The sequence below is a fragment of the Nonomuraea sp. NPDC050383 genome (genome assembly GCF_044459125.1).
Lineage (GTDB): Bacteria > Actinomycetota > Actinomycetes > Streptosporangiales > Streptosporangiaceae > Nonomuraea.
This window is the reverse complement of the sequence record NZ_JBITIP010000010.1, coordinates 53,960-108,576: the sequence shown is the minus strand read 5'-3', so window position 1 is coordinate 108,576 and position 54,617 is coordinate 53,960. Positions and strand designations below refer to the sequence as shown.

The 54,617-nt window shown below is 73.7% G+C and carries 57 protein-coding genes and 1 pseudogene (2 of these 58 running past the window's edge); 27 read left to right on the top strand and 31 right to left on the bottom strand.

What is annotated here, in order from left to right; all coding sequences use genetic code 11:
- The 3 genes from ACIBG4_RS24840 to ACIBG4_RS24830 all read left to right on the top strand — a co-directional run.
- Positions 1-9: the final stretch of a hypothetical protein gene (locus ACIBG4_RS24840; RefSeq protein WP_397203817.1), read on the top strand. The gene continues 141 nt to the left of window position 1, outside the view; 9 of the gene's 150 nt are visible here — the last part of the coding sequence; the start codon falls outside the window, past its left edge; its stop codon occupies positions 7-9.
- A 191-nt stretch (positions 10-200) separates the two neighbouring features.
- Positions 201-1,622 carry a hypothetical protein gene (locus tag ACIBG4_RS24835; protein WP_397203816.1) on the top strand — a complete coding sequence of 474 codons (1,422 nt, stop codon included), beginning with the start codon at positions 201-203 and terminating at the stop codon, positions 1,620-1,622.
- A gap of 459 nt (positions 1,623-2,081) precedes the next feature.
- Positions 2,082-2,354, top strand: coding sequence for a hypothetical protein (locus ACIBG4_RS24830; protein ID WP_397203815.1), 273 nt, complete (start codon positions 2,082-2,084; stop codon positions 2,352-2,354).
- Positions 2,355-2,404: 50 nt separating this feature from the next.
- On the opposite strand, the gene ACIBG4_RS24825 is transcribed toward ACIBG4_RS24830, so the two are convergent.
- Positions 2,405-5,707: an efflux RND transporter permease subunit gene (locus ACIBG4_RS24825; protein ID WP_397203814.1), complete on the bottom strand. Its 3,303-nt coding sequence runs from the start codon at positions 5,705-5,707 to the stop codon at positions 2,405-2,407.
- Positions 5,708-5,814: 107 nt separating this feature from the next.
- Here ACIBG4_RS24825 and ACIBG4_RS24820 point away from each other — a divergent pair, with 107 nt between their 5' ends.
- Positions 5,815-6,276, top strand: coding sequence for a MarR family transcriptional regulator (locus ACIBG4_RS24820; RefSeq protein ID WP_310713229.1), 462 nt, complete (start codon positions 5,815-5,817; stop codon positions 6,274-6,276).
- 62 nt (positions 6,277-6,338) lie between these two features.
- Here ACIBG4_RS24820 and ACIBG4_RS24815 read toward each other — a convergent pair whose 3' ends face one another.
- The 4 genes from ACIBG4_RS24815 to ACIBG4_RS24800 all read right to left on the bottom strand — a co-directional run bounded on the left by ACIBG4_RS24815 (position 6,339) and on the right by ACIBG4_RS24800 (position 11,627).
- Positions 6,339-7,091, bottom strand: coding sequence for an SDR family NAD(P)-dependent oxidoreductase (locus ACIBG4_RS24815; RefSeq protein WP_397203813.1), 753 nt, complete (start codon positions 7,089-7,091; stop codon positions 6,339-6,341).
- A gap of 26 nt (positions 7,092-7,117) precedes the next feature.
- Entirely contained in the window at positions 7,118-7,987 is an 870-nt protein-coding gene (locus ACIBG4_RS24810; RefSeq protein ID WP_397203812.1) for a helix-turn-helix transcriptional regulator, read from the bottom strand.
- A 165-nt stretch (positions 7,988-8,152) separates the two neighbouring features.
- Complete coding sequence (locus tag ACIBG4_RS24805; RefSeq protein ID WP_397203811.1) at positions 8,153-10,429, bottom strand: HelD family protein; 2,277 nt, start codon at positions 10,427-10,429, stop codon at positions 8,153-8,155.
- Positions 10,430-10,604: 175 nt separating this feature from the next.
- On the bottom strand, positions 10,605-11,627 hold the full coding sequence (locus ACIBG4_RS24800) for a LacI family DNA-binding transcriptional regulator (RefSeq protein WP_397203996.1): 1,023 nt from the start codon (positions 11,625-11,627) through the stop codon (positions 10,605-10,607).
- 65 nt (positions 11,628-11,692) lie between these two features.
- On the opposite strand from ACIBG4_RS24800, the gene ACIBG4_RS24795 reads away from it, so the two are divergent.
- Entirely contained in the window at positions 11,693-12,928 is a 1,236-nt protein-coding gene (locus tag ACIBG4_RS24795) for an MFS transporter (RefSeq protein WP_397203810.1), read from the top strand.
- Between the two features lie 129 nt (positions 12,929-13,057).
- On the opposite strand, the gene ACIBG4_RS24790 is transcribed toward ACIBG4_RS24795, so the two are convergent.
- On the bottom strand, positions 13,058-13,660 hold the full coding sequence (locus ACIBG4_RS24790; protein WP_397203809.1) for a CGNR zinc finger domain-containing protein: 603 nt from the start codon (positions 13,658-13,660) through the stop codon (positions 13,058-13,060).
- Between the two features lie 85 nt (positions 13,661-13,745).
- On the opposite strand from ACIBG4_RS24790, the gene ACIBG4_RS24785 reads away from it, so the two are divergent.
- Complete coding sequence (locus ACIBG4_RS24785; RefSeq protein WP_397203808.1) at positions 13,746-14,621, top strand: alpha/beta fold hydrolase; 876 nt, start codon at positions 13,746-13,748, stop codon at positions 14,619-14,621.
- A gap of 180 nt (positions 14,622-14,801) precedes the next feature.
- On the opposite strand, the gene ACIBG4_RS24780 is transcribed toward ACIBG4_RS24785, so the two are convergent.
- From ACIBG4_RS24780 to ACIBG4_RS24745, 8 genes are all read right to left on the bottom strand, one after another.
- On the bottom strand, positions 14,802-15,344 hold the full coding sequence (locus ACIBG4_RS24780) for a pyridoxamine 5'-phosphate oxidase family protein (protein WP_397203807.1): 543 nt from the start codon (positions 15,342-15,344) through the stop codon (positions 14,802-14,804).
- A 103-nt stretch (positions 15,345-15,447) separates the two neighbouring features.
- Positions 15,448-16,536 (bottom strand): aldo/keto reductase, encoded by a 1,089-nt coding sequence (locus ACIBG4_RS24775; protein ID WP_397203806.1) that lies wholly within the window; start codon positions 16,534-16,536, stop codon positions 15,448-15,450.
- Positions 16,537-16,652: 116 nt separating this feature from the next.
- A complete protein-coding gene (locus ACIBG4_RS24770; RefSeq protein WP_397203805.1) occupies positions 16,653-16,865 on the bottom strand; it encodes a hypothetical protein in 213 nt (70 codons plus the stop codon).
- Between the two features lie 39 nt (positions 16,866-16,904).
- Complete coding sequence (locus ACIBG4_RS24765; RefSeq protein ID WP_310717374.1) at positions 16,905-17,876, bottom strand: YafY family protein; 972 nt, start codon at positions 17,874-17,876, stop codon at positions 16,905-16,907.
- Between the two features lie 47 nt (positions 17,877-17,923).
- A complete protein-coding gene (locus tag ACIBG4_RS24760) occupies positions 17,924-18,685 on the bottom strand; it encodes a sulfite exporter TauE/SafE family protein (protein WP_397203804.1) in 762 nt (253 codons plus the stop codon).
- A gap of 156 nt (positions 18,686-18,841) precedes the next feature.
- On the bottom strand, positions 18,842-19,255 hold the full coding sequence (locus ACIBG4_RS24755) for a hypothetical protein (RefSeq protein WP_397203803.1): 414 nt from the start codon (positions 19,253-19,255) through the stop codon (positions 18,842-18,844).
- Between the two features lie 174 nt (positions 19,256-19,429).
- Complete coding sequence (locus ACIBG4_RS24750) at positions 19,430-19,828, bottom strand: STAS domain-containing protein (protein WP_397203802.1); 399 nt, start codon at positions 19,826-19,828, stop codon at positions 19,430-19,432.
- A gap of 24 nt (positions 19,829-19,852) precedes the next feature.
- Entirely contained in the window at positions 19,853-20,155 is a 303-nt protein-coding gene (locus ACIBG4_RS24745) for an STAS domain-containing protein (protein ID WP_397203801.1), read from the bottom strand.
- Between the two features lie 228 nt (positions 20,156-20,383).
- Between ACIBG4_RS24745 and ACIBG4_RS24740 the strand changes: the two genes are divergently transcribed.
- Both ACIBG4_RS24740 and ACIBG4_RS24735 read left to right on the top strand, forming a co-directional pair.
- Entirely contained in the window at positions 20,384-20,701 is a 318-nt protein-coding gene (locus ACIBG4_RS24740) for a winged helix-turn-helix domain-containing protein (RefSeq protein WP_310717379.1), read from the top strand.
- Positions 20,702-20,757: 56 nt separating this feature from the next.
- Positions 20,758-21,216: a DUF2243 domain-containing protein gene (locus ACIBG4_RS24735; protein ID WP_397203799.1), complete on the top strand. Its 459-nt coding sequence runs from the start codon at positions 20,758-20,760 to the stop codon at positions 21,214-21,216.
- 12 nt (positions 21,217-21,228) lie between these two features.
- On the opposite strand, the gene ACIBG4_RS24730 is transcribed toward ACIBG4_RS24735, so the two are convergent.
- From ACIBG4_RS24730 to ACIBG4_RS24720, 3 genes are all read right to left on the bottom strand, one after another.
- Positions 21,229-22,440 (bottom strand): cytochrome P450, encoded by a 1,212-nt coding sequence (locus tag ACIBG4_RS24730; protein WP_397203798.1) that lies wholly within the window; start codon positions 22,438-22,440, stop codon positions 21,229-21,231.
- A gap of 102 nt (positions 22,441-22,542) precedes the next feature.
- Positions 22,543-23,145, bottom strand: coding sequence for a TetR/AcrR family transcriptional regulator (locus ACIBG4_RS24725; RefSeq protein WP_310717382.1), 603 nt, complete (start codon positions 23,143-23,145; stop codon positions 22,543-22,545).
- Between the two features lie 39 nt (positions 23,146-23,184).
- The gene (locus ACIBG4_RS24720; protein WP_397203797.1) at positions 23,185-24,384 is read right to left on the bottom strand and encodes a DUF418 domain-containing protein; all 1,200 of its coding nucleotides are present in this window, start codon (positions 24,382-24,384) and stop codon (positions 23,185-23,187) included.
- A gap of 316 nt (positions 24,385-24,700) precedes the next feature.
- Between ACIBG4_RS24720 and ACIBG4_RS24715 the strand changes: the two genes are divergently transcribed.
- Entirely contained in the window at positions 24,701-25,816 is a 1,116-nt protein-coding gene (locus ACIBG4_RS24715) for a S1 family peptidase (RefSeq protein ID WP_397203796.1), read from the top strand.
- Positions 25,817-25,920: 104 nt separating this feature from the next.
- Here the strand turns inward: ACIBG4_RS24715 and ACIBG4_RS24710 are convergent, their stop codons facing one another.
- From ACIBG4_RS24710 to ACIBG4_RS24700, 3 genes are all read right to left on the bottom strand, one after another.
- Positions 25,921-26,784, bottom strand: a complete 864-nt coding sequence (locus tag ACIBG4_RS24710) for an SMP-30/gluconolactonase/LRE family protein (protein ID WP_310717385.1) — start codon at positions 26,782-26,784, stop codon at positions 25,921-25,923.
- A gap of 86 nt (positions 26,785-26,870) precedes the next feature.
- Positions 26,871-27,353, bottom strand: coding sequence for a hypothetical protein (locus ACIBG4_RS24705; RefSeq protein ID WP_397203795.1), 483 nt, complete (start codon positions 27,351-27,353; stop codon positions 26,871-26,873).
- Positions 27,350-27,703: a hypothetical protein gene (locus ACIBG4_RS24700; protein ID WP_397203794.1), complete on the bottom strand. Its 354-nt coding sequence runs from the start codon at positions 27,701-27,703 to the stop codon at positions 27,350-27,352. The genes ACIBG4_RS24705 and ACIBG4_RS24700 overlap by 4 nt, the downstream gene beginning before the upstream one ends.
- A gap of 171 nt (positions 27,704-27,874) precedes the next feature.
- Here ACIBG4_RS24700 and ACIBG4_RS24695 point away from each other — a divergent pair, with 171 nt between their 5' ends.
- Together ACIBG4_RS24695 and ACIBG4_RS24690 are read left to right on the top strand one after the other, a co-directional pair.
- On the top strand, positions 27,875-28,078 hold the full coding sequence (locus ACIBG4_RS24695) for a DUF4236 domain-containing protein (RefSeq protein WP_310717388.1): 204 nt from the start codon (positions 27,875-27,877) through the stop codon (positions 28,076-28,078).
- 62 nt (positions 28,079-28,140) lie between these two features.
- Complete coding sequence (locus ACIBG4_RS24690; protein WP_397203793.1) at positions 28,141-28,335, top strand: DUF4236 domain-containing protein; 195 nt, start codon at positions 28,141-28,143, stop codon at positions 28,333-28,335.
- Positions 28,336-28,435: 100 nt separating this feature from the next.
- Here ACIBG4_RS24690 and ACIBG4_RS24685 read toward each other — a convergent pair whose 3' ends face one another.
- Entirely contained in the window at positions 28,436-29,503 is a 1,068-nt protein-coding gene (locus tag ACIBG4_RS24685) for a carboxymuconolactone decarboxylase family protein (protein WP_397203792.1), read from the bottom strand.
- Between the two features lie 24 nt (positions 29,504-29,527).
- Positions 29,528-30,994 carry an FAD-binding oxidoreductase gene (locus tag ACIBG4_RS24680; RefSeq protein ID WP_397203791.1) on the bottom strand — a complete coding sequence of 489 codons (1,467 nt, stop codon included), beginning with the start codon at positions 30,992-30,994 and terminating at the stop codon, positions 29,528-29,530.
- A 392-nt stretch (positions 30,995-31,386) separates the two neighbouring features.
- Here ACIBG4_RS24680 and ACIBG4_RS24675 point away from each other — a divergent pair, with 392 nt between their 5' ends.
- Positions 31,387-32,637: a sensor histidine kinase gene (locus tag ACIBG4_RS24675; protein WP_397203790.1), complete on the top strand. Its 1,251-nt coding sequence runs from the start codon at positions 31,387-31,389 to the stop codon at positions 32,635-32,637.
- The gene (locus tag ACIBG4_RS24670) at positions 32,634-33,293 is read left to right on the top strand and encodes a response regulator transcription factor (protein WP_310709774.1); all 660 of its coding nucleotides are present in this window, start codon (positions 32,634-32,636) and stop codon (positions 33,291-33,293) included. The genes ACIBG4_RS24675 and ACIBG4_RS24670 overlap by 4 nt, the downstream gene beginning before the upstream one ends.
- 191 nt (positions 33,294-33,484) lie before the next feature.
- On the opposite strand, the gene ACIBG4_RS24665 is transcribed toward ACIBG4_RS24670, so the two are convergent.
- Complete coding sequence (locus tag ACIBG4_RS24665; protein ID WP_397203789.1) at positions 33,485-34,330, bottom strand: alpha/beta hydrolase family protein; 846 nt, start codon at positions 34,328-34,330, stop codon at positions 33,485-33,487.
- A gap of 84 nt (positions 34,331-34,414) precedes the next feature.
- Here ACIBG4_RS24665 and ACIBG4_RS24660 point away from each other — a divergent pair, with 84 nt between their 5' ends.
- From ACIBG4_RS24660 to ACIBG4_RS24640, 5 genes are all read left to right on the top strand, one after another.
- Positions 34,415-35,011, top strand: coding sequence for a TetR/AcrR family transcriptional regulator (locus ACIBG4_RS24660; protein WP_397203788.1), 597 nt, complete (start codon positions 34,415-34,417; stop codon positions 35,009-35,011).
- A gap of 155 nt (positions 35,012-35,166) precedes the next feature.
- Positions 35,167-36,138, top strand: a complete 972-nt coding sequence (locus tag ACIBG4_RS24655; protein WP_397203787.1) for a TetR/AcrR family transcriptional regulator C-terminal domain-containing protein — start codon at positions 35,167-35,169, stop codon at positions 36,136-36,138.
- A gap of 250 nt (positions 36,139-36,388) precedes the next feature.
- On the top strand, positions 36,389-37,498 hold the full coding sequence (locus tag ACIBG4_RS24650; protein WP_397203786.1) for a methyltransferase: 1,110 nt from the start codon (positions 36,389-36,391) through the stop codon (positions 37,496-37,498).
- 67 nt (positions 37,499-37,565) lie between these two features.
- Positions 37,566-38,804, top strand: a complete 1,239-nt coding sequence (locus ACIBG4_RS24645; RefSeq protein ID WP_397203785.1) for an MFS transporter — start codon at positions 37,566-37,568, stop codon at positions 38,802-38,804.
- A gap of 290 nt (positions 38,805-39,094) precedes the next feature.
- Positions 39,095-39,637, top strand: coding sequence for a TetR/AcrR family transcriptional regulator (locus ACIBG4_RS24640; RefSeq protein WP_397203784.1), 543 nt, complete (start codon positions 39,095-39,097; stop codon positions 39,635-39,637).
- An 82-nt stretch (positions 39,638-39,719) separates the two neighbouring features.
- On the opposite strand, the gene sigJ is transcribed toward ACIBG4_RS24640, so the two are convergent.
- On the bottom strand, positions 39,720-40,694 hold the full coding sequence (sigJ, locus tag ACIBG4_RS24635) for an RNA polymerase sigma factor SigJ (protein ID WP_397203783.1): 975 nt from the start codon (positions 40,692-40,694) through the stop codon (positions 39,720-39,722).
- 141 nt (positions 40,695-40,835) lie between these two features.
- On the opposite strand from sigJ, the gene pip reads away from it, so the two are divergent.
- Positions 40,836-41,783 (top strand): prolyl aminopeptidase, encoded by a 948-nt coding sequence (gene pip, locus ACIBG4_RS24630; protein WP_397203782.1) that lies wholly within the window; start codon positions 40,836-40,838, stop codon positions 41,781-41,783.
- 82 nt (positions 41,784-41,865) lie between these two features.
- Positions 41,866-42,522: a class I SAM-dependent methyltransferase gene (locus ACIBG4_RS24625; RefSeq protein WP_397203781.1), complete on the top strand. Its 657-nt coding sequence runs from the start codon at positions 41,866-41,868 to the stop codon at positions 42,520-42,522.
- A gap of 29 nt (positions 42,523-42,551) precedes the next feature.
- Here ACIBG4_RS24625 and ACIBG4_RS24620 read toward each other — a convergent pair whose 3' ends face one another.
- From ACIBG4_RS24620 to ACIBG4_RS24610, 3 genes are read right to left on the bottom strand one after another with little or no spacing between them, the layout of a single operon-like run.
- Positions 42,552-43,382 (bottom strand): alpha/beta fold hydrolase, encoded by an 831-nt coding sequence (locus ACIBG4_RS24620; RefSeq protein WP_397203780.1) that lies wholly within the window; start codon positions 43,380-43,382, stop codon positions 42,552-42,554.
- Positions 43,379-44,125: an SRPBCC domain-containing protein gene (locus ACIBG4_RS24615; RefSeq protein WP_397203779.1), complete on the bottom strand. Its 747-nt coding sequence runs from the start codon at positions 44,123-44,125 to the stop codon at positions 43,379-43,381. The genes ACIBG4_RS24620 and ACIBG4_RS24615 overlap by 4 nt, the downstream gene beginning before the upstream one ends.
- Before the next feature lies 1 nt (position 44,126).
- The gene (locus ACIBG4_RS24610; protein WP_397203778.1) at positions 44,127-44,759 is read right to left on the bottom strand and encodes an ArsR/SmtB family transcription factor; all 633 of its coding nucleotides are present in this window, start codon (positions 44,757-44,759) and stop codon (positions 44,127-44,129) included.
- Positions 44,760-44,885: 126 nt separating this feature from the next.
- On the opposite strand from ACIBG4_RS24610, the gene add reads away from it, so the two are divergent.
- A complete protein-coding gene (gene add, locus ACIBG4_RS24605; RefSeq protein WP_397203777.1) occupies positions 44,886-45,881 on the top strand; it encodes an adenosine deaminase in 996 nt (331 codons plus the stop codon).
- A gap of 125 nt (positions 45,882-46,006) precedes the next feature.
- Positions 46,007-46,291, top strand: a complete 285-nt coding sequence (locus tag ACIBG4_RS24600) for a hypothetical protein (protein ID WP_397203776.1) — start codon at positions 46,007-46,009, stop codon at positions 46,289-46,291.
- Positions 46,292-46,305: 14 nt separating this feature from the next.
- On the opposite strand, the gene ACIBG4_RS24595 is transcribed toward ACIBG4_RS24600, so the two are convergent.
- Together ACIBG4_RS24595 and ACIBG4_RS24590 are read right to left on the bottom strand one after the other, a co-directional pair.
- Positions 46,306-47,466, bottom strand: coding sequence for a winged helix DNA-binding domain-containing protein (locus ACIBG4_RS24595; protein WP_397203775.1), 1,161 nt, complete (start codon positions 47,464-47,466; stop codon positions 46,306-46,308).
- A gap of 134 nt (positions 47,467-47,600) precedes the next feature.
- Positions 47,601-48,575, bottom strand: a pseudogene (locus ACIBG4_RS24590) (RNA polymerase sigma factor); the annotation flags it as partial.
- 179 nt (positions 48,576-48,754) lie between these two features.
- Between ACIBG4_RS24590 and ACIBG4_RS24585 the strand changes: the two are divergent.
- On the top strand, positions 48,755-49,951 hold the full coding sequence (locus ACIBG4_RS24585) for a cysteine desulfurase-like protein (RefSeq protein ID WP_397203774.1): 1,197 nt from the start codon (positions 48,755-48,757) through the stop codon (positions 49,949-49,951).
- Between the two features lie 16 nt (positions 49,952-49,967).
- Here the strand turns inward: ACIBG4_RS24585 and ACIBG4_RS24580 are convergent, their stop codons facing one another.
- Positions 49,968-50,801: an NAD(P)H-binding protein gene (locus tag ACIBG4_RS24580; protein ID WP_397203773.1), complete on the bottom strand. Its 834-nt coding sequence runs from the start codon at positions 50,799-50,801 to the stop codon at positions 49,968-49,970.
- Between the two features lie 68 nt (positions 50,802-50,869).
- Between ACIBG4_RS24580 and ACIBG4_RS24575 the strand changes: the two genes are divergently transcribed.
- Together ACIBG4_RS24575 and ACIBG4_RS24570 are read left to right on the top strand one after the other, a co-directional pair.
- Positions 50,870-51,358: a MarR family transcriptional regulator gene (locus ACIBG4_RS24575; protein WP_355450230.1), complete on the top strand. Its 489-nt coding sequence runs from the start codon at positions 50,870-50,872 to the stop codon at positions 51,356-51,358.
- A gap of 21 nt (positions 51,359-51,379) precedes the next feature.
- The gene (locus tag ACIBG4_RS24570; protein WP_397203772.1) at positions 51,380-52,483 is read left to right on the top strand and encodes a tyrosine-type recombinase/integrase; all 1,104 of its coding nucleotides are present in this window, start codon (positions 51,380-51,382) and stop codon (positions 52,481-52,483) included.
- Between the two features lie 72 nt (positions 52,484-52,555).
- Here ACIBG4_RS24570 and ACIBG4_RS24565 read toward each other — a convergent pair whose 3' ends face one another.
- Positions 52,556-53,503: an AraC family transcriptional regulator gene (locus tag ACIBG4_RS24565; RefSeq protein ID WP_397203771.1), complete on the bottom strand. Its 948-nt coding sequence runs from the start codon at positions 53,501-53,503 to the stop codon at positions 52,556-52,558.
- 71 nt (positions 53,504-53,574) lie between these two features.
- Here ACIBG4_RS24565 and ACIBG4_RS24560 point away from each other — a divergent pair, with 71 nt between their 5' ends.
- Positions 53,575-54,417 carry an SDR family oxidoreductase gene (locus ACIBG4_RS24560; RefSeq protein WP_397203770.1) on the top strand — a complete coding sequence of 281 codons (843 nt, stop codon included), beginning with the start codon at positions 53,575-53,577 and terminating at the stop codon, positions 54,415-54,417.
- A 50-nt stretch (positions 54,418-54,467) separates the two neighbouring features.
- A protein-coding gene (locus ACIBG4_RS24555; protein ID WP_397203768.1) for a DUF4440 domain-containing protein crosses the window boundary here: on the top strand, positions 54,468-54,617 show its 5' end (the start). The gene runs 270 nt beyond the window's last position; the window shows 150 of its 420 coding nt (coding positions 1-150); its start codon is at positions 54,468-54,470; the stop codon falls past the right edge of the window.

Sequence of the window (54,617 nt, the reverse complement as noted above, 5' to 3'; positions counted from 1 at the left end):
TGGTCGTAGGCGGCCGACGGCACCCGGCCCGCTGTCGAGGCCGTGCTGAACGTCCTGGGAGAAGAGGTCCGGCATGCTCTTCTGGCGTGATGGCGTCAATGTCTGAGGTGTCAGCGAGGGACTCCGAAGCCATCGAGAGAAGCGTCGAAGAGCATGTCCGGACCGGCCATCGCATCCGTCTCGGACCGACATGGCTGACGGTGTGTCCCGATGGTGTCCCGCTGCCCGACCATGGCTGGAAACTGCACGTCTCCTCCCGGTCGGCAACCTATTCGGAGCTGGTCGAGAAGCTCGTTCCCCTCCTTCTGGCCGAGGGCTGCGTGTTCAAGCTCGCCCGCTCGCACCAGGTCCTCGACAGGCTGAACAACGGCTACAGCGCCCCGGCGAGCGTCGGGAAGGCGTTCACGATCTACCCGGACCAGCGGCGTGTCCGGGGGCTGGGCCTGGAGCTGGCCGAACTCCTGCGTGGTCATCCGGGGCCGCGGGTGCTCAGCGACCGGCGGGTGGACCAGGACTCCCCGGTGTACTACCGGTACGGCCCGTTCAGGAAGGCCGGCGACTCCGGCGCGCGGGGACGGTTCGCCGCCCGGATCGACGGGCCCGGCGGAGAGGAGTTCGAGGGGCGCGCCGGCCTGCACTACGAGCAGCCGGCCTGGGTCGTCGATCCGTTCACCGGCCAGCGCCCCGGTGAAGAGAGCGCTCCGGAGGAGCCGGCGGTCCTCGGCCACCACTACCGGGTCGTCGAGGGAATCCTCGAATCCGCGCGGGGCAACGTCTATCGAGCCGTCGATCAGCGCGACGGGACGAAGGTCGTGATCAAGCAGGCACGCGCCCTGGTGGACGAGACCGCCACCTCGGGCGACATCCGCATGCGGCTGCGCAACGAACGCCGGGTCCTGCACGCGCTCAAGGACTGCCCCGGTGTCCCGCGATTCCTGGATCACTTCCGGCACGGACAGGACGAGTTCCTGGTGACGTCCGACGCCGGCCCGGTCAATCTCGCCGAGGACGTCGCCCGGAACGGTCCGTACCCGATCGACCCGCATCCCGGCGCCGGAGATCGGCGTCGCCTCGAAACGCTCGGCCGGCGACTCGCGCGGATCCTCCTCGACCTTCATGCGCGCGGCGTCGTCATGCGCGACCTCGCACCGAAGAACGTGGTGATCGACGGTGACCGGGTCAGCGTCGTCGACTTCGGCGTGGCCGGCTACGACGGCCTGCACCTCCCCGGAGGGACGCATGGCTATGCGCCGGCGCGGCAGCGGCGCGACGAGCCGCCACTAGACACCGACGACCTGCACGCCCTCGCCATGACGCTGCTGTTCGCGACGTGGCACATGCGGCCGGTCACGCGGGAGGACGACTCCGATCTGCCCCGCGAGCACGCGCTCCGGGCCATCCGGTCCGCCCACGGCGAGGAGCCGGCCGGAGTGATCGGCATCATCGCGGACCTGCTCGGCGACGAGCACACCGCCCGGACCGCACTGCGGCGGCTCGCGGCCGGAGAGCTCCCGATCCCGCCGACCACCGAGAGCCCACCCACCACCGAGAGCCCGCGCACCGCCGAGGTCTCGGGCGCCACGCGGACAAGGATCCGGACGAGGACGGAGCCGTCTCGCTGATGACCGGGCCGGCCGGAGTCCTGGGCTTCCTCCGCCGCCTCGCCCGGCAGGGCGGCCGGACGCCCCTGTACTTCTGGACGTCTCGCGGAAGATGAGCCGCGCGACCAGGATGATCGCCTCGGTCCTCGCACCGGCGACGCGATCGGGGACATGCTGCGCGACGCCTACCGGGCATCTCTGACCTCGGACGCCGCCCCGGTCCTCCAGATCGTGGAACGCGACGACGGCCTGGTGAAGTCCCTTCCCGTCGCGTGCGATCGACATCTCCCCTGGCGCGCTCGAGGTGTGCAGGCAGCAAGGGATCCGGTCAGCCGTTCTCGGCACGGTCGACGAACACGCCGCGACGGGGGCGCGTTACGACAGCTTCCTGCTCCTGCGCCAACCTGGGCCTGCTGGAAAGCCGCGAGCGGGCGCCGCGGTTCCTGCGGGCTCTGGCCGCGATGGCCGCACCCCGGTGCCGTGATCGTCGGCCAGGGCAACAACAGGACCGATTGCGACGATCCACAGCATCTGCCCTACAACGAACGGAACCTGCGGGCCGGCCGCATCGCCGGACAGCGGACCATGCGGATCCGCTATCGCGACGTGGCGACGCCCTGGTTCCACTACCTGTTCCTGGCACCACGCGAGCTCGCCGACCTGGCCTCCGGAACGGGCTGGGAACTCACCGACGCCAGCTATGACGAGAACTCGACGGTCGACCACATCGCCACCCTCCGCCGAGTGGGCTGACCGGCGGGATGTGGCGTCCCGCCGGTCGGCCGCGTTCGGTCAGCCGCGTTTCACGGGGTGGGGGCGAGCACCTTCGGCTCTTCCGCCTTCGGCTCGGCCGGGCGGCGCCGCATCCGCTCCTTCGCCCGCTCGACCATCACGTACAGCGTCGGCACGAGCACCAGCGTCAGGAGCGTGCTGGTGATCAGGCCGCCGATGACCACGATCGCCAGCGGCTGCGAGATGAACCCGCCCGATCCCGTCACGCCGAGCGCCATCGGCGTCAGCGCGCAGATCGTGGCCACCGCCGTCATGAGGATCGGCCGCAGACGGCGCCGGCCGCCCTCGATGACCGCCTCGACGATGCCCAGGCCCTGATCGCGGTACTGGTTGATGAGGTCGATGAGCACGATCGCGTTGGTCACCACGATGCCGATGAGCATCAGCATGCCGATCAGCGCCGGCACGCCCATCGCGGTGCCGGTGGCCACCAGCAGGCCGACGGCGCCGGTCGCGGCGAACGGGATCGACACCAGCAGGATGAGCGGCTGGGCGAAGCTGCGGAACGTCGCCACCATGATCAGGAAGACGATCGCGATGGCCGCCAGCATCGCCATGCCCAGGTCGGAGAACGCCTCCTGCTGGTCGGCCGACGCGCCTCCGATCTCGTACGTGGCGCCGCCGGACAGGTTCAGCTTCTTCAGGCGGGTGTCCAGCGTCTGCGTGAGGCTGCCCAGGTCGCTGCTCGTGGTCTTGGCGGACACGGTCGCCGAGCGGTCGCCGTCGATGCGGGTGACCTGCGTGGGCCCGGCCACCTGCTTCACCTCGGCCACCGACGACAGCTTGACCAGGCCGGCGGCGGTGGGCAGCTTCAGGTTCTCGATCGCCTTGACGTCGTCGGGAGCGTCGCCGGTGCGCAGCACCAGGTCGCTGGCCCGCCCGTCGAGCGTGAGCTGGCCGAGGGGGGCGCCGCGGAAGGCCTGCGCCACGCTCTGGCCGATCTGCGCCTCCGTCAGGCCCTTGGCCGCGGCCTTCTCACGGTCCACCCGCACGTCCACGCGGGGCGCGCTGGCCTCCAGGTTGGAGGTGATGTCCCGCAGTCCGGTCACCTCGCCCATGGCCGCCTTGACCTGGTCGGCCGCCGAGCGCAGCGCCGCGCTGTCGGGCGCCTGCACGATCACGTCCACCGTGTCGGAGGAGAAGCCGCCGCCCGAGCCGCCGACGCGCACCTCGCCGACGTCCTTCATGCCGGCCAGCCGATCGCGCAGCGCCTGCTCCACCTTGGGGGTGTCGGCGTTCTCGGCCAGGGTCAGGGAGTACGAGGCCCGGTCCGCGCCGGCGCCCCCGCCGAAGCCGCCCTGCAGCGCGTTGCCGCCGCCCACCGTCACCTGGTACGACTCGACGCCGTCCAGGCCGGTCAGCACGCCCTCGACCTTCTTGGCCGCCGCGTCGGTGGTCGCCAGGTCGGTGCCGACGGGCATCCGCTGGGTCACCGACACCGTGTTCTGGCCGGAGGAGTCGAGGAAGTTCGTCTCCAGCCGGCTCGTCAGGCCCATCGTGCCGATGAACACCGCCACCCCGACGAGCACGGTCACCAGCTTGTAGCGCGTCGCGAACCGCAGCACCGGCAGGTAGGCGCGCTGCAGCGGGCTGCGCAGCTCCTTGGCCTCGGCCTCCTCACGCTGGGCGCGCGCCTGCTCGGGTGTCAGGTCGGGGGCCTTGAGGAACCAGTACGCCAGCACCGGGATCACCGTCAGCGACACCAGCAGCGAGGCGAGCAGCGCCACCGCCACCGTGATCGCGAACGGCCCGAACAGCTCGCCGACCATGCCGCCGACCACCGCGATCGGCGCGAACACCGCCACCGTCGTCAGCGTCGAGGCCGTCACCGCGCCCGACACCTCCCGGACCGCCGACAGGATCGCCCGCAGCTTGGGCTCGCCGTAGCCGAGGTGGCGCTTGATGTTCTCCAGGACGACGATCGAGTCGTCCACCACCCGGCCGACCGCGATGGTCAGCGCGCCGAGCGTGAGCATGTTCAGCGAGTAGTCGCCGGCCCACAACGCGATCAGCGCGATGATCACCGACAGCGGGATCGACACCGCGGTCACCAGCGTGGACCGGATCGACAGCAGGAACACCAGGATGACCAGCACCGCGAACGCCAGGCCGAGCAGGCCCTCGGTGGTGAGGTTCTCGATCGACTCCTGCACGTACGGCGCCTGGTCGAAGACCACCTCGACCGCCGTGTCGGAGGAGTCGCCGAGGGCCTTGGTCAGGTCGGGCAGCTTCTCGCGTACGTCGCCCGAGATGCTCACCGCGTTGCCGTCGGGCGTCATCGTCACCGACACGCCGAGGCTGGTCTTGCCGTCGGTACGGGTGATCGAGGTCGGCTCGGCCAGGCTCCGCTCCACGGTGGCGACGTCACCCAGCTTGACCGGCTTCAACGCCTTGACCACCGGCTGAGCCTGCGCCGTCTGCGGCCGGCCCGACTGCGGCTGCCCGCTCTGGGGCTGGCCGGCCTGGGGCTGGCCGGCCTGGGGCTGGCCGGCCTGGGGCTGGCCCGCGCTCTGCGGCTGGCCGCTCTGGGGGCGGCTCGCCTGCGGCTGCGCGGTGGAGGGGGCCTGCGGCTGGGCGGGCGTCAGGTAGAGGGCCTTCAGCTTCGCCACCGAGTCGACCCGGGCGCCCACCTGCACGGTCAGCGACCTGCCGTCGGAGGTGAGCGTCCCGGCCGGGACCGGCGTGCCGTTGGCCCTCAGCACCTCGGGGATCTGCGTGGCCGACACCCCGGCCTTCGCCATCTTGCCCAGGTCCGGGGTGATCGTCACGACCTCGTCCCGGGTGCCCGTGACCGTCGCCTCCCGTACACCCTTGATGCCCTGCAACTCCGGCAGCATGACCTGGCGCAGCTTGTCGGCCATCGCCCGTGAGTCGCCGCCGTCGCCCACCGCCAGCACCATCACCGGGATGTCGTCGGTGTTCCCGGCCCCGACCTGCGGCTCGACCCCGGACGGCAACTGGGGCTGCACCCGGCTGACAGCCTGCTGCATCTTGTTCAACGACGCCTCGATGTCCGTGCCGAAGGCGAAGGCGACCTGGATCTGCGCCAGTCCCTCCTTCGACGTCGAGGTCATCTGCTCCATGCCGTCGAGTCCCTGGAAGGCGTCCTCCAGGGGCTCGGTGACCTGGTCCTCCACGATCTCCGGGGACGCCCCGGGATAGGAGGCGATCACGAAGGCGCCGGGGAAGGCCAAGGACGGCAGCAACTGCTGTTTCAACTGCGGAATCGTGAACGCGCCGAATGCGCTGAGCACGACCGCGACCAGGATGACAAGCGTGCGGTTGGCGAGGCTCAACCGGGCGAGTGCGGTCATGAGGGGTCCCTCCAAGTGTTCGCCCCGAGACTAACACTTCGCCCCATACGAATATTTAGGACAAGGCGAGCTTCCTGATAAGCTTCTCAGGAAGCGAAGAGGTGAGAGTGGACGACGAACGCGAAGACCTGATCCGCCGGATCACGGAGACCCAGCGGGGCCTCGGGCGGGCCTTCGCCCGGCACCCGTCTCCCCTGTTCAGCTCCAACCTGACGATGCGCCAGCTCAAGGTCGTCATGGTCCTGGCCCTCCACGGCTCCGCCTCGGGCCAGGAGCTCGCCCACGACCTCGGCGTCGGCCTCGGCACGGTCACCGGCATCGTCGACCGCCTCGTCGCCCAGGGACTGGTCAGCCGGCACGAGGACCCCCACGACCGGCGCGTGCGCCGGGTCGAGCTGACCGCCGAGGGCACCGACCTCATCGGGCGCATCCAGGACGCCGGCATGCAGCACTACCGGCGGGTCATGGAGCACCTCGACACCGGCACGCTGCGCACCCTCGACACGATCGTCCGCCGCATCAGGGACATCGCGGAAGACCTGGAGAAGGAAGAGACCTCCCGCGGCTGAGTGGACCATCCGGCTGAGCCGTGGAAAGGCCGTACCCGACTCCTACGGCTGTCGCAGGGCCGTCAAAGGCGCAGCCCGAGGGGCGCCGCTCCCACGAGGCCGCCGTCGATGACGAGGTCCTGACCGGTGATGTACGACGCGTCGTCCGAGGCCAGGAAGGCGACGGCGGCGGCGACATCGTCCGGGTGGCCGAGCGAGCCGAGCGGCACCTCCGCCAAGATGCGGGTCTCCGCGCCGGGGTCGATGGCGGACCGGTACATCTCGGTCTCGATGTAGCCGGGGCTGACGGAGTTGACGCGGATGCCACGGGGCGCGAGGTCGGTGCCGAGCGTGCGGGCGAGATTGTGCACGGCCGCCTTGCTGGCGGCGTAGATCGAGGCCACCGGGAGGCCGCGGTGCAGGGTCCAGGAGGCGTTGATGACGACAGCGCCTCCTTCGCCCATCAGCGGCAGCGCCTGCTGGATCGTGAAGAACACTCCCTTGAAGTTGATTCCGACGGTGCGGTCGAAGTCCTCCGGGGTGAACTCCGGCCTGAAGTCCGCGATTCCGGCATTGGCGAAGACCGCGTGGAGGGCGCCGCGCCAGGTCTCGATGCGTCGCACGAGGAGAGCGAGGTCGGCGTCGACGCTGACGTCCGCGCGGACGGGCAGGACCCGCTCGGAGCCCAGGCGTTCTGCCGCGACGTCGAGGCGGGCCTGGTCGCGGCCGGTGATGACGACGTACGCGCCCTCGTCGAGGAGCCTGCGCGCGGTCGCGAAGCCGATGCCGCTGGTGCCGCCGGTGATCAAGACTGTTCTGTTCGTGAATCGCTTCATGCCGACGATCCTCGAACGGCGCGAGCCTACGCGGCAGTGTTGGCTGAACCTGGGTCTGACACCACCATCAGGCGCTCCAGCAGAGCCGTCGTTCCCGTCCCGGGTGCGGGGGTGTGCAGCGACAGGCGGTGGCCCGGCAGCTCGGGCAGCGGCAGGGTGGTGGCCTCGAAGGTCAGCGTCCCCAGACCGGGGATCTCCACGGCCTTGGTGCCGTGGGTGGGGCCGCCCACGGGGAGTTCCGCCCAGATCTCGGCGAAGGCGGGGCTCGCGGCGCACATGTCCGAGGCCAGGCGGCCGAACTCGGGATCGTCCGGGTAGCGGGCGGCGTCCGCCCGGAACAGGCCGATCATCGCTCGTGCCGTGTCGTGCCAGTCCACGACTGCCGCCCGGTAGCGGGCGTTGGTGAAGAAGCTGACCAGGCAGTTGTGGTCGTACTCGTTGCACTGGAACACGACCTCCGCCGCGCGGTTGACCGCGAGGACGTTCCAGTGCCGGTCGATGACGTACGCGGGCCGCGGCAGCCAGCCCTCCAGCAGTCGCCGCACGGCATCGGGGACCCGGCCTTCGGACGGGGCCGCCTGCGGCGGATTGAGGCCGGCGAGGAGGTACAGGTGCTCGCGCTCGGTGGGCTCCAGGCGCAGCACCCGGGCGATGGCGTCCAGGACGTCGGCGGAGACGTTGATGTCGCGTCCCTGCTCCAGCCAGGTGTACCAGGACACTCCTATGCCGGCGAGCACCGCCACCTCCTCCCGCCGCAGCCCGGGCGTACGGCGGCCCTCGCCTGCCGGCATGCCCACGTCAGCGGGCGTCACCCGGTCTCGCCGCGACCGGAGGAACGCACGCAACTCGGCACTGCGCCGCTGCCGCGCAGCTGTGGAGAGCCGGGAGATGTCCATGAGGTCATGCTAGTGACAGACCTCGTCCGGACAGCGCGCCCAGGCGTGTCGCTGCCCGGGGGCGCTGGTGACCGGCCGGGCCGTCCCGCGTGCGAGCGCGCTGTGCCCGCAGCGTCCTTCCGGACGGAGTTCGGACGACGGCCCGGCGCCTTTACAAAGTAGATTTCAGCGGTGGAGCCGGGACAGCACCTCCGGCAGGTCGCCCTCGTGGACGACCGTCAGCCGGCGCGTCGCCCGCGTCACCGCCACGTACAGGTCCTGGCCGCCCTTCGGCGACTGCGCCAGGATCCCCGCCGGATCCACCACCACGACCGCGTCGAACTCCAGCCCCTTGGACCGGGTCACGGTCAGCGCCACCACCGCCTCCTCCAGGTCGTCGCCCGGGAACAGCGCCGCCACCCGCGCGTGCAGGGCGTCCGGGCAGATGACGCCCGCCCGGCCCTCGCCGATCGCGGCCAGCTCCTCCGCCACCAGCCGGGGCAGCTCGGCGATCCCGCACCGCACCGCCCGCGGCTCGTCGCCGCCCTCGCGCACCGACTCGGGCGGCTCCTCCCCCGGCGCCACGGAGCGCAGCACGTCGGCCGCCACGCGCATGATCTCCACGGGCGTCCGGTAGTTGACGAGCAGCCGCTCCTCCCGCCAGCGGCCCTTCAGGTGCGGGTCCAGCACCCCGGCCCAGGAGGCGGCGCCCGCCGCCGAGCCGGTCTGCGCGATGTCGCCCACGATCGTCAGCGACTTGGCCGGGACCCGCCGCATCACCATCCGCCAGGCCATCGCCGACAGCTCCTGCGCCTCGTCCACGATCACGTGCCCGTAGGCCCAGGAGCGGTCGGCCACCGCCCGCTCGGCCGTGGTCAGCTCCTCGCCGCCGTCCGCGTGCCGGCCGGCGAGCACGTCGGCCCGGCCGAAGACGCCCTCCTCCAGCAGGCCCGTGGACTCCAGCACCTCGCGGGCGTACAGCTCCTGCTCCTCCCACTCCGCGCCGGCGGCACGGGCGGCGGCACGGGCCGCGGAGTCGTCCTCGCCGAGCAGCTCGGCGGCCTCGTCCAGCAGCGGTACGTCGCCGACCGTCCACGGCGCGTCCGCCGGCCGTACGAGCAGGGGCCAGTCCACCCCCGACGGGCACACCTCCCACAGCGTGTCGGAGGAGGACAGCAGCTCGGAGATCAGCCGCTGGGGCGTCAGCTCCGGCCAGAGCCCGTCGATCGCCTCGCGCACTGGCGGCTCCTGCCACAGCCGCCGGGCGGCCAGCTCCACGTCCAGCTCGTCCAGGTCGCCCTCCAGGTCGAGCGGTTCGGCCAGCTCCGGGTCCTCCAGCTCCATCTCGGGCAGGCGCAGCGACTCCTCCACCGCCCGCGCCTCGGCCCGCGCGAGCTCCTTGAGCAGCTCGGTGACGAACAGCTTGCGCGCCATGTTGTGCCGCAGCCGCACCGCGCGCGCCCGGTCGCGCAGCCGCAGGCACGTCTCGTGCGGCACTCGCAGCGTCAGCCCGTCGAGGCGCACCTCCAGGTCGCCGCGAGGAACGCGCTGGCGGGCGCGCACCGCCGCCTCCACCACCTCGGCCATCCGCGCGTCGCCCTTGACCACGGCCACCTCCGGGTCGTCGGCCGCCACCGCCCGCACGCCGGGGAACAGCTCGCCCAGCGTCGCCATCACCACCTGCGTCTCGCCCAGCGACGGCAGCACCTGGCCGATGTAGCGCAGGAACATCGCGTTCGGCCCGATCACCAGCACGCCGCGCCGCTCCAGCGTGTCGCGGTGGGTGTAGAGCAGGTACGCGGCCCGGTGCAGCGCCGCGACGGTCTTGCCGGTGCCGGGACCGCCCTGCACCACCAGCGCGCCCTGCAGCGCCGAGCGGATCACCCGGTCCTGCTCGGTCTGGATCGTGGCCACCACGTCGCCCATCCGGCCCGTGCGCCCCCGCCGCAGGGCCGCCAGCAGCGCCGCCTCGCCGACCAGCGTGCGCCGGTCGCCGTCGCTCATCTGCTCCAGGTCGAACACCTCGTCGTCCAGGCCCACGACCGTACGGTCCTTGAGATGCAGGTGGCGGCGGCGCAGCAGCCCGTCGGGGTCGCCGGCCGTGGCCACGTAGAAGGGGCGGGCGGCAGGGGCGCGCCAGTCGATCAGCACCGACTCGTGCTCGGCGTCGCGCAGCCCGATCCGGCCCACGTACAGGCTCCGGCCGGACACGTCGTCGATCCGGCCGAAGCACAGGCCGCGCTCCACGGCCCGCAGCCTGGCCAGCCGCCGCGTCTGCTCGGCGGCCGCCACCTCACGCTCCACCCGCGCCTGCCGGGTGCCGCCGGCCCCGCCGCCCAGGTGCGCCGTCCGCAGCGCCTCCTCGGCCCGGGCACGGGCCTCGTCGAGGTGGCCGTAGAGCGCTGAAACAGTCACCTGTTCCTTGTCAAGGGCTTCCGCGAGAGCATCTTGACGCTTACTCATGCCGTGGTATACTCCTTACGGGAGGACTGCGAACCGCCGCTCATTCTGTGTCGAGCATGCGAGCTTAACCCTCCCGTCGAGCCCGCCGCAACCACGCAGGTCCGCGGCGCCCGCGACCTTCACGGCGCGTTGAGCGGTTCCAGGTCCCTTGCCCGGAGCGCGCGCTTGACCGTGGTCATCGGCGGGTGGAGTCCCGCAGGACCAGGCGCCACTCGATCGGGCCGGTCTCATCCGCCGCTTCCTCGCCCAGGACCAGTTGCGCGCAGCGAGCTCCCTGGGCGCGCAGGTTCTGCGCGACGGTCGTCAGCCCGGCGGCGGCGGCCGCGTCGGTGTCGTCCCAGCCGGTGACGGCGAGGTCGCCGGGGACGGCGAGACCGGCACGGGCGGCCGCCCGCATCAGGCCCAGGGCGAGCTCGTCGCTCATGGCCATGACCGCGTCCGGGGCGTCCGGCCCCGCGAGGAGCGCGGTGGCCAGGGAGCCCGCCTCGTACGCGCTGTTGCGTGCGCACACCGCGACTCGCACCTGCGGCCATCGGCCGCCGGTTGCCTCCCAGGCGTCCCGGACTCCGCGCAGGCGCTCACGGGTCACGCGGAAAGTGGCCTCGGCCGGATCCAGCCCGTTGCGGACCCCGGTCGTCCGGGCGCGATCGAGCGGGAAGCTGAGCACCATCGGCCGCCGGGCGCCGGCGAGGGCCTCGGCGGCGACGGCGCGGGCCGCTGCCCTGTCGTCGATGGCCACGAACGGCACGTCCCGGTGCTGTGGTCCGCCGTGCACGACGGCGGGCAGACCGGTGGCGGCCACCGCCGGCAGCACGGGGTCGTCGTCGCTGGTCGTCCAGACGACGAAACCGTCCACCGCGGCCTCGGCGACCCGGTCGGCGTCGGAGGGCGCCCCGGTGATGGGCACGATCGTGAGCCCCAGGCCGTGACCGGCGCACACCTCGGCGACGCCGGCCAGGAACCGGGTGGCCTGAGGATCCTCGAAGGCGTACGTCAGGTGCTCGCCCAGCACCACCCCGAGACTGCCGGTCCGTCCCCTGCGCAGCGAGCGGGCCCCCGGATGAGGGCCGGGGTATCCCAGCCGCGTGGCGGCCTCGCGCACCCTGGCCCGGGTGCGTTCGGAGACGCGATCAGGCTGGGCGTAGGTGTAGGAGACGGTCATCACCGACACCTTCGCCGCGCGAGCCACCTCCGCCATGGTCGGCCGGGGCCGAGAAGGGTCTTTGGCCATGCCTCACCCTATCTTGTGTATCGTTACACTCCATGTGTAACGATACACAAACGAGCATCCATCATGGTCACATCCGGGCCTGGGTACCGTACGCGGGATTCACTGTCTTCGGTGCGTTCTGGGGCGTGTGGGGCGCATCCGTCCCCGCCATCCGCGACCAGGCCGGGCTGACCGATGGCCAGCTCGGCACGGCGCTGCTGTTCGTCGCCGCCGGTGCCCTGCCCGCCATGCCTCTCGCGGGCCGGGCCGTGGACCGGTGGGGGCAGCGCGTCACGGCGATCACCCTGACGTCGCTCGGGATCGCCGGCGTCGCCGTGGCCGTCACCGCTCGCGACCTGCCGGCCCTGTCCGTAGGACTGGCGGTTCTCGGCGCGTCGTCCGGCGCCGCGGACGTGGCCATCAACGCGGCGGCCGGCTCCGCCGAACGGGCCAACGGCCGTCCAGTCATCACCCGGGCGCACGGCTTCTTCTCCTTGGCCGTGGTCGCGGCCAGCCTCGTCACCGGCCTGCTGAACGCCGCCGGCCTGCCCGTGGTCGTGCCGTACTTGCTGGTCGTGCTCGCCGCCGGCGCTGTGAGCACCGCCATCGGCACCGGCGATCGCCCGCAGGCCGATCCCGGCCGCCACGATCACGCCCGCACCTCAGCCGCGCACAGCCGGCCGGGTCTGCGCGCTCACCTGCCGCTCCTGCTCGTCGCGGGCGCACTGGGGGCGCTCGGGTTCGCCGTGGAGAACGCTCACCAGAGCTGGAGCGCCGTCTACCTCGCCGATACCGTGCACGCCGGACCCGCGCTGGTCGGCACCGGGCCCGCGGTCTTCGCACTTGCCGTCTCGCTCACCCGCTTCGCGATCAGCGCGGTGAAGGCCCGTCGTGCCTGGATCGTCCTCACCGCCGGCGCGGTGATCTCCGCGGCGGGGACGTCCCTGCTGGCCCTCACCGCGTCTCTCCCTCTGGCTCTGCTCGGGCTGGCCCTGGCCGCCGTCGGCACCGCCGTGCTCTTCCCCACCGTGCTCGGCCTCGCCACCGCGAACGTCCCCGCCGCCACCCGCGGTGCCGCCACCTCGGTCGTGTCCACCATGGCCTATGTCGGCTACCTCGCCGGGCCGGTGTACGTGGGGCACTGGGCGCAGACGACCGGGCTGCCGGGCGCCATGCTGGCCGTGGCGGCACTCTCCACGGCCTTGGCGCTGCTGGCGTGGCCCGCGCTCAGAGCCGTCGTCCCCTCCCGGGACAGCACCGAGGTGAGCCCGAAAGCCGCCAGTACTTGATCTTGTTGCCGCCGGAAGCCCCGACCGGCAGTGCGGGGCATGGGCCTTGATCTGGCGGGCCGGCGCGAGCGCGGCCTCGACCTCGCCCCACGCCGCATCCGGGTCAACGCGGACGGCGCCCCGGGTGCGTCAGGGGGACTTGTGCCGCTGGTAGTAGCGGGCGACGCGGGCGCGGTTGCCGCAGCGGGCGGCCGAGCACCACCGGCGGCGGGGGTGCGCGGGCAGGAACAGCATGACGCAGTCGTCGGCCTCGCACTCGCGGACGCGCCCGGCCGACGGGTCCGCCAGCAGGTCGGCGGCGGCCTCCGCGAGCCACGCCGCCAGGCGGCCGCCGAGCGGGCCGGTGCGCCGGAGCGCCGCCGTGACCGACGTGCCGTCCCAGGTCAGCTCTCGGATCGCGGGCGCGGCGCGCTGCGCCGCGTTGAGCCCCTCCAGGGCGGCGGCGGGTGGCCGCCCGCCCTGGCGGACGTGGTCGATCGCGGCCGCCACGTGCTCCCGTACGGCGTGAACGGCCGCCACGTCGCCGGCGGTGAGCCTCGCCCACGTCCCGGCGGCCGGGGCATGCGCGTCCTGGAGCCCTGAGCCGGCGAGCCGGTCGGACTGCAGGGCCAGCCAGGCGGCGAGGGCGTCCGGGGTCGCCAGCAGGTCGGCGGGGCCGTCCGCCAGGCGCGGGCGGGTGTTCACCAGGTCCAGGGCCAGCGGCTCACCCGTCAGGGGCACCACATCGCTCATATCACTAATGGTACATCCTCGGATTGACGCATTAGCCTATGCTCCGCTACAACTAATGCATCATCCTGCCGAGGAGGCATGTGAAATGACGTTTCCCGTGGTCACCCGAGTCGTCCACCGCCGTGTCGACGTGGACGGCGTGTCGGTCTTCTACCGGGAGTCGCTCCCCGAGCGGCCCGACGCGCCGGTGCTGCTGTTGCTGCACGGGTTCCCGTCCGCGTCGCACCAGTTCCGGCGGCTGATCGACGTCCTGGGCGGCCGCTACCGGCTGATCGCGCCCGACTACCCCGGATTCGGGCACACCCGCACCCCCGGGGGCTTCGTCCACAGCTTCGACCGGCTGGCCGACATCACCGAGGGGTTCGTGCGCGAGCTCGGGTTGTCGCGGTTCGTCATGTACGTCTTCGACTTCGGCGCTCCGGTCGGCTTCCGCCTGGCCGAACGCCACCCCGAGTGGATCGCCGGGCTGGTCGTGCAGAACGGCAACGCCTACGAGGAGGGCCTGTCGCAGGGCGCCCGCGCCTTCGTGGCGCTGCGGCCGGAGGTCGAGGGCGACGAGGAGACCGTACGCGGCCTGCTCACCCTGGAGGGGACGCGCGGCCAGTACGAGACGGGCGCCGGCGACCCCGAGCTGCTCTCCCCCGACGGCTGGACCCTCGACCAGCACTTCCTCGACCTGCCCGGACGCAAGGAGGCACAGGTGGCGCTGGCCTTCGACTACCACTCCAACGTGGAGCGCTACCCGGCCTGGCAGGCGTGGCTGCGCGAGCACACGCCCCCCGCGCTCATCGTCTGGGGCCGCCACGACCCGTTCTTCCCCGAGCCCGGCGCCCACGCCTACCTGCGCGACCTGCCCGGCGCCGAGCTGCACGTGTTCGACACCGGGCACTTCGCCCTGGAGGAGAACCTGCCGGAGATCGCCCCGCTCATCGCGGCCTTCCTCGACCGCTCATGGACCTGAGCGGCCGGGCACCCTGACCGGACATCGGCCGGGCCCCGTCGCCGAGCATCGGCCGGGCGCTCGCCGAGCATCGGCCGGGCGCTCGCCGGGAACGGCCGTGCGCTCGCCGAGCATCGGCCGGGCGCTCGCCGGGAACGGCCGTGCGCTCGCCGAGCATCGGCCGGGCGCCCTCGCCGGGGATCACTTGCGGCGGAACCGCCGTACGCCCCGTCCCTCATGCCAGGCGTCGATCACCACCTCGTCGCCCTCGACCCGGGTCCACGCCACCTCCGTCAGCTCGACCCGGAACAGGTGGGAGCCGGTGCCCGGCAGCTCGAACGCCGCCACCACCTTCTCGTCGGTGATCTCCACGGCCCTGCCCGCCAGCTTCACGTCCCCCTCCCACTCGGGTGCGGACCCCTCCCCCGCGGAGGACTCCGCCGTGGAGGACTCCGCCGTGGGGGGCTCCGCCGTGGGGGGCTCCGCCGTGGGGGGCTCGGGGGCGGGTGAGGTCGTGTGGATCGCCAGGCGCGGGTCGCGCCGCAGGTCGAGCGCCTTGACCGCCCCCGCCATCGACCCCAGCCACAGCTCGCCGTCGCGGAAGTCGGTCTCGGTGCCGCTGACCCGCGGCGAGCCGTCCCTGCGTAGCGTCGCCAGCACCTTGTGCCGGTACTTCTCCATCAGCGCCCGCGCGACCTTCGCCAGCTCAGGCGCCTGCCCCTCGAACTCCAGCCATGAAGCCATGCCGGCCATCATGCACGACCCCACCGACAGAATCCGCGCCGGCAGTCCGGCCCCCACCCCACCCGTGCCGCCGTCCCGGCCCGTGCCGCCGTTCCTGGAGCGGCTACTCGGCGGCGGCGGCGCGGTCGGCGACCGGGCGGCGGCGCAGACCGGTGTCCGTCAGCGCCCGCGGCCGCCACACCCCGTCCGCCTGGTAGAGGTCCGTGCCGGGCGGCACGATCGCGTCGATCCGGTCCAGCGTCTCGTCGTCCAGGGTCAGCGACGCCCCCTTGAGCAGCGACTCCAGCTGCTCCATCGTCCGCGGGCCGATGATCACCGAGGTGACGCCCGGATGCGCCACCGGGAAGGCCACCGCCAGCTCCGGCAGCGAGCAGCCGATGCTCTCGGCCACGGCCGTCAGCTCCTCGACGGCGTCGTACTTGGCCGCGTTGCCCGGGAGCGACGGGTCGAACCGGGCCGGCGTGCGAGCGGCCCGGCCCGTGGACAGGTCCACCGGCCGGCCCTTGCGGTACCTGCCGGTCAGGAAGCCCGAGGCCAGCGGCGACCAGGTCAGCACGCCCATGCCGTACTTCTGGCAGAGCGGCAGCACCGACGTCTCCACGCCCCGGCGCACCAGCGAGTACGGCGGCTGCTCCGTCCTGAACCGCATGAGGCCGCGCCGCTCGGCGACGTGGTGGGACTCGACGATCTCCTCGGCGGGGAACGTCGAGCAGCCGAACGCGCGGATCTTGCCCTCCCGCACCAGGTCGGTCAGCGCCCACAGCGTCTCCTCCAGGTCCGTCCGGTGGTCGAACCGGTGGACCTGGTAGAGGTCGATCCAGTCGGTGCCCAGGCGGCGCAGGCTGTTCTCGACCTCCTGGACGATCCAGCGGCGCGAGGCGCCCCCGCGGTTCGGGCCCTCCCCCATCGGGAAGTACACCTTGGTCGCCAGCACCACGTCGTCACGGCGGCCCTTCAGCGCCTTGCCGACGATCTCCTCGGACTCGCCCGCCGAGTACATGTCGGCCGTGTCGACGAAGTTCACGCCACGGTCGAGCGCGGCGTGCACGATGCGGACGCAGTCGTCATGGTCGGGGTTGCCGGCGGCGCCGAACATCATGGCGCCGAGGCAGTGGACGCTCACCTCGATGCCGGTGCCCCCGAGAACGCGGTAACGCATGGACGTGCCCCCTGTGCGGTCGGAAGGGTTCATCGGCCGCTCCTGGAGCGGCCGGGCCACGTCGCACGCTAGTCCCTGGAGTCGGCTCCAGGTCAACCCGGGCAGCTCACCGCACGCCCGTATGCGCGCCTCGCGTGAGGCGGCCGGGGTCAGCCGCGCCCGTACTTCTTGTGCACCGCCTGCTTGCTCACGCCGATCGCGTCGGCGATCTGCGCCCACGGGAGCCCGGCGATCCTGGCCCTGCGCACCTGGACCGCCTCCATGCGCTCGATCTCGTGGCGCAGCGCCGTGGTGGCCCGCAGCGCCAGCAGCGGGTCGTCGTCCTGCGCCTGCCGCATGAGGGTAGCCAGGTCGTTCGTCATGCCCCAACGGTAGACGAACGGGAGCGGGACCGATCCCGGTCAGCCGTACATCTTCGCCAGCTCGGCGACCGCCTCCGCCATGAGCTCGCGCAGCTCCGGCGGCCCCAGCACCTCGACGGCGGCGCCCATGCGCAGCAGCAGCCAGCACGCGTGCCGGATCGACTCGACGGGGACGGTCATCGTGCGCCAGCCGTCGGCCTCGGGCGGGCCGCCCTCCTCCATGGCGGCGGCCACGGCGTCGCCGCCCAGGGTGTAGGCGAGCAGGCTCTCTGTGCCGGGAGCCACCCTGATGCGGGCCTCGGCGGTGTACATGCGCTCGCGGAACTCCTTGGCGTACGCGTGCCAGAACTCGGTCAGGTCGAAGCCCTCGGGCCGCTCGAAGCGGCCGGGCAGCGTCTCCAGCGTCAGGACACGCGAGACGCGGTAGGTGCGCGGCGTACCGCCGGGCGGCGCGGCCACCAGGTACCAGGAGCCGCCCTTCAGGACCAGCCCGTACGGGTGGACGACGCGCTCGACCTCCTCGTTGCCCCACCGCCGGTAGGTCATCCGGATCGGCCGCAGCTCCCACACCGCCTCGGCCACCCCGCTCAGGTGGGGCGCCTCGTCCGGTCCCCGGTACCAGCCGGGCACGTCGAGCAGGAAGCGCTCGCGCATGCGGGAGGCGTACGAGCGGGGCTCGGGCGGCAGCGCGGCCAGCAGCTTCAGCTCCGCGTTGGCCGCCACCTCGGCCAGGCCCAGCTCGGCGGCCGGGCCGGGCAGGCCCGCGAGGAACAGCGAGGACGCCTCCTCGGCGGTCAGGCCGTTCAGGCGGGTGCGGTAGCCGTCGAGGAGCTGGTAGCCGCCGGCCGGTCCGCGGTCGGCGTAGACCGGCACGCCGGCGGCGGACAGCGCCTCGACGTCGCGGTAGACGGTGCGGACCGACACCTCCAGCTCGTCGGCCAGCTCGGTGGCGGTCATGCGCCCACGCGTCTGCAGGAGCAGGAGGAGGGACAGGAGGCGGCTGGCGCGCATGCCGCCAGTCTAGGGATGGTCCGCCGGACGAGCCCCCCGCGGCGACGTCAGGCGAACTGCTGCCAGCCGAGCCGGAGCACCATGGCCGCGACGACGACCAGGAGCACGATCCGCACGAAGCCCGCACCGTTCCGCAGCGCCATGCGGGCGCCGACCTGCGCGCCGGCGACGTTGAACAGCGCCATGCCGAGCCCCAGGCCCCACAGCAGGTGCCCCTGCCAGGCGAAGACGAACAGCGCGCCGAGGTTCGTCCCCGTGTTGATGATCTTGGCGGAGGCGGAGGCGGAGACGAAGTCCAGGCCGAGGATCGTGGTGAACGCGATGATGAGGAACGTGCCGGTGCCCGGGCCCATGATGCCGTCGTAGAAGGCGATCCCGACGCCGGCGACGGTCACGGCGGCCACGATCCGGCCCCGGGTGCGCAGGTGCGGCTGGGGCACGGAGCCGAGCGCCGGCCGTAACGTCACGAAGGCGGCCACGCCCAGCAGGACGACCATGACGAGCGGCCGCAGCACCTCGGCGGAGATCGCCGCCGCGGCGGAGGCGCCGAGACCCGCGCTGAGCACGGCGATCCCGGCTCCGGGCAGCGCCACCTCACGGTCGAACTTGGTGGTGCGGGCGTAGGCCACGGCGGCCGAGGCGGTGCCGAACACGGAGGAGAGCTTGTTGGTGGCCATGGCCTGCACCGGCGGAACACCGGCCACCATGAGCGCCGGGAGCTGCAGCAGCCCGCCGCCGCCGACGACGGCGTCCACCCAGCCGGCGCCCGCCGCTGCCGCCAGCAACACCAGCACCTGTTCCAGTGGCACGCCACTCCCCCGACCGCTTCGACCTGGATCAACCCAGTCGAGGGTATAGGTCGGGTTTAGATGGCTTTGCCCCACCCCGGAGCGGGGCGGGGGGGAGGCCGGGGACGGTCCGGCGCGCGGCGTCAGGGAGGCGAAGGCCGCACGCCGGGCGCGCTCTCAGCCTTCGACCACCTCTTTGGCCTCACGGCCGTGGACGGTGAGCGCGTAGAGGACGACGAGGTCCACCGCGATGACGACGAGCGACCACCAGGGGTTGACGGCGATCCAGATGAGCTGGGTGACCGCGTTGAGCATGACGAGGACGACCGCGACGACGCGCGCCCACGTCTGGCCCGCCAGGAGTGTGGCGCCGACCACGACCAGCAGGATCCCGAGCACGAGATGCACCCATCCCCACCCCGTGAGGTTGAACAGCAGCAGGCGCCGGGCCGTCGCCACGTAGAAGTCGCCACTGAAGATGGCGTACAGGCCGGAGACCACGTTGAACAGGCCCGACATGAGGATCATGATGGCCGCGAACCACACCCAGCCCACCCACCCGGTGACGTGGTGCCGCGTTTGATAGGTCATGGCGAATCCCCCCGAAAACGTCCTTCAGCCACACTCCGCACATGGCTGTACGGAGCGCATCATGTACCGACAGTAATGACATGGAAGCCTTCACGGCTCTTGTCGCGGTAAATGTTGTGGCTGGGAGATTTGGTGGGCTCTGACGCCTTCTCACCTGGAAGGGGGAGCAAGCGGTCAGGCGGGCGCCGAGCCGTCCACCAGGTCCGGGTCGAGTGGCGACTCCCGCTCGTCCACGGGCGCGGTGAGCGCGTGATCGACCGTCTCGTGGATCCGCAGTGCCTCGGCCGCGCCGGTGATCTCCAGCAGGCGGGCGGGTAAGGGACGCATCCCGGCCAGGTGGAGACTGCCGCCGGTGCCGCGGACGAAGGCGTCGGCGCTGATGAGCACGCGCAGCCCGGAGCTGGCCATGAAGGGCATCCCCCTCAGATCCAGCACCAGCCGCTCCCCCGGGGCGGGGCACGTCCCGCGGATGAAGTCCTCGAACTGGCCGGCGGTCGTGGCGTCCACCGCGCCGTGGACGTCGATCACGCTCGCCCCCCGCAGTCGCTGGGAGGAGAGGGTCAGGGATGTCATCGATACCTCGCGCCGGGGGATCCGTCAGATGGTCAGGTGGAGCATGGCCAGCAGGCGGCGCATCTGCGCGGGAACCTCACTCACCGTCGCCGAGCCCTCGCGGACCAGGCCGAACAGGACACGCGCGCCGGAGACGTCGATGAAGGACAGCCTGGTCAGGTCGATCACCAGCCGGCCGCCGACCCGGCCGGCCTCACGCAGCACGCGCGCCAGCGTGGGGCTGTTGGTGCAGTCGACCTCACCGGCGAGCGTGACGACCGGGTAGCCGGGCGCCGCACCGGCGGTGACGCTCAGCAGCCCGTCGGCGTACAGCACCCGTTCGGTCACCGGAGTCTCACCACTGGAGGGAGGGGTGTCGCCTTGCAGCACGTCGTCGCCCCCTGTCATCAGAGTCCGGTTTGCCTCTCTCGCCTGATTCGCCGGTCGCCACGGCGGTTCTTGTAGACCCCAAGGGTAAGCGTGTATGAGAATACAGGAAAGTTTTTTCGCTATAAAATCTTCTCTGACAGTTCAGCCGGGCCCGGTACTCCGCCCGGGCCCACGGAGTGAGTTCTCATGGCCAAGCTCGACGGCGGTCAATCTCGTTGGACCTTCCTCACCAACCACGCACGCGTGCTGCTGGAGATCGCGCGCAACCCGGAGGTGCGCGTCCGTGAGATCGCCGCGGCGATCGGGATCACCGAGCGGACCGCGCAGGGCATCGTCACGGACCTCAAGGAGGCGGGGTACCTCGACCCCGTCCGGGTGGGCCGGCGCAACCACTACACCATCAACGCCGGCCGGCACTTCCGGCACCACACGGAGGCGGACATGCCGGTGCAGGCGCTGATCGACATGTTCACCCACCGCGACCACGGCGGCGCCCCCTCCTGACGGAGTCCGCCGGCCGGCGGGCATGGGGGGAAGCGCGCACGGGTAGCGGCGGCGGCATGGCCTCGACACGATCCGCAGGGCTGGTGCTCGGGCTGGGCATCGGCGGCTTCATCGACGGCATCGTCCTGCACCAGCTCCTGCAGTGGCACCACATGCTGTCCGGCTGGTATCCGGCCGACGCGCACGTGAACATGCTGGCCGACGGCCTGTTCCACCTGCTCTGCCTCGTCCTCGTCGTCGCCGGGGTGGCGCTGCTGGCGCGCGCCGCGCCGGTGGGCGGGCGGGAGCTGACCGGGTGGGTGGTGGCCGGGTGGGGCGCCTTCAACCTGGTCGAGGGCGTGGTCGACCACCTCGTGCTGGGCGTGCACCACGTGCGGCACGGGCCGTACCAGCTCGCCTGGGACCTGGCGTTCCTGGCGCTCGGCGCGCTGCTCGTGGTGGCCGGCGTGCTGGTCGCCCGTTCCGGTCGCGCGGCGCCCGCCCGCACGGCGGCGGGCCGTACGGGCGGGGCGTGACCTCGGGACGGGTCAGGCGGCGGTCGTGAAGCGGACCGGCATGTGCTTGATGCCGTTGATGAAGTCGGAGCGCATCCGCCTGACCGGCCCGGCGTGCTCGGCCGCCGGGAAGCGGCGCAGCAGCTCCCTGATCATGCAGGTGATCTGCAGCCGGGCCAGGTTGGCGCCCAGGCAGAAGTGCGGGCCGCCGCCGCCGAACGTCACGTGGTCGTTGGGGTCGCGGCGGATGTCGAAGGTGTACGGGTCGGCGAAGACGGTCTCGTCGTGGTTGGCCGACATGTAGAACGTGACGACCTTCTCCCCCGCGGCGATCCGCCGGCCGTGCAGCTCGGTGTCGCACGTGGCCGTGCGCCGGAAGTTGTGGATGGAGGACCCCCAGCGCAGGAACTCCTCGGTGGCGGTGTGCCACAGCCTCTCGTCGTCCAGGTGGCCGGCCAGCTCCCGGTAGCTGCCGGGGTGCTCGATGAGGGCGTTCATGGCGTGCGCGATGAGGTTGCGGGTGGTCTCGTTGCCGGCGACGCACAGGATCACGAAGAACGCGTCGATCTCCTCCCTGGTCAGCCGGTCGCCGTCGATCTCGGCCTGGACCAGGTGGGTGAGGATGTCGTCGCGGGGGTTCTTGCGCCGCTCGTCGACCAGGCCGTCGCAGTAGCCGAAGATCTCGGCGGCGGCGATCTCGCCGTCCTCGGGGGTGGTGCGGAAGTCGGGGTCCTGGAAGCCGACCATGCGGTTGGACCACTCGAAGATCTTCGCGTGGTCCTCCTCGGGGACGCCGACGAGGTCGCAGATCATCTGCAGCGGCAGGTACTCGGCGACGTCGGTGACGAACTCGACCTCGCCCCCCTTGTCGAGGACCGAGTCGGCGATGCGCTCGGCGCGGCGCCGCACCTGGTCCTTGAGCCGGGCGATGGTGCGCGGGGTGAAGCCGGCGCTGACCAGGCGGCGGTAGCGGGTCTGCTTGGGCGGGTCCATGTTGAGCAGCATGAGGCCGGCGACCTCGATGAACTCCGGCGTCTGGGTGCGGATGAACGCCGTGCCGATCTCGGTGGACCAGGTCCGGGTGTCGCGGCTGATCGCCTTGACGTCGTGATAGCGGGTGACGGCCCAGAAGCCGGTGTCGTCGGGGACCTCGTGCCAGTGGACGGGGGCGTTGCGGCGGAGATAGGCCAGCTGGTCGTGCGGCACCGCTTGTTCCCAGGTGTCCTCGAGCAGGTTGATCCGCATGGGTGCTCCCCTTTCGGCGCGAGTCGGGAGAGGGCGGGGGCCCGTTCTGGTGATCCGTTCGGGTGTGCCGGGTCGTACGGGTTCGGGAGGGCGGGGGTGGCGTCAGCCGTCGGGCAGGCCGAGCAGGTCGCGCAGGCTCTCGACGACGGCCCGCGTCCCGACCGCCGGCGGGTCGAGCCGGTGCTGCACCGCGCAGCCGATCAGCACCCCGAGCACGGCCGTGGCCGTGTGCTCGGGCGAGCGCCGCAGGGGCACCCCCGCCGTGTCGGCCCAGTCGGCCAGCCCTTCGGCCAGCCGGGCGCGGATGCCGGCGTACCTGCGGGCGAGGGGCTCGCCGATCTCGGGATCGCGCGCGCCGTGCAGCCACAGCTCCATCTCCAGCAGGAGCCATGACGCACCGCGATCACCGTCGTCGCGGGTGAGCACCTCGAACAGGGCCGCCAGCCGCTCGTCGAGCTCGGTGACGTCCTCGAAACCGGACAGCAGCTCGGCGGCCGTCTGGTCCTTCCACACCTCCAGCAGGGCCAGCAGCAGACCCTCCTTGCCGCCGAAGTGGTTGTAGAGGGCGCCGGTGGTGCGGTCGGCCGCCTCGGCCACGGCCTCGGCGGAGACGGCGTGGAAGCCCTTGCGGGCGAACAGGTCGGCCGCCGCGTCGATCAGCCGGGCGCGCGTCTCGGCCCGCCGCTGGTCCTGCGTACGGGCCACGACCGCCTCCCGGCTGAATATCGGGTTCCCTACATATGTCTATGACTTGATATATCCCCCAACCGAGCGCTCGGTCAAGGAACGGGACGACCAGTGCGTCAGGCGGCGCAGGCCGTACTCGACGGGCCCGTAGCGGCGGCGGCGCAGCCACAGGGCGCTCAGCGCCAGCAGCACGGCATGGACGGCGACGGCCACCCCCATGACCGCGACGGGCGCCAGCCGCCCGCCGAGCGCCAGGCCGTACCCGGTGAAGACCAGGGCGATCAGCAGCGACTGGCCGAGGTAGTTGGAGGCGGCCATCCGGCCGGCGGGCGTCAGCACGCGGGCCACGGCGGGGAAGCGGCGCACGACCCGCAGGAGGGTGGCGACGTAGGCAGCGGCCAGGAGCAGCGAGGTGAGGGTGTTCACGGCCGTGCCCGCCAGCTCGGCGGCGCCCCCGCGGGGCAGGCTCCAGGCGTACAGGACGCCGCCGGGCAGACCGGCGCCGAAGCCGACGACCTGCACGCGGCGCAGCAGGCGGGTATGCGCGCCGAGCCCCTCCAGCAACCGCGTCCTGCCCGCCGCCAGCCCGAACAGGAACATGGCCAGCGCCGTCGGCCCCTGGAACAGCCAGACCATGCCGGCGATCGGCGGGTACAGGCCGAGCTGCAGCCGCAGGAAGTCCAGCGGCCCGCCGGTGGCCATGGCCAGCACCCGGGCGGCCTCGGCGGGGTCGGACGTCTCCGGCGGGACGGAGGCCGGGGCGAGCGCGGCCACCGCCGCCAGCGCCAGCCACAGCAGGGTCAGCGCGCCGATGATCGCCGCCCCGATGATGACGGCCGTCCTCGGCCGCAGGCGGCGCAGGGCCAGCAGGGCCACGCCGAGCAGCGCGTACAGGGTGAGGATGTCGCCGACCCACAGCAGGAACCCGTGCGCGACGCCGATGAGGAACAGCCCCAGGCAGCGGCGCAGGGTGCGCGCCCGCACGCTCGCCCCCGCGCGCTCGGCGGCCCGCATCTGGAGCGTGAAGGAGTAGCCGAACAGGAACGAGAAGATCACGTAGAACTTGGTGAGGACGAGGGCGGCGATCGCGGAGGCGACGGGCCCGTCCGTGATCGGCATGGCGCCGGACACGGCGTGGCCGGGGTCGGCGAGGAAGCCGATGTTGGCCACGAGGATGCCCGCCAGGGCGAACCCGCGCACCGCGTCCACCTCGTGGACCCGCCCGGCGGGGCCGGCGGGGGTGGTGAGCTGCGTCATGCCGCGACGCTAGGCCGGGCACGACGGCCGCCGCATCGAACCTTGGTCGGCCGGAACCCCCACCAAAGACGCGCGACCGGCACCCGAGCCGGCACGAACAGGGAGGGGCGCGCCGGGGGGGCCGGGATCGTTGGGATCGGGACCGGGGTGCCGTACGGTGATCGGCATGCGGGTCCGCACGGGCGGCCACGGAGGGGCTGCCGTCCGTGACGGCGCGCTGGTCCCGCCTCCATACCACCGTGATAGGTGGCCTTTGACGACTAGCCGGATCCACCCCAGTCGATACTTTGACAGCACCCCCCACAAAGGAGTGCACATGTGGAGTAAGCGCATGGGCCTGGTCGGCGTCACCATCGTCGCCGCCTGCCTGGCCACCCCCCTCACCCCCGCGGTCGCCGCCCCCACTCCTCCCGGCGACGAGGCCCCACGCGAGGTGGTCGACGCCCTCCAGCGGGACCTCGGCCTCTCCGAGCAGCAGGCGATCACGCGCCTGGCCAACGAGCAGCGCGCCGCGGCCACCGAGGCCCGGCTCAGCTCCTCGCTCGGCCCCACGTACGGCGGGTCGTGGCTCAACGAGGACGCCTCCGTGCTCATGGTGGCCACCACCGACCCGGCGGCCCGGGCCTCGATCGAGGCGCAGGGCGCGCAGCCCGTCCTGGTGCCGCGCTCGCTGGCGCAGCTCACCACCGTCAAGGACCAGCTCGACCGGGCCGCGACCGGCACCAGGGCCAACCTCTGGTACGTCGACGTGGTGACCAACTCCGTCGTCGTCGTCGCCGCCGACCAGCGGACCGGCGAGCGGCTGGCCGCCAAGGCGGGCGCCGAGCCCGGCGTCGTCAAGGTGCAGGTCAGCAACGAGACCCCGCAGCCGTTCATCAACATCGTCGGCGGCGCCCCGTACTACATCGGCTCCAGCCGGTGCAGCGTCGGCTTCTCGGTGACCCGCGGCAGCACCCCCGGCTTCGTCACCGCCGGGCACTGCGGCCGGGCCGGCAACACCACCACCAACCCGACGGGCACCTTCCAGGGCTCCTCGTTCCCGGGCAACGACTACGCCTGGGTCGCCGCCCCCGGCAACACCCCGACGCCGTACGTGCGCGGCTCCGGCGGCGCCAACGTGACCGTGCGCGGCTCCACGCAGGCCTCGGTCGGCGCGTCGATCTGCCGCTCCGGCTCCACCACCGGCTGGCGCTGTGGCACCATCCAGCAGCACAACGCCACCGTGCGCTACTCGCAGGGCACGGTCACCGGTCTCACCCGCACCAGCGCGTGCGCCGAGCCGGGCGACTCGGGCGGCTCGTTCATCTCGGGCAGCCAGGCGCAGGGCACGACCTCCGGCGGGTCCGGCAACTGCTCGGTCGGTGGCACGACCTACCACCAGCCGGTCAACGAGGCCCTGTCGGCGTACGGGCTGACGCTCACGGTCGGCTAGCCTCCGGCGGGACCTTCTCACGGATGACACGGCGTGCCCGGGTGCTCTTCACCCGGGCACGCTTTCCCGCCGTTCGGGCTGTGGGAGCCCGCCCGGCCCCGAGATCACAAGGTGGTCTGCAGGACCGGGCGGCCGAGGACGCCCGGGTCGGCCGTGAACACCGATCCGGCCGCGGGCTGCTCCATCCGATCCACGCCCCGGGCCGAGCTGGTGACGAACAGCCGGTCCAGCCCCTCCCCGCCGAACGTCACCGCCGTCACCTGGCTCACCGGCAGCGCCACGACCGCCTCCAGCTTCCCGTCGGGACCGTAGCGGTGGACCGCGCCGCCGCCCCACAGCGCCACCCACACCCCGCCCTCGGCGTCCACGGTCAGCCCGTCGGGGGCACCCCGCTCCGGGTCCACGGACACGAACGGCCGCCGCTCCCACAGCCCCCGCCCCGGCTCGTAGTCGAACACGTCCACCCGCCCGGTCGGGGTGTCGGCGTAGTAGGCGAGCAACCCGTCCGGGCTGAAGTCGAACCCGTTGGAGATCGTCACGCCCGGCACCTCCACGCGCAGCGTCCCGTCGGGCTCGGCGATGTACAGGTCACCGGCACCCGGCGTCTCGTCGTAGGCCATGGTGCCGATGTAGAAACGGCCGTCGGGGTCGCAGCCGCCGTCGTTCATGCGGACGCCCGGATCGCTCCACGCCTCCCCCAGCGAGCGCAGCGGCGCGTCCAGGTCGTCGGCGTCGGCCAGCAGGAGCTCCCGCTCGGCCGCCACCACGTAGCCGCCGGCGGCGCGCGGCCGGACGGCCGCCGCCACGCTTCCGGCGTGACGGCGCCGCACGGTCCCGTCCGCGTCGAGCTGGAGCAGGTCGCCGGCCAGCATGTCCACCCAGCGCAGGCCGCCCCAGCGGGCGCACCACACGGGTCCCTCGGCGTGCTCGGCGACGGGCTCCGTCACCGGCTCGGCGGTGATCGTCATCGCGTGCTCCTCTCAGAGCGGCTGTGCCTCCCGATGGGCCGCCGGCGAGGCCGCCCACCGGCACACTGCCACGTACGCGCCCCGGATCACCTCAGGCCGGGCTCCCGTGTCCGCGTTTCCTCCGGAACGCCCGCTCGCGGCCGGGAGGTGAACGTGGCCAGCACGAGGAGGAGCGCGCTCTGGGCGAGCATGCCCGGGGCGAGCGGCGGCGTCGGCCCCACGGTCTTCGACAGGGCGTACCACCACTGGGTGAGCGGGCCGAGCGTGTCCCACGTGTCGGCGTACTGCTGGTCGAGCGGGCCCGAGGCGAAGTTCGCGGACACGTGCGCGTACACGCCGAACATCGCGGCCAGCAGGACGGCCACGGCGATCACGCGGACGACGGCCACCCCGCGCGGCGAGCGGCCGAGGGCGCACACGGCGAGGGCGACCACGAGCACGGCCAGGGCGGCCCAGGGGACGAGCTGCTGCGACGTCTGCCAGTGGCGCTCGGCCGCCAGCTCGAAGGCGGCGCCCATGACGCTGATCGCAGCCACTCCGAGCAGGCCCTGGCGCAGGGTGAGGGTCATGGCGTCAACGCCGATACGATCTTGTTCACGGTGTCCTCGCCGGGGTTGTACTTGGCGAGGTTCTGCCGCAGCGAGGTCAGGTCGGCGTCGTCGGCCGCGTACGGGCGGTACTCGACGACCTCCCTCGCCCACCGCTCGGCGTTGCCGACACCGGCGGCCGTGAAGGCGGCGGCGATCTGGGACTCGTCGGCGGTGTTCGCCGAGACCTTGGCCCCTGCGGGCGCGCCGGTCGTGCCGGTGGCGGTCGTGGCCGTGGCGGACGACGCCGTCTGTCCGGTCGTGCCGGCCGATGAGCAGGCCGTCAGGGAGAGAGCGGCGGCGAGTGCCGCCAGCCCGAGCTTGATCTTCATGGCTGTCATGTGAGCCCATCCGGTGCGGGGTTCGTGCGTTGGATCCCACGTTCTCCGGTTTGTCTCAAAGGTTTCTCGCGGGTTCATGAAGATCTGCTGAGAATGCGCGCCGGAACCGTCCTGGACCGCCGCTCGTTGTCCCGGTACACCGAGCGAACGCGGAGGAGGAACATGGGCTGGCACTACAGCAAGTCGATCAAGGTGGGGCCGTTCCGGGTCAACCTGTCGCGGCACGGCGTGAGCCACAGCTTCGGCGGGCGGCGCCTCCACGTGACGAGCACACCCGACGGCCGGCGGCACGTGTCGGTACGGCTGCCCGGCGGCTTCCATCTCGGCAAGTCGTTCGGCGGTCGCCGCTACGGCGGCCATTACTAAACCCGATATATCTCGCTTTTCCGGGGTAGCTGATCGCCGTTCCGAACCGATGGAGGAGAGCGATGGGCTGGAGCTACCGGAAGTCGATCAACGTCGGGCCGCTGCGGCTGAACCTGTCCCGTGGCGGCGTCGGGCACAGCTGGGGCAACCGGCTGTTCAGGGTCACCAAGACCGCCGACGGGCGCAAGACGCTGTCGGTCAACCTGCCGGGCGGGTTCCACTGGCGCAGGACGCTGAGCAGCCGCACTAAAGACTGAGGCGCGCTCGCTCCGGACGGATGTCGCGGAGGGGCCGGGGCGCCGCCGGATCATCGGCGGCGCCCCTTCGCCTGCCCGAGCCCCCTGCCACCCGGACGGGTCACTCCGTGGGACCGGGTGCGGCGCCCGCCCGTGCCCTTCCCGTCACGATGCCCTCGGCGCGGGCCGTCGCGAGGATGGCGCCGTACGCGATCAGCCGTACCAGATCCTCGTCGCCCCCATCCGTGCCCGCTCCCGCGTCGGCCGTCGTGCCCGCACCCGCCCGCCACGCGGACACGTCGCCGTCGGTCACGCGGTACGGCGCCAGGGCGGCCAGCACGGCGAGCCGGGCCCCCGGCCGATCCGCCGCGGGCAGCTCCCGCAGATCGGGCCAGCCGCCCAGCGGCGGATGCGCGCCGTCGGACGCCGCCACCGCGTCGCGCACGAAGGCACGGGCGCGCGGGGTCAGCAGCCTCTCCCCCGCTCCGGCCACCGCCAGCAACGTGGCGTACGCGCGACCGGCCGGCGTCCCCGCCGCCCAGTCCGGCTCCGGGCCCGCCGGGAGCCCGTCGAGCGTCGCGAGGCTCTCGCCCGGCGTCAGCCGCCTGCGCACGGTACGGGCCATCGCCCGGCCGCCGGCGCTGCGCACCAGGCGCGACTTCTGCAGGCCCCCGGGCAGCAGATCTTCGGTGATCAACGCCGAGGCGACGCTGTTGACGAAGTGGAAGGTCAGTGCCGTCCCAACGTACTCGGGCCCGTGCTCCGGCGGGTACGGCGGCGCCGACAGGGCCGCCGCTCCCGGCGTGCGGGTGGCCGTGGCCCAGGCCAGCAGCGCCGCGTACCGGGGATCGTCGGGCGTGCCGCCTGCGGCGATCGTCTCGGCCAGCCGGTGCTCGCCGGTGGCGTGCAGCAGCGTGGTGTGCGCGCCGACGCAGAACGGGCACCGGTTCGCCAGGGACACACCGAGCGCGACGACCTCCCTGCCGGTGCGGGAGGCGTCGCCGGCGAGCAGCGACTCGCGCATGGTCGCCCACGTGGCGGCCAGCAGGTCGGGCGCGGGCGACAGCGTCATGAACACCGGCATGCGGCGCATCCCGAACCCGGCGGCGACCTGCTCGTACACCTGGGCGGTCCGCCCGGTGGCGCTCTCGACGGGTGTGGGGACGACGTAGCGGAACTGTGTGGGCATGTGCCGTACTCCGATCGTGTGAGTTCAGGCCGGGGGGATGTTGTGGACGCGGCCGAGCAGGTTGTCCGGGTCCCAGTCCCTCTTGACCCGGCGCAGGCGGGCGTGGTCGGCGGGGGTGTAGGCGTCGCGGGTCCGTGCGGGATCGGTGAGGAAGTTCAGGAAGGAGCCGCCGGTGGCGTACGGGCGCAGGGCGCCGGCCAGGTCACGCACCGCCTCACCGGCGGTCATGCCCGGGGCGGCGTCCGGAGCGGCGCTCGCGGCCGGGATCGCGTCCGGGGCCGGGGCCGGGGCCGTGCTCGGCCCGGCGCCCAGGACCGCGGTCGCGATCACCGAGAACGGCACGTCGCGATGCCCCACCGGCCCCGCGTCCGGCTCCGGCCGGGCCATGGCGCCGCCCCAGTGCCGTACCTCGACGGCCGTCAGCGCCGGCCCGCCCGCCGGTCCAGGTGACGGCGCCCCGCCGGCGGCCTGCGTCACCGCGCGGACGGCGCCGTCCGGGAGTTCGGGCAGCAGCTCCAGGTGCTGCACGACCGCCATGGGCGCCGGCTCGGGACCGCCGAACGCCGTCGCCGCCTCCCCGAACGTCATCGCCCCGAACCCGCCCCCGAGTACGGGCCCGGCGGCTTCCAGCAGCGGGGCCAGCGCCTGCCGCCCCCGCTCGGCGTCGCCCGCGTAGAAGCCCCGCACGGCCAGCGCCCACCGCGCCGGGGCCTCCTGCTCGTCGCCTTGGCCGCCCGGCATGCGCATGAGGATGACGGAGGTGTTCAGCTCGTCGGGCGCGGCCGGGGCCCACTCGCGGTACCGGGCCAGGGTGGCCGCGGCCCGCTCGACGGGGTGCAGCGTCATCCCCGCGTAGACCTCGGCGACCGGGAACAGGCGGAACTCCAGCTCCGTCACGACTCCGAAGTTGCCGCCGCCGCCGCGCAACGCCCAGAACAGCTCGGGGTGCTCCTCCCCGCCGGCCGTGACCGGCTCCCCGGCGGCGGTCACGAGCTCGGCCCGGGTCAGGGCGTCGGCCGCGTAGCCGTACCGGCGGGACAGCCAGCCCGTTCCGCCGCCCAGCGTGTAACCGGTCACGCCGATGCCCGGGGTGCCCGACAGGGGCGCGAGACCGTACGGCGCCGCGGCGGCGATCACGTCGGACCAGCGGGCCCCGGCGCCGGCCCGCGCGGTCCGGCGCCCGGGGTCGACCCGCACGCCGCCCAGCCGCCCGGTCTTGAGCAACAGGCCACCGTCGGCGGGCACGTGGGTGCCGTGGCCGGTGGCCTGGACGGTCAGGGGCAGGCCGTGCTCACGGGCCGCCAGGACCGCGGCCCGCACGTCGTCGGGGTGCGCGGCTTCGGCGACGATGGCGGGCCTGGGGTCGATGACGAGGTTCCAGGCGGGCCGGTGGGCGTCGTACCCGGGCTCGCCCGGCAGATGCAGCCGATCGCCGAACGAGGCGCGCAGCCGCCGGACAGCGTCACCGAACCCGGCCCCGCCGTCACCCACCCCAGCCGCACCCGCACGAGCCCCGCCGGGACCGGACCCGCCCGCACGAGCCCCGCCCGAACCGGACCCGCCCGCACGAGCCCCGCCCGAACCGGACCCGCCCGGACCGGACCCGCCCGGACCGGCGCCGGACACTCCTTCCGCCGGCACGGTGGGCAGGCCGGAGCCGGCCGCCGCACCCGTGGACACACCAGAATCGACGACATTTCGTGAAGATGAGGACATGGCGCCGATCTTCGCGCTCCGTCCCCTCCACGGTCGTCGTGCGGGCGAAGACACCTCCGGCTACCTGGTCCGACGTACAAGCCGGACCCGGTACAACCACGGGAGTACATCCCGGATCAGCCCTGGAGAGGACGAGATCCCCGGGCCCGACCCCCTAGTGTTCTGGCATGAAGTTCGCGCGCATGCCCGACCTGGTGCTCGCGCTGGTGGTGGCCGTCCTGCTGGAGGCGGGCGCGCTGGCGGCCCCCGGCACGGCTCCCCTCGCCCATGTGGCCGTCCTGGCCGGTTCGCTGGGGCTGGTCGCCTGGCGGAGCGCGCCGCTGGTCGCGCTCACCATGGCCACGGTCTTCATGATGGTCTACCTCGTGAGCTCCCATCCCGGGCCGGCGGCGGCGTTCCCGGTGCTGGTGACGGTGTTCGGCACGGTCAGGAGCGGTCACCGGCTGGCCGCCGCGGCGAGCGCGATCGCGTTCCTGGGCTGCGGGCTCGCGGTCGGTCTCGCCGAGGCGGCGGGACAGCCGGTCCAGCCACTGGTGGAGCGCACGGTCCTGCTGGTCGGCTGGTTCCTGGCGGCGGCGGTGGCGGCCAGCGCGAGCCGAGGCTGGCGCGCGTACCTCGACGAGGCCGAGCACAGGGCCGCCGAGGCGGAGCGCACCCGTGAGGAGGCGGCGCTGCGGCGGGCCGGCGAGGAGCGGCTGCGCATCGCCAGGGAGCTGCACGACTCTCTCACCCACAGCATCTCCATCATCAAGGTGCAGGCGGGAGTGGCCGTCCACCTGGCGCGCAAGCGCGGCGAGGAGGTGCCCGAAGCTCTGCTGGCGATCCAGGAGGCGAGCCGCGAGGCGATGCGCGAGCTGCGCGCGACGTTGGAGGTGCTGCGCGACTCCGCCGACGATCCACCGGCCACGGGTCTCGACCGGCTCGACGACCTGGTGGGCCGTGCCCGCGCCGCGGGCCTGCCCACGACCGTGACGATCGAGGGCGACCGGCGACCCCTGCCGGCGGAGGCCGACCGGGCGGCGTACCGCATCGTCCAGGAGGCTCTGACCAACATCGCCCGCCACGCGGGTCCGGCGTCGGCCTCGGTGTTTCTCCGCTACGCCGACGACGCGCTGCTCGTCCAGGTGGACGACGACGGGCGAGGCTCTCCCGGCGGGGCCCCGGTGCCGGGAGTGGGACTACGCGGCATGCGCGAGCGGGTCACCGCCCTCGGCGGCGACCTCCGCGCCGAGCCCCGCCCCGACGGCGGCTTCACCGTCCAGGCCCGGCTCCCCCTCCCCGCCCTCACCGCCGGGACCGACCGCCCCATGCGGTCCGACGAGCCACCACGCGCCTCACTCTCGGCAGATCCCACCCCGGACGGGCAGCCCTCCAGCAAGGAAGTCGCGGCCGGCACTCCCCTCGGAGAGGCGTCATGATCCGGGTGCTGCTCGCCGACGACCAGGCGCTCATCCGGGCCGGCTTCAGCGCCCTGCTCAACGCCGAGGACGACATCGAGGTGGTGGCCGAGGCGGCGAACGGCGAGCAGGCGGTGGCCCTGGCGCTGGAGCACCGGCCCGACGTGGCGCTCGTGGACGTGCAGATGCCGGTGATGGACGGCATCGAGGCGACCCGGCGGATCGCCGCCGATGACCGGCTGGGCGACGTGCACGTGGTGATCCTCACCAACTACGGCCTGGACCAGTACGTCTTCGACGCCCTGCGCGCCGGCGCCGGCGGCTTCCTGGTGAAGGACACGGAGCCCGCGGACCTGCTCCAGGGCGTAAGGATCGCCGCGCGGGGAGACGCGCTCCTGTCGCCCTCGATCACCAGACGCCTGATCTCCGAGTACGTCGCCCACCGCCCCGAACCCGCGCCCACCGGCCTGGACGTGCTGACGAACCGCGAACGCGAGGTGACGGCCCTGGTGGCGCGCGGCCTGTCCAACGACGAGATCGCGGCCCACATGGTGATCAGCCCGACCACGGCCAAGACACACGTCAGCCGCGCCATGACCAAGCTCCACGCCCGCGACCGCGCCCAACTCGTCGTCCTGGCCTACGAGACCGGCCTGGTGACCCCCCGCCCCCGGTGACGAACGGCCCTGCCTGTCGCCGGACGATGCCAGCCCGACCAAGCCCATCGCGACGATGCCCAGCGGAACCGGCCCAGCCGGATGTTGGTCAACCGGACGGTGGTCAACCGGGCATCGTCAACCGGACGTTGGTCAACCGGACGGTGGTCAACCGGGCATCGTAAACGGGGCGTTGGTCAACCGGACGGTGGTCAGCCCGCGGTGCCCACGTGCTGGTCCAGGAAGGTGAGGAGCGTCCGGGTGAGGGCCACCCGGTGGTCCGACAGGGCGTGGTCGGTCGGGAAGACGTGCTCCTCCAGGGCGAGCGCCGGCTCGGCGCGGTAGGCAGCGGCGACCGGGTCGTGGTGGACGGGGTGCGGGGAGACGGGGTCGCGGCCGGTGCCGATCAGCAGGACGGGGCGACCGGCGAGCCGCGGCGCCAGCCCGGCGAGCCGCCATTCCTCCCCCGCTTCCTCCATCTCCGCCACCAGCGCCTCCCCGCTGGTGCCGCGCAGCGGAAGCAGCTCACCGTCGAACATCTCCACGTACCCTGCCCGCGCCCCCGGGTCCTGGCGCGACAGCGCGGCGGCCGCGCCGAAGTCGAACGCCGCCCACGAGGCGACCGCGAGGACCGACGGATCGGCCGCGGCGGTCATCAGCGCGGTGAACCCGCCCGCGCTGTGCCCGGCGACCACCACCCGCGACGGGTCCAGCCGGTGGGCCGCCACGAGCCCGGGGTCGCGCAGGGCGGCGACGGCGGCGGAGGCGTCCTCCAGCACGTGCCCCCACGACCACGAACCGCCCATGCCCCACGAACCGCGGTAGTGGAACACCAGCGTCGCATAGCCGGCGCGGCGCAGCGCCTGGGCCACGTCGAAGTTGCGCTCCATGCCCGGGAACCCGTGCAGCAGCAGCACGACCGGATGCGGGCCCGGCCCGGCGGGCACGTGCAGCACGCCGAGGAGCGTCTCGCCGCCGCTGGCGAAGGTGACACCCGGCGTCGTGGCGGGCGGCGCGACGTCGGCGGGCGGGTCGGTGACAAGGGGGTTCGCCGTCATGTGCGTACGTCTCCAAGAGATCGAACCGATCGGTACGAGGTTGCACGTTAACAGGACATCGAACCGATCGGTACCATCAGGGGCATGCCAGTCGACAAAGGCGTCACTCTGGACCCGGCGCGCACACGCGAGCAGATCCTGCGGGTGGCGGGCGAGGTGCTGTACGAGCAGGGACTCGACGGGATCGGCGTCGCGGGACTGTGCGCCCGCGCGGGCGTGTCGAAGGAGACGCTGTACCGCCACTTCGGCTCCAAGGACGGGCTGGTCCGGGCCGTGCTGGAAGCGCGCAGCGACCGGATCGCTCGCTGGCTGCGCGAGGCCGCCGAGGAGGCGGGGCCGGAGCCCGCGGCGCAGCTCGCCGCCGTGTTCGACGCGCTCGCCCGGTGGTACGAGGAGCCGGGGTTCCGCGGATGCGCGATCATGAACGCCGCCGCGCAGCACCACGAGGGCTCCGCCCCGGCCGTCGCGGCCCGCCACATGGACCGTCACCTGGAGCTGCTGTCCGGCATCGCCACCCGGGCCGGAGCGGCCGATCCCGGAACCCTGGCGCGGCAGTTCCTCCTGCTGATGGAGGGCGCCGCCGTGGTGGCCGACCACCACGGCGTGGCCGGCACGGGCGAGCAGGCAAGGCGGGCGGCCCTCACCCTCCTCCACGCGGCCACCGCCCGGCGCGACACCTGAGCGAGGCGGGCGGCCCTCAGCCTCCTCCACGCGGCCACCGCCCAGCGCGGCACCTGAGCGCCGGCGGCACCCCGCGGGCCGACCAGTACCCCGCCGGCCCCATATCCTTAGGCCGTACGGAGATCTCGGGGCGACGAAGGGCCGGGTGGGGCGGCGTGGTGGTGTTCGCCGGGCAGGGCGACGCGCGGCGGTCCATGGCACTGCTCTGGCGCGGCACCGGCACAGCCCGCAGTGGTGCCGAGCGGGCTGTGCGGGGTCGCGGGCTCCGGGAAGATCGGAGCAGGCCGGGGCCCAAGCCGGGGCTGAGCGTCGGCATGATCGTGGCCGCGGCGATCGAGGCGGCGGACGCCGAGGGGATGGCGGCGCTGTCCATGCGCGCCGTCGGCGAGCGCCTGGGCCGCACCGCCATGGCTCTCTACACGTACGTGCCGAGCAAGGGCGAGCTGCTCGACCTCATGTACGACCAGGCCCTCGCCGAGCTGCCGACCGGGTACGAATCCGGCGCGGGCCGGCGGGCGGCCGTGACCGCGTGGGCGGGTGACGTCCTCGCGCTGTACCTGCGCCACCCGTGGATGCTCCAGGTGTCGCAGGCCCGGCCGGTGCTGGGCCCGAACGAGTACACGATGCTGGAGACGCTGCTGCGGATCCTGCGCGGGAGCGGGCTCGGCCGCGACCGGGCACGCCGGGTGGTGGGGACGTTGTTCGCCTTCGTCCGCGGGGCGGCCGCGACGATCGCCGAGGCGCGGCAGGCCGAGGCCGCGACCGGGGTGACGGACGAGCGGTGGTGGCGCGACCGGGCGGGCCTGCTGGCGGAGGTGGCGCCGGACTTCGCCGAGCGGTTCCCTGCGGTGGCGTGGCTGGAGAGCGAGCCCCCGGCGCGTCCCCCGGAAGAGCGCCCCCTGAGCGAACGCCCCCCGGACGGACGTCTCCCGGACGGACGTCTCCCGGACGGACGTCTCCCGGACGGACGTCTCCCGGACGGACGTCTCCCGGACGAGCGCCCGCCGGACGCGCAGCCGCCGGACGAGCAGCCGGCCGCCGAGCCGGGCTCGTACCTGGAGGGCGAGGCTCGCGCGATGTTCGACAGCGGCCTGGCCCTCATCCTCGCCGGCCTCGAAGCCACCTGACCCCTGGCCGCATCGAGAGCCATCGGCCGGTCCTGACCTCCTCCAGCGGCCACCCGCCCCACGTCAGAAGAAACGGCGCCGTGGACCCGGCCGCCCCGGCCCACGGCGCCGCGAACGACGCCCGCAGCGCACGGCCGGCGGAACGGGCGCTCCCTCCGCGCCACGTCCCGGGCACGCGGTCTAGCGTGGACGGAGGGGGCTCGCGGCGTCATGGGGACGGCGCCGTTCCGTGCCGTACCGGGGGAACACCATGGACACCTCCAACACCGCCGCCACCGGCGACACCCACGCCCGGGACGCCGAGCGGCTCGCGGAGCGGCTGCTCGACGACACGCTGGGAGCCCTGGAGCTGTTCGCCGTTTACCTGGGCGGCGAGCTGGGGCTCTACCGCGCGCTGCACGAGCTCGGCCCGCTGACGGCCGCCGAGCTGAGCGGGCACACCGGGACCGCGCTCCGCTACACCGCCGAGTGGCTGGAGCAGCAGGCCGTCGCCGGGCTGGTCGAGACCGACGCGGGCGCGCCCGCCGAGGAGCGCCGCTACCGGCTGCCGCCCGGGCACGCCCGCGTGCTGGTGGACGCCGACGACCTCGCGCACGTGGCGCCGTTCGCGCACATGCTGGCCGGGATCGGCGGCGTCATCTCGGAGGTGGCCCAGGCGTACCGCACGGGGGCGGGCGTGCCGTACGAGTCGTACGGGCGGGCGTTCCGGCACGGGCAGGGCCACATCAACCGGCCGGTGTTCACCCACGAGCTGCCGGACGCCTGGCTGGCCGCCATGCCGGACGTCACCGCCCGCCTGCGCGGGACGCCGCGCCCCCGCATCGCCGACGTGGGCTGCGGGCAGGGCTGGTCCACGCTCGCGATCGCCCGCGCGTTCCCGGGCGCCTGTGTGGACGGGCTGGACGCCGACGCCTCGTCGATCGCCGACGCCCGCGCCGAGGCCGAGCGCGCGGGGCTGGGCGACCGGATCAGGCTGGAGCAGGCGGACGCGTGCCGGCTCGCCGCCGCGGGCCCGTACGACCTGGTGATGATCCTGGAGGTGCTGCACGACCTGCCCCGCCCCGTGGAGGCGCTGCGCTCGGCGCGGGCCGCGCTGACGCCCGGCGGGACCGTGCTGGTGGTGGACGAGCGGGTGGCCGACCGCTTCACCGCGCCCGGCGACAAGGTCGAGCGGATGATGTACGGCTGGAGCGTCACGCACTGCCTGCCGACGCAGCTGGTCGAGTACCCCTCGGCCGCCACGGGCACCGTCATGCGCGCGGGCACGGTCCGCCGGTACGCGGCGGAGGCCGGCTTCGGCAGCTGCTCGGTGCTGCCGGTGGACAACGACTTCTTCCGCCTGTACCGGCTGGACCCCTGACCGATTGATTAGACGTGACGTTGCGTCTAGTCTATGGGCGTCATCACCCATCTCCGAGGGGACACCCATGCACCATCCCCCGCGTCACGGCCTTGAGGCCCGCCAGGTCACGCCGTCGCGCACGCCGCGCGGCGGCGTGCTCGCGCCGGCGATCCTGGCGTTCGCGTTCTGGGCCGTCATGGCCGGCACGACCGCGCCCACCCCGCTGTATCCCTTGTACGGGCAGGCGTTCGGCTTCTCGCCGTTCACCGTGACCGTCGTCTTCGCCGTGTACGCGTGCGGCGTCGTGGCCGGCCTGCTGCTGTTCGGGCGGGTCTCGGACCAGATCGGGCGGCGGCCGGTCCTCATGGCAGCGTGCGTCCTGGCGATCGTCGCCGCCGCCGCCTTCCTGGTGGCCGGCGACGTCATGACCATGCTCGTCGCCCGGGTGATCTCGGGCCTGTCCGCGGCCCTGGTCACCGGCGCCGCCACGGCCGCCCTGGCCGAGGCCCTACCGTCCGGCGGCCGGGTGCGCGCGGCCACCGTCGCGCTGTTCGCCAACATGGGCGGCCTGGCCGGAGGCACCCTGCTCGCCGGGATCCTGGCCGACGTGGCGCCCGCGCCGCTGCGCACGCCGTGGGCGGTCCTCGGCACGCTGGCGCTCGCCGCGCTCGTCGGCGTCGCGCTCGTGCCGGAGACCGCGCCCCACCGCTCGCGGCCGTCCCTGCGCCTCCAGCGCCCGCACGTGCCGGGCGAGATCCGCGGCGACTTCCTGCGGTCGGCGGTGGCCGCCGGGGCGGGGTTCGCGGTACTGGGGGTGCTGACCGCTGTGACCGGCCTGTTCCTGTCCGGGGTGCTGCGGCTGCCGAGCCACACGCTGACGGGCGTGGTGGTCTTCACCGCGTTCCTGTGCACCGCCGTGGGCCAGCTCCTCAACCGCGCCGTACGGGCGGGCGGCGCGCTCGTCCTGGCCTGCGCCGGGCTGGTCGCCGGCGCCGGTCTCGTCGCCCTGGCCATGGCCGCCGCATCGCTGGCGGCGCTGCTGGCCGGCGCCGCGGTGAACGGCCTCGCCACCGGCATGGCCCTCGGGTACGGCGTCACCGTCATCACCACGCGTGCCGCGCCGGACCACCGGGGGGCCTCGGTGTCGACGTTCTTCGTGATCCTGTACTCCATGCTGGCCGTGCCGGCCGTGGGGGTCGGCGTGATGATCAGGTCGACGAGCCTGCGTCCGGCCGGTGAGATCTTCAGCGCGGCGGTCGCCGCGCTCGCTCTGGCGGTCCTGCTGAGCCTGCTCGGCACCCGCGGGACGGCCCCCCGGGCGTGACCGCGACCGGAGGCGTGCCCGGGCCGGGGCGCGACGCCCCGGGCGTGCGGCGGGGGAACCGTCCGCATGCGGCGGGCCGTACGTGGCGGGCGGGCGTGCCACAATCGGGCTGCCGCTGCCCCGCGGCGTCCGGTCGTCCGTAGGCTGGACGTGCTCGTTCGTCGCAGGCTGCTCGTGATCGTGAAGGAGGAGCGGACATCACCGCCGACCAGGACGCCCAGGCCGCCCCGCGGCGGGGGGCCGTCGTCAGCCGTACGGGGCCCAAGCGCAGCGAGAGCATCCGGCTGGCCGTGCTGAACGCGGCCGACGACCTCCTCGTCGAGCGCGGCTTCACCGGGGTCACCATGGAGGGCATCGCCGCCCGCGCCGGGGTGGCGAAGCAGACGATCTACCGCTGGTGGAAGTCGAAGGTCGACATCCTGCTCGACACGCTCGCCGCCGACGCCGGGGAGGCGCTCGCCTGGCGGCCCGGCACCGCTTCGTCGGCGGAGGAGGAGCTGCGGGAGCAGCTCGGCCGCGTGGCGGCGTTCTTCGGGGAGCCGGCCGGTCAGGTGCTGCTGGCGCTCGTCGGCCACGCCCAGCTCGACCCGGAGACGGCCGCCAAGCTCCGCGACGGCTTCCTGCGCGAGCAGCGCGAACGCGATCTGGCCGGACTCGGCGCCCTGCTCGCCCGGCACGCGGGCCACCCGGTGGACGAGCGCCTCACCGCGGTCCTGCTGGACGTGGCCCTCGGGCCGCTCTACCACCAGGCGCTCGTCCTCGGCCGACCCGCCGACCCCGGCACCTCGGCCGCCATGGCCCGCCTCGTCCTCGCCGAAGCCACCCGCTCCTGACGAGGGGTCCCCTCGCGGGCGGACGGGCGCGGACGCGGGGGACGGCTGAGGGCTCCGGTGGCGCCCGCGACGGGATCGTGGCTCAGCCTTCCGAGGGGGCGTCGTGGGGCGGGTGGGCGACGTGGGTGAGCTTGTCGGGGTTGGTGACGGCGTAGATGCCGGTCACCTGGTCCCCGTCCGGGTCGAGGTCGACGACCATGACGGCGAACGGCGAGTCCCCGTCGAAGAGCACGGCCGACGGGTCGCCGTTGACGGTCCGGTAGTGGACGTCGACGCCGTCGGGGATGTGCGAGGTGACCCCGGCGATGAGCCTGGCCACCTTGTCGCGTCCGCGGACCGGGCGCAGGATGGAGGCCCTCGCCTTGCCGCCGCCGTCGGTCCACATGGTCACGTCCGGGGCGAGGACGCGCATGAGGGCGTCCAGGTCGCCGCCGAGCGCGGCGGCCAGGAACCGCTCGGTGACCTGCTGGCGCGCCCCGGGGTCGGAGCGGTAGCGGGGGCGGCGGGCCCGCACGTGCCCGCGGGCCCGGTGCGCCAGCTGGCGGACGGACGCCGGTGAACGGCCCAGCATGGCGGCGATCTCGGTGTGGGCGTAGCCGAAGACCTCGTACAGGACGAACACGGCCCGCTCCACCGGGCCGAGGGTCTCCAGCACCACCATGAGCGCCATCGACACGGACTCGGCGCGCAGCGCCGGCTCCGCGGCGTCCTGCCCGGTCGTGGACGCCGCGACCGGCCCGCCGGTGGGCCCGCCGACCACGGGCTCCGGCAGCCATGGGCCCACGTACGTCTCGCGGCGGCGGCTGACGGCGGCCTGGCGCGCCAGGGCGGCGTTGACGGCGATGCGGACCAGGTACGCGCGTGGCCCGGCGATCTCGCCCGGCGAGGCCCCGCGCCACCGGGCGGCCCAGGCGAGCCAGGTCTCCTGGAGCACGTCCTCGGTGTCGGCGACGCCGCCCAGCATGGCGTAGACGACGGAGAACAGCAGCTCCCGGTGGTCCAGGAAGATCCTGGTCGCCTCCTCCACCGGGTCGGCCGGTGGCGGCGTCTCTGCCATGCCGTGCTCCTTCGTCCCTCGTCCTCGTCGCCGGTCCTCTCCTGAGAGCCCCGGGGCACGCGAAGTGTGACACTCCCCCGGCGACTGTGACGCGGCTCACTCCCGGCGCGGAATGTGACAGCGCTGTTGTATCTTGGTCCGATGCGACCTCCCATCGAGCCGTACGACCACGGCCACCTCGACACCGGCGACGGCCACCTCGTCTACTGGGAGGTCTGCGGCAACCCCGCGGGCAAGCCCGCCCTCGTCGTCCACGGCGGCCCCGGGTCGGGCTGCTCGCCGGGCCAGCGCCGCACGTTCGACCCCGAGCGGTTCCGCATCATCCTGTTCGACCAGCGCAACTGCGGGCGCAGCCTGCCGCACGCGAGCGACCCGGCGGCCGACCTGAGCACCAACACCACGGACCACCTGGTGGCCGACATGGAGCGGCTGCGCGAGCACCTGGGCGTCGAGCGGTGGCTGCTCTACGGCGGCTCGTGGGGGTCCACGCTCATGCTGGCCTACGCCGAGGCGCACCCGGAGCGGGTGTCGGAGATCGTCATGGTCTCCGCCACCATGACCCGCCGGTACGAGATCGACTGGCTCTACCGGGGCGTCGGCCGGTTCTTCCCCGAGGAGTGGCAGCGCTTCCGCGAGGGCGTTCCGGAGGGCGAGCGCGACGGCGACCTGCTGGCCGCGTACGCCCGACTGGTGTCCGACCCCGACCCCGCGGTGCGTGCCGAGGCCGCCGCGAACTGGCTGGCGTGGGAGGACGCGGTCATCTCCCTGGAGCCGAACGGCAAGCGCAATGCCTACAGCGACCGGCCCGACGACGCCCGGACGGCTTTCGTCCGGATCTGCTCCCACTACTTCTCCAACGGCGCGTGGCTGGAGGAGGGCGTCCTGCTGCGGGACGCGCACCGGCTGGCCGGGATCCCGGGTGTGATCGTCCATGGCCGGTTCGACCTGGGGGCGCCGCTGGAGAACGCCTGGCAGCTCGTCCAGGCGTGGCCGGACGCGAAGCTCGTCGTGGTGGACGACTCCGGCCACACGGGCAGCGACACGATGCGCGACGCGATCATGTCGGCCATCGAGGGCTTCGCCCCCTGACACCCGGGTGCGGGCCGCACCGGAGCTCCGCCGCGAGCGAAAAGCCTGGCCAGGACAGGCCGCGCTGGTGGTCAATGGACGCGTGAGAGCCGCGTACGACGAGATCGCCGACTGGTACGAGCACGAGTTCCTGCCCCGCACCGAGGGCGACCCGCTGGGCCTGAACCGGGTGCTGACCGAGCTGCTCGGCCCAGGTGACGGCACGTGCCTGGAGATCGGGTGCGGCACCGGCGTCCACGCCGCCGCCCTGCGCGGCCTCGGGTGGAGCCCGGTGGGGGTCGACCTGTCGGCCGGGATGCTGCGCCACGCCCGCGTCCGCCTGCCGGTCGCGCTGGGCGACGCCGGGCGGCTGCCGATCCGCGACGGGTGCCTGCCCGCCGTCGTCGCGCTGATGGTCCACACCGACATGCCGGGCTACCCCGACGTGCTGCGGGAGGCCGCCAGGGTGCTGCGGCCCGGCGGGAGGCTCGTCCACGTGGGCGTGCATCCGTGCTTCTGCGGCGGGTTCGCCGACCGGGCCGACCCCGCCGCGGTCGTGGTCAGGCCCGGCTACCTCGACGGCCACTGGACCAAGCAGTCATGGACGGACCAGGGCATCCGCGACAAGGTGGGGGCGAGCCACTGGCCGCTGGCGGAGCTGCTGGGCGCGTTCCTGGAGGCGGGGCTGGTGCTGGACGGGTTCGCCGAGGGCACCGGCCCCACCCCGACGGTCCTGGGGGTACGCGCCCGCAAGCCGTGAGCCCGGCCCGCCCGCCGGGAGGGAACCGGTCAGGAGAAGAAGTCCGCCAGGACCGGCGCCAGGACCTTCATCGACACGTTGTGGTTCTGCCCGGCCAGCATGTGCCCGCGCGCTCCCGGCACCGCCTCCGCCACCGCCGCGACGGCCCGGCGCAGCGACTCCGGGCTCTTCTCGCCGCCGACGACCAGCGTCGGCACCGTCACCTCGGACAGGTCGGGCAGCGCGTAGTCGCCCATGATCGCGGCGTCGTACGGCAGGGTGTGCGCCACGGCCTTGAGCCGCTTCCAGACGGGCATGAGCCGCATGACCAGCGGCACGAACGCGGGCGCCCCCATCACCGCGGTCATGAAGTACGAGATCGCCGCGCCGCGGCGGCCGGCGGCGGCCAGCTCCGCCAGGCGCTCGCGGTGGTCCGCCGGCGGCCGGTGAATGCCCTCCCCCAGCAGGAACGGCGGCTCGTACAGGGCCAGCCGCTCGATGGGCAGCCCCTCGGCGGCGGCCCGCAGGGCCAGGGCGGCGCCGGAGGACAGCCCCCAGACGCGGGCCGATCCCCCGGCTGCCTCGATCACGGCGGCGAGGTCCTCGACCTCGCGCTCCACCGCGTAGGGGCCGGTGTCGCCGCTGTCGCCGCGTCCGCGGCGGTCGTAGCCGTACACGGTGAACCGCCCGGACAGCAGCCGCGCGAGCTCGGCGAGCGTCGGGAACGAGCGCCAGCTCATCGCGCCGCCGACGAGCACGACGGGCGGCCCTTCGCCGGTGCGGTCGTAGGCGATGGCGGTGCCGTCCTCGGAGACGGCCCTGCCCGTGGTGACGGTCGTCATGGTGGTGGTCGTGGTGGTCGTGGTGGCCGTGGTGGTCATGGTGAGGTTCGCTCCGAGAAGATCCGGTCGAGCCACGCCTGCCAGGCGGGCCCTTGGGGGGCGACGTCGGTGAAGAGATGGTGGGAGGCGATCATGAAGCCGGGCATCCCCTGGATGAAGCGGTAGAGCGCGCCCGGCGCGCGGACCCCGAGGGTCTGGGCGTTGGCGAAGTAGACGACGCCCTCGACGGGCGGCAGCCCGTCCGGCGTGAACGCCACCCGCTCGCCCACCACGTCGCCGCCGGGGCGCAGGCCCAGCTCGGTGTGCAGGGTGCTCCAGGCGTCCGGCCAGTCGCGCACGGGCGGCCCGAACGCGCTGACGGGCGTGGCCGTGCGGCCGTGGAAGTGGCCGAGGTACTCGACGAGCGTGGCGAAGAACATCGCCAGGCCGCTGCGCATCGCCTCGTACTCGCTCTCCCAGTCGTCGCCGGGCAGGAAGCCGCTCGTGACCATGCGGACGACCGTGCTGCCCCGCTCGCGGCCCTCGATGAGGAACTCGTAGGCGACGAAGCGCCCGTCGTCCTCCGTGGCGCTGGCGTGCGCGAACCGGTGGGGCGGGTCGGAGACCGTGACGGCGGAGTCGGGGAGGAACCCCCCGAAGTCGGTGCGCACAGCGCCCTCGGTCACCTCGGTGCGGCCCATGTACCACGAGTCGATGCCGGGGCCGGTGGCGATGGCGTCCCACACCTCCTCGGGGGTCACGCCGACTGTGGCCTCCTGCGGCAGCTCGAAGCGGTGTCCCACGTCAGCCCTCCATCCCGGCCGGGGCGCCGCCCTGAGCGGGCGAGGCGGACCTCGCGGAGCCGACGGAGGGGTGGACGGCGACGACGAGCCTGTGCGGGCGCCCGCCCTCGGCGCCCTCGTCGTGGTAGCGGCCGACGAGGGCCGTCACGAACGAGGTCAGCTCCTCGGCGAACGCCGCCCGGTCGGCCGCCGAGGCGAACCGCACCTCGCCGTCGATGCCGAACGTCGCCACCCGTTTGCGGGCCTTGACCGCGCCGGTGACGAGCTCCCCGAGGTCACGGACGAGCCGGGCGGCCACCGCGAGCAGCCAGCCCGCCGACAGCCGGTCCGGCGACCTGCCCGGATCGGGCTGCACGGCGGCCAGCGCCGCCGGCGAGATGACGAAGGAGGCGGCCGTGGCGCGCATCACGCGCTCGGTGACGTTGCCTTTCCTGCGCTCCTCGACGAGCTCGACGAGCCCGTGCTTCTCCAGGGTCCGCAGATGGTAGTTGACCTTCTGCCTGGCCAGGCCGACCCGGGCCGCCAGCGTGGTGGCCGAGTTGGGCTCGACCAGCTCCGCCAGGAGCCTGGACCGCATGGGGTCGAGCGACGCTTCCGCCGCCGCGGGGTCTTCGATCACCGCCACATCGTGCATGCCTGAACGATGGCACCGAAAAATTTAATTGTCAACGCGGGCGGCCCGGCCCGGCCGCGAGCCGCCGTCTCACCCCGGCGAAAACAGATGGCGCCGCGTGATGCGGCTTTCGTAGAGTTCACGCACGTGAGAGAGCATCTGACGAGCGCCGTACGACACACCGGGACCGGCGGTCCGGAGCCGAGGGACGTCGCCCGGCTGCCGAAGGCCCACCTGCACGTCCACCTGGAGAGCACCGTGCGCCCCGAGACCGTGCGGGAGCTGGGCGGGCCGCCCGAGCCGGAGGGGCCGTTCCGGAGCTTCCGCGAGTTCGCCGACCAGCGGGCCCGGGTGCGCGGGCTGCTGGTCAGCGCGGAGCACTTCCGGCGGGTGGCGCTGGAGTTCTGCGAGGACGAGGCGGCGCAGGGCACCGGCTACGCGGAGGTGACGTTCACGGCCGCCGCGCACGGCGAGCGGGTCGGGGCGCTGGAGATGCCGCTGGAGGCCGTGCTCGACGGGCTCGCCGAGGGTTCGTCGCGGTACGGGATCGAATGCCGGGTACTGCTGGACCACTCCCGGCGGCGGCCCGTGGAGCGGCTGCGGCGGACGGTGGAGCTGGCCCGGCGCCACGACGGGGTGATCGGCGTCGGGCTGGCGGGCGACGAGAGCCACCCGCTGGCGCCGTTCGCGGACGTGCTGGCCGAGGCCAGGGACGCCGGGCTGCGGATGGTCCACCACGCGGGCGAGACGGCCGGTCCGGAGAGCGTCCGGGAGGCGCTGACGCTCGGGCACGCCGAGCGGCTCGGCCACGGGATCCGCGTCCTCGACGACGAGGAGCTGGTGGCCGAGCTGCGGCAGCGGCGGGTGCCGCTGGAGGTCTGCCCCACGTCCAACGTGCTGCTCGGGCTCGTTCCGTCGCTGGCCGAGCACCCCCTGCCGCGCCTGCGTGACGCCGGTCTGGCCGTCACGGTCAACACCGACGGGGAGACGGCGCTGGCGGAGGAGTACGGGCGGCTGCGGGAGGTGTTCGGGTACGGGGACGCGGAGCTGGCCGGGTTCGCCCGGGCCTCGATCGACGCGTCGTTCGCCCCGGAGGCGGTCAAGGCCCGGCTCAGGGCAGGGGTGGACGACTGGCTGAACTGAGCGTCCCTCTCCGGCGCCCCGGCCGGCACGTGTCTCGTTCGTTTACGGACCCTTGGCTTCCGAAGACACGTGGCACGGGTATGTCGTCCCTCGGAGAGATCTTGAGCCTGGGGAGGCGGTCGGCCATGTACGCAACCGTACGGCGATACGAAGGGGTGACCGATCCCGCCGAGGCGGGACGCCGGGTGAGTGAGGGGTTCGTGCCGCTCATCCGTCAGGTCCCCGGGTTCGTGGCCTACTACTGGGTCGACGCCGGGGGCGGGGTGATGCTGTCCACCAGCGTCTACGAGGACCAGGCCGGGGCCGAGGAGTCCACCAGAAGGGCTGAGCAGTTCGTGCGGGACGACCTCGCGTCCCTGCTTCCGAACCCTCCTCACGTCACGGCCGGCGAGGTCGTGGCGTCCGGGTAGTGGCTGCCTGTCCGTCAGGCGTGGGCGCCGGTGGTGACGGGGCCGATGGTCAGCTCCGGGCGCGCCTCCAGGATCTCGCCCACCCGGGCGACCTGGTCGTCCAGCTCGCGTGACCGGGCCGCGGTGAGCGGGCGCAGCGGCTCGACCGTCACGTGGAGGCGCCGGCCCGAGCGCCGCTGGTGCCACACGCCCGCCACCTCGCCGTCCACCAGCAGCACGGGGAAGTTGCCGGCCTGGCCGCCGGTCAGCGCCCGCTCCGCCGCCGCGCGCGGGAAGAGCAGCTCACGCGGCCTGCCGGCCACGACGTAGGCGTCGAAGTACGGCAGGAGCCGCACACCCCGCGGCGGGCCGCCGGGGACCTCCGTGTCGCCCGGCAGGACCCAGGCCGGGCGGCCCTCCAGCCGCACCTCCTCCAGCTCCGCCGCGCCGAACAGCCGCACCGCCGACGACCGCGGCGCCCCCAGCCACAGGGCGAACTCCTGGGGCGTGGCGGGACCGTAGGCCGTGAGGTAGCGCCTGAGCAGCTCGACGGCGCCGTAGCCCGCTACGCCGTCGCCGGACGCGCCAGGGGTACGACGTGTGACTCCCCCGGGCAGGCCGGTGTAGGTGACCTTGCGGCCGCGGGGCGGGCCGTACACGAACGCCCCCCGGTGCGCCGCCGCCGCCAGCGCCTGCCGCCAGCGCGGCCACATCGTCTGGAACGCGGGCATCACCAGGTCGCCCGCCCACGGCCCCGTGGCGGCGACGACCGCGTCCCCCAGCTCGTCGATCGTCAGCGCGCGCCCGTCCACGGCGACGCGGATCGCCTCCACCACCTCCTCGGTCTGCCGGTCCGTCATCCGTACGTGCTCGGAGTGGGACGGCAGCACCGGCGGCAGCTCCGACAACGCGCTCACCCACAGGGGCAGGTCGGCGGCCGGGAGCAGGTGCACGGTGCCGCGCGGGCCGTGGGTCTTGACCAGCTCGCGCGTCCCCCACAGGGCCTCGCGCACCGCCGAGCGGGTCGCACCGCCGAGCCGAAGACCGACCGACAGCTCCGCGGCCGACATGACCTGGGCGTGCGCCCCGCACATGGCGCCCACGACCCCGCCGGGTGTGCCGCCCGCCGCCGGCTCGGCCAGACCCTGCCGCTCCAGCCGGCGCGCGCTGACCTCGGGCCAGGAAAACTCGATCATGGTGCCCCTCCTCAGTGGTCCCGGGACCACGTTAGAGAGCGATGCGGAAGAGTTCGTTCCGCATTGGGCACGGGGGCGCACAGCGTGAGGCCCCGGGCCTCACTCTGGAGGAGGCCCGGGGTCGGCGGGAGCAGTCAGCTGAGGTAGTCGCGCAGGGCGCGGGCCCGCGACGGGTGGCGGAGCTTGGACATCGTCTTGGCCTCGATCTGGCGGATCCGCTCCCGGGTGACGCCGTAGACGCGGCCGATCTCGTCCAGCGTCATGGGCTTGCCGTCGACCAGGCCGTACCGCATCGAGATGACGCCCGCCTCCCGCTCGCTCAGCTCGTCGAGCAGGTCGCGGAGCTGCTGCTGCAGCAGCGTGAAGGACACGGCGTCGGCCGGCGAGACCGCCTCGGTGTCCTCGATGAGGTCGCCGAACTCGCTCTCCCCCGCCTCGCCGAGCGGCGTGTGCAGGGAGATGGGCTCGCGGCCGTACGCCTGGACCTCGGCCACCCGTTCGGCGGCCAGCTCGGTCTCGGCCGCGATCTCCTCGGGCGTGGGCTCGCGGCCGAGGTCCGACTGGAGGCGTCGCTGCGCCCGGGCCACCTTGTTGATCAGCTCGACCATGTGGACCGGGATGCGGATCGTGCGGGCCTGGTCGGCCATGGCGCGGGTGATGGCCTGCTTGATCCACCAGGTGGCGTAGGTGGAGAACTTGTAGCCGAGCCGGTAGTCGAACTTCTCGATCGTGCGGATCAGCCCGAGGTTGCCCTCCTGGATGAGGTCGAGGAAGAGCATGCCGCGGCCGGTGTAGCGCTTGGCGATGGAGACGACGAGCCGCAGGTTGGCCTCCAGCATGCGCTGCTTGGCGCGGCCGCCGTCGGCGGCGATCAGTTCGAGGTCGGCGCGGAGGTCGGCGGGCAGGTCGCGCTCGCTGGCGAGGCGCTCGCTGGCGAACAGGCCGGCCTCGATGCGCTTGGCCAGGTCGATCTCCTGCTCCGCGGACAGCAGCGGCACCCGCCCGATCGCCGTCAGATAGGTCTTGACAGAGTCGGCGCTGACCGCCGGAGAATCGGCGACTCCGTCGTCCAGTTCGAGAACCTCTGCTGCTTGGGACACGACACTCTCCTCGCTACAGGCAGGCCACCACCGTCCACGCTACCCAACCGTGCTCGGTGCGCGGGCCGGTGCCGGGGCCGCACCGGCCCCGGGTGACAGGCGGTCGCCTTATCCCATTCTTCCCCGGTATGGGCGTTACGCACCCGGGTGAGCGGTTGAGGCGTCACTGCCGCGAGCATGACCTCTGCATGCTCTTTCCGCACGAGAAGATCCGTGCCGCCTACCCCGCCCTGTCCGACGGCCACGCCTACCTCGACGGCGCCGCCGGCACCCAGACCCCGCAGGCCGTCATCGACGCCATCGCCGGCGCCTACCGCTCCGGCATCGGCAACGTCGGCGGCGCCTTCCCCGCCAGCCACCGCTCCGACGCCATCGTGGCCGCGTGCCGCGCGGCGGTGGCCGACCTGGTCGGCGGCCGGCCCGAGGGCGTGATCCTCGGCCCGAACATGACGACCCTCACCTACCGGATCGCCACGACCCTGGCCAAGGACTGGGGCCCGGAGGACGAGGTCGTGCTGTCCCGGCTCGACCACGACGCCAACGTCCGCCCGTGGACCGCGACGGGCGCGACGATCCGCTGGGCCGAGGTGGACCCGGTGACCGGCGAGCTGCCGGCGGAGCAGTACCGGGACCTCGTCGGCGAGCGGACCCGGCTGGTGGCGGTGAGCGCGGCGAGCAACGTGCTGGGCACCCGCCCGGACGTGGCCGCGATCTGCGCGACGGCGCACGCGGCGGGGGCGCTGACGTACGTGGACGGCGTGCACGCCACCGCGCACGGCCCCGTGGACATGCGGGCGCTGGGCGCCGACTTCTACGCCACCAGCGCCTACAAGTGGTCCGGGCCGCACGTCGGCGCGGTGGTGGCCGACCCGTCACTGCTGGAGCGGCTGCGGCCGGACAAGCTGGCCCCGTCGCCGGACACGGTGCCGGAGCGGTTCGAGAGGGGCACGGCGGCGTTCGCCGACCTGGCGGGGGTGACGGCCGCCGTGGACCACCTGGCCGCGATGGTGCCCGGCACGGGCTCGCGGCGCGAACGGCTGCTCGCCTCGATGGCCGCCGCGGAGGCGTACGAGCTGGAGCTGTTCGCGGTGCTGCTGGCCGGGCTGGAGGCGCTGCCGCACGTCACCCTGTACGGCAAGCCCGCGCGGCGGACGGCGACGGCGTACTTCACGGTGGCCGGGCTGACGCCGCGCCAGGTGGCCGAGCACCTGGCCGGGCTCGGGGTGAACGTGTGGAACGGTCACAACTACGCCTGGGAGCTGACGGGCGCGCTCGGCGTCCGGGACGCGGGGAGCGCGGTCCGGGCCGGGCTGGTCCACTACAACGACCGCTCGGACGTGGACCGCCTCCTGGAGGGGGTCGCCGGGCTGCGCCCGGCCGGCTGAGACCGGGACGGCGCCCTCAGCCGGCCGGGAGGAAGTCGGCGGCGTGCTCGCGGGCCCAGGTCTCGAAGTCGCGGGCGGGGCGGCCGGTCAGCCGCTCGACCGTGTCGTTGATCTGCACGGGCGTGCCGTCGGTGGAGCTCCAGTAGTCGAGCAGCGCGTCGGCGAAGCCGGCGTCGAGGTACTCGGCCATCTCGGCCTTCCACTGCTCGCGGCTGACCCGCCGGATCTCGACGGGCCGCCCAGTGACGGCGGCCAGGATGTCGAGCTGCTCGGCGAACGTGACGGAGCGGGGGCCGGTGAGCGTGTGCGCGTCGCCGTGCCCGCCGTCCGAGGTGAGCACGGCGAGCGCCGCGGCGGCGACGTCGGCCTCGTGGATGGGGTCGTTGTGCGCCCCCGGGTACGGCAGGCTGACCGGCTGACCGGACTTGACGGCCCAGGACCAGGCCAGCGCGTTGGAGGAGAACGAGCCGGGCCGCAGCAGCGTCGTCCGCACCGGGCCGGCCACCAGGGCGCGCTCCACGTTCAGGTGCGAGGCGGCCAGGGGGTTGTTCTCCGCCTCCGGGTCGAGCACGGAGGCCGAGGACAGCAGGACGATGTGCTCGACCCCGGCCTCGGCCGCCTCCTGGGCGAAGGCGCCGGCGTGGGCGGCGTTGGCGTACAGGAAGACGGAGGTGACGCCCTTGAGGGCGGGCGCGAACGTGGACGGGTCGTTCAGGTCGCACACCACGCGGCCGGGCAGTCCGGGAGCGGGGGCGCTGGAGGCCTCACGGACCTCGGCGCCGCGCTCGCGCAGGAGCGCGGTGAGGTGGCGGGCGACGGCGCCGCGAGCGCCGGTGACGAGAATGGTCATGGTTCCTTCTGAAATGTATTCGTGACGCATATATTGCGTGGCACACATAATTCGTGGTGGGAGAGGTCATGTCAAATCGGCACGAGCTGCTGGAGCGGATCATCGCGGAGAGCCAGCGTCACTACGCGGCATACGCGCTGTTCAACCAGGCCATGGCCGACCGGCTCGGCCTGCACCCCACCGACCTGCAGTGCGTGGCCCTGCTGGACCTGGAGGCCGGGCCGGTCAGCACCGGGCACATCGCCCGGCTCACCGGGCTGACCGCCGGCTCGGCGTCCCGGCTGGTGGACCGGCTGGAGAAGGCGGGCCTGGCGGTGCGGGAGAGCGACCCGGAGGACCGCAGGCGTTCGCTGGTGAGGCTCGCGCCGGGCGTGCGGGAGCGGATCGGGCAGGCATGGGACACGCCCGGCCGGGCGTACGGGGAGGTGCTGCGCTCCTACACGGACGCGGAGCTGGAGCTGATCGCCGACTACCTGCGGCGGGCCACCCAGGTGGGATTCGACCAGGCCCGGCACCTCACCGCCGACCGCCCGCAGGCCGCACCGCCCGGGGCGTGATCGGCGGTTAGGATCGGCGGCGTGAGCCTGCCCGCCGTGTCCGGCCTCGTTCCCGACGCCGGAGTCCCCGACGCCGGAGCTCCCGACCCCGGAGTTCCCGACGGTGGTGTCCCAGGCGCCGGAGTCCCAGGCGCCGGAGCTCCTGACACCCGAGTTCCCGGCACCGGAGCGCCCGGCGCATGGGCGTCGCCCGTCGAGCCGGCGCGCGACCCTTACCACGTCTACCTCGACTCGCTCACGAGCGCCGAGTCCCGCCGCACGATGCGCGGCTGCCTCGACCGGCTCGCCCGGCTGCTCACCGGCGACGAGAACGCCACCGGCGCCGGCCAGCCCTGGCACCTGCTGCGCTACGAGCACACGGTGCGCATCCGGACGCTGCTGACCGACCAGGGCTGGTCGGCGGCGTACGTCAACAAGCATCTCGTCGCGCTGCGCCGGGTGCTGAAGGAGTCGTGGCGGCTGGGCCGGAGCAGCGCGGAGGAGTACGCGCGCGCCTCCGACCTCGCCCCGGTACGGCAGAGCCGCCTGCCCACCGGCCAGCACGTGCCTCCGGAGGTGGTGGGCGCGGCCCTGGCCGCCTGCGACGACTCGCCGGCCGGTGTGCGCGACGCGGCGCTCATCGCGGCGCTGTACTCGACGGGCTGCCGCCGGGCCGAGATCGGCGGGCTGTCTCTGGCCGACTACGACCCGGGCGGGCGCTCGCTGCGGGTGCGCGGCAAGCGGGACAAGGAACGCCTGGTGTACCTGACGGCCGACGCCATCGGGCTGCTGGAGCGGTGGCTCGCGGTGCGGGGCGGCGGGCCCGGAGCGCTGTTCAGCCCGATCAGCAGGGCGGGCCGCGTCCGGACACGTGACGGACGGCCGGTGGGGCTGACGGGCCAGGGCATCGCCGACATCCTGGCGCGGCGGCTCGGCCAGGCAGGGGCGTCGCGGCGCACGGCGCACGACTTCCGGCGCACGTTCATCGGCGAGCTGCTGGACGCGGGCGTGGACCTGGCGACGGCCCAGGCGCTGGTCGGACACTCCTCGCCGGCCACGACGGCCCGCTACGACCGCCGCCCGGAACGCACCCGCCGCGAGGCGGTCGACCGCCTCCGCCTCCCTCCCCCGCGCCCCCTCTCCTGACGGCCCGCCCCCTCTCCTTACGGCTCCCTCTCCTGACGGCCTCGGCTCAGGACGTGGGCTCAGGACGTGGGCTCAGGACGTGGCGCGGAGTCCGGGGCCGTGGCCCCGGCGGTGGCCGCCCGGCGTCGTGCCGTACCACTGCCGGAACGCCAGGTGGAAGCCCACCACCGACCCGTACCCGACGCGGCGCGCGATGGCGTCGTGCGGCAGCGACGTCTCCTCCAGCAGCCGCGCGGCCTCCTGCATCCGGCGCGCGGTCAGGTGCCGCATCGGTGCCTCGCCCACCAGCCGCCGGAACGTGGCCGCGAACGCCGACCGCGACATCCCCGCCTCCGCCGCCAGCGTCTCCACCGTCCACGGCTCCCCGAACCGGCTCTGCACGGCCAGCAGCGCCGCACCGACGGCCGGGTGCCGCAACGCCGCGAGGACGGGCTGGGCGGCGGCCGGGCCGTCCACGAGCGCGGCCCGCAGCGCCAGCACGAAGGCCAGCTCGAAGCCCCGCAACGCCACCAGCGCCTGCCCCGGCTCGGCCCGGTCCCACTCATCCGCGAGCCCGTCCAGGGTGCCGCGCAGCAGCGGCTGCCCGGCCAGCGAGTCGCGGTCGAGCAGGAGCACGGGCGGCAGCGCCCGGTACAGCGGCGAGGCCGCCGCGGCGTCGTAGTGCAGCCCGCCGCACAGCATGACCGTCTCGGCTCCGGGACCGTCGATGCGGACGGTGCGGGCCCTGCCGGGCGGCCGCGCGGGCAGGACGCTCTCCAGCGGCACGGTGGCCCGGCCGGGCGCGTCGGCCAGCCGGTGCGCCGCCCCGTGCGGGAACACCGCGAGGTCGCCCGCCCGCAGCCGCACCGGCTCCCGGCCCGGCAGCTCGACCGTGCACGCGCCCGCCTGCACGTAGTGGATGAGGGCGCAGCTCTCCCGCTCCCCCGCCACGCCCCAGGGGGCCCGCGCCGACCAGCGGCTGTGGAAGACGCCGCGCAGCCGCAACGGCCCCAGCAGCTCGCTCAGCAGATCACCGTCCACGGACGATCCTTAATGTTCACCGGATTTCCGTTTATGGAGCGTACCGGCCGGGCGGCGGGAGGGTGGGCGGCATGAGGATTCTGGTCATCGGAGCGGGGGGCGCGCAGGGCGGCGCCGTGGCGCGGCGCCTGGCCGCCGAGGGGTACGAGGTGCGCGGGCTGTCCCGTACGGGGGCGGCGCCGGACGGGGTGCGGCCGTTCGCGGCGGACCTGGGAGACGCGGCGCGGGTCCGTGAGGCGTTCGACGGGGTGACGCACGTGTCGGTGACGCTGCCGCTGGTGTTCGAGGCGGAGCTGGTGGAGGCGTACGTCCGGAACGTGCTCGGGGCCGCGTCGGCGGCGCGGGTGCAGCGGCTGGTGCTCAACACCGGCAACCGGCTGCCGGCGCGGGCCACGGGCGTCGCGGCGTTCGACACGCGGAGGAAGGCCGCCGCGGCGGCGCTCGGGTCAGGGGTGCCGTCGGTGGTGCTGAGCCCGCCGCTGTACCTGGAGAACCTGGCGGCGCCGGGAGTGTGGGGGCCGCTGGTGGAGCGGGGTGTGCTCCGCCAGCCGTTGCCGGGCGACGTGCCGGTGTCCTGGCTGACCCACGCCGACCTGGCCGCCGCGACCCTGGGCGCGCTCACGGGCGACGGCCCGGTGGGGGCCGTGCTGCAGGTGGGCGGCCCGCCCGTCACGGGGGCCGAGCTGGCCGCCGCCGCCGGCGCGCGCTACGAGGAGCTGGACGTGGCGGCGTTCGAGGCGGGGCTCGCGGCGGCGCTGGGGCCCGGGGCGGCGGCGGGGGTGGCGGACACGTACCGCTGGATCGCCGGGCACGGCCGCGACCTGTACGGCGGGGACGGGACGGCCGGGCGGCCGGGCCCGCGGGTCACCTCGCCGCGGGAGTGGCTCGCCGCGCGGCTGCGGGCCGCCCGATGAGGCCGCCCGGTGAGGCCGAAGCGGCAAGGGCCGAAGCGGTAGGGGCCGAGGTGGCGCGGGCCGAGGTGGCGCGGGCCGAGGTGGCGCGGGCCGAGGTGGCGCGGGCCGAGGTGGCGCGGCATCACCAGCTCATCGAGCGGTGGCTGGCGGGGACGGTGCCGCGCGACGCCTTCGCCGGGTTCGCCGGCGCCCATGCCCCG

Bases quoted from the DNA above. Each gene is read 5' to 3' on its own strand.
- ACIBG4_RS24815 (WP_397203813.1), bottom strand. From the start codon at position 7,091: ATGAAGCGATTCACGAACAGAACAGTCTTGATCACCGGCGGCACCAGC.
- ACIBG4_RS24735 (WP_397203799.1), top strand. From the start codon at position 20,758: ATGGCCTCGACACGATCCGCAGGGCTGGTGCTCGGGCTGGGCATCGGC.
- ACIBG4_RS24595 (WP_397203775.1), bottom strand. From the start codon at position 47,466: ATGATCGAGTTTTCCTGGCCCGAGGTCAGCGCGCGCCGGCTGGAGCGG.
- ACIBG4_RS24600 (WP_397203776.1), top strand. From the start codon at position 46,007: ATGTACGCAACCGTACGGCGATACGAAGGGGTGACCGATCCCGCCGAG.
- ACIBG4_RS24610 (WP_397203778.1), bottom strand. From the start codon at position 44,759: ATGCACGATGTGGCGGTGATCGAAGACCCCGCGGCGGCGGAAGCGTCG.
- ACIBG4_RS24560 (WP_397203770.1), top strand. From the start codon at position 53,575: ATGAGGATTCTGGTCATCGGAGCGGGGGGCGCGCAGGGCGGCGCCGTG.
- ACIBG4_RS24650 (WP_397203786.1), top strand. From the start codon at position 36,389: ATGGACACCTCCAACACCGCCGCCACCGGCGACACCCACGCCCGGGAC.
- ACIBG4_RS24705 (WP_397203795.1), bottom strand. From the start codon at position 27,353: ATGACCCTCACCCTGCGCCAGGGCCTGCTCGGAGTGGCTGCGATCAGC.
- ACIBG4_RS24660 (WP_397203788.1), top strand. From the start codon at position 34,415: ATGCCAGTCGACAAAGGCGTCACTCTGGACCCGGCGCGCACACGCGAG.
- ACIBG4_RS24585 (WP_397203774.1), top strand. From the start codon at position 48,755: ATGCTCTTTCCGCACGAGAAGATCCGTGCCGCCTACCCCGCCCTGTCC.
- sigJ (WP_397203783.1), bottom strand. From the start codon at position 40,694: ATGGCAGAGACGCCGCCACCGGCCGACCCGGTGGAGGAGGCGACCAGG.
- ACIBG4_RS24795 (WP_397203810.1), top strand. From the start codon at position 11,693: ATGTGTAACGATACACAAACGAGCATCCATCATGGTCACATCCGGGCC.
- ACIBG4_RS24755 (WP_397203803.1), bottom strand. From the start codon at position 19,255: ATGACCTATCAAACGCGGCACCACGTCACCGGGTGGGTGGGCTGGGTG.
- ACIBG4_RS24780 (WP_397203807.1), bottom strand. From the start codon at position 15,344: ATGGCTTCATGGCTGGAGTTCGAGGGGCAGGCGCCTGAGCTGGCGAAG.
- ACIBG4_RS24675 (WP_397203790.1), top strand. From the start codon at position 31,387: ATGAAGTTCGCGCGCATGCCCGACCTGGTGCTCGCGCTGGTGGTGGCC.
- ACIBG4_RS24770 (WP_397203805.1), bottom strand. From the start codon at position 16,865: ATGACGAACGACCTGGCTACCCTCATGCGGCAGGCGCAGGACGACGAC.
- ACIBG4_RS24710 (WP_310717385.1), bottom strand. From the start codon at position 26,784: ATGACGATCACCGCCGAGCCGGTGACGGAGCCCGTCGCCGAGCACGCC.
- ACIBG4_RS24730 (WP_397203798.1), bottom strand. From the start codon at position 22,440: ATGCGGATCAACCTGCTCGAGGACACCTGGGAACAAGCGGTGCCGCAC.
- ACIBG4_RS24825 (WP_397203814.1), bottom strand. From the start codon at position 5,707: ATGACCGCACTCGCCCGGTTGAGCCTCGCCAACCGCACGCTTGTCATC.
- ACIBG4_RS24765 (WP_310717374.1), bottom strand. From the start codon at position 17,876: ATGCGCGCCAGCCGCCTCCTGTCCCTCCTCCTGCTCCTGCAGACGCGT.
- ACIBG4_RS24790 (WP_397203809.1), bottom strand. From the start codon at position 13,660: ATGAGCGATGTGGTGCCCCTGACGGGTGAGCCGCTGGCCCTGGACCTG.
- ACIBG4_RS24690 (WP_397203793.1), top strand. From the start codon at position 28,141: ATGGGCTGGAGCTACCGGAAGTCGATCAACGTCGGGCCGCTGCGGCTG.
- ACIBG4_RS24620 (WP_397203780.1), bottom strand. From the start codon at position 43,382: ATGACCACCACGGCCACCACGACCACCACGACCACCACCATGACGACC.
- ACIBG4_RS24695 (WP_310717388.1), top strand. From the start codon at position 27,875: ATGGGCTGGCACTACAGCAAGTCGATCAAGGTGGGGCCGTTCCGGGTC.
- ACIBG4_RS24800 (WP_397203996.1), bottom strand. From the start codon at position 11,627: ATGGCGGAGGTGGCTCGCGCGGCGAAGGTGTCGGTGATGACCGTCTCC.
- ACIBG4_RS24665 (WP_397203789.1), bottom strand. From the start codon at position 34,330: ATGACGGCGAACCCCCTTGTCACCGACCCGCCCGCCGACGTCGCGCCG.
- ACIBG4_RS24775 (WP_397203806.1), bottom strand. From the start codon at position 16,536: ATGAACCCTTCCGACCGCACAGGGGGCACGTCCATGCGTTACCGCGTT.
- ACIBG4_RS24750 (WP_397203802.1), bottom strand. From the start codon at position 19,828: ATGACATCCCTGACCCTCTCCTCCCAGCGACTGCGGGGGGCGAGCGTG.
- ACIBG4_RS24785 (WP_397203808.1), top strand. From the start codon at position 13,746: ATGACGTTTCCCGTGGTCACCCGAGTCGTCCACCGCCGTGTCGACGTG.
- ACIBG4_RS24645 (WP_397203785.1), top strand. From the start codon at position 37,566: ATGCACCATCCCCCGCGTCACGGCCTTGAGGCCCGCCAGGTCACGCCG.
- pip (WP_397203782.1), top strand. From the start codon at position 40,836: ATGCGACCTCCCATCGAGCCGTACGACCACGGCCACCTCGACACCGGC.
- ACIBG4_RS24810 (WP_397203812.1), bottom strand. From the start codon at position 7,987: ATGGACATCTCCCGGCTCTCCACAGCTGCGCGGCAGCGGCGCAGTGCC.
- ACIBG4_RS24700 (WP_397203794.1), bottom strand. From the start codon at position 27,703: ATGAAGATCAAGCTCGGGCTGGCGGCACTCGCCGCCGCTCTCTCCCTG.
- ACIBG4_RS24670 (WP_310709774.1), top strand. From the start codon at position 32,634: ATGATCCGGGTGCTGCTCGCCGACGACCAGGCGCTCATCCGGGCCGGC.
- ACIBG4_RS24685 (WP_397203792.1), bottom strand. From the start codon at position 29,503: ATGCCCACACAGTTCCGCTACGTCGTCCCCACACCCGTCGAGAGCGCC.
- ACIBG4_RS24805 (WP_397203811.1), bottom strand. From the start codon at position 10,429: ATGAGTAAGCGTCAAGATGCTCTCGCGGAAGCCCTTGACAAGGAACAG.
- ACIBG4_RS24575 (WP_355450230.1), top strand. From the start codon at position 50,870: ATGTCAAATCGGCACGAGCTGCTGGAGCGGATCATCGCGGAGAGCCAG.
- ACIBG4_RS24715 (WP_397203796.1), top strand. From the start codon at position 24,701: ATGTGGAGTAAGCGCATGGGCCTGGTCGGCGTCACCATCGTCGCCGCC.
- ACIBG4_RS24580 (WP_397203773.1), bottom strand. From the start codon at position 50,801: ATGACCATTCTCGTCACCGGCGCTCGCGGCGCCGTCGCCCGCCACCTC.
- ACIBG4_RS24740 (WP_310717379.1), top strand. From the start codon at position 20,384: ATGGCCAAGCTCGACGGCGGTCAATCTCGTTGGACCTTCCTCACCAAC.
- ACIBG4_RS24720 (WP_397203797.1), bottom strand. From the start codon at position 24,384: ATGACGCAGCTCACCACCCCCGCCGGCCCCGCCGGGCGGGTCCACGAG.